This window comes from Gallibacterium sp. ZY190522 (assembly GCF_054166015.1).
The window spans coordinates 1,840,180-1,897,850 of record NZ_CM135118.1; the positions used below are offsets into that span (position 1 = coordinate 1,840,180).

The 57,671-nt window shown below is 40.6% G+C and carries 44 protein-coding genes and 1 tRNA gene (2 of these 45 only partly in view); 16 read left to right on the forward strand and 29 right to left on the reverse strand.

What is annotated here, in order from left to right; genetic code table 11:
* The first annotated feature begins 50 nt into the window (after positions 1–50).
* Positions 51–1,040, forward strand: a complete 990-nt coding sequence (locus ACXPAV_RS08930; protein ID WP_039163355.1) for an amidohydrolase family protein — start codon at positions 51–53, stop codon at positions 1,038–1,040.
* Between the two features lie 72 nt (positions 1,041–1,112).
* Here the strand turns inward: ACXPAV_RS08930 and ACXPAV_RS08935 are convergent, their stop codons facing one another.
* The 8 genes from ACXPAV_RS08935 to lptC form a co-directional block, all read right to left on the reverse strand.
* The gene (locus tag ACXPAV_RS08935; protein WP_458003300.1) at positions 1,113–1,940 is read right to left on the reverse strand and encodes a class II glutamine amidotransferase; all 828 of its coding nucleotides are present in this window, start codon (positions 1,938–1,940) and stop codon (positions 1,113–1,115) included.
* A 92-nt stretch (positions 1,941–2,032) separates the two neighbouring features.
* The gene (gene tadA, locus ACXPAV_RS08940) at positions 2,033–2,530 is read right to left on the reverse strand and encodes a tRNA adenosine(34) deaminase TadA (RefSeq protein WP_458003301.1); all 498 of its coding nucleotides are present in this window, start codon (positions 2,528–2,530) and stop codon (positions 2,033–2,035) included.
* Positions 2,531–2,562: 32 nt separating this feature from the next.
* Positions 2,563–2,639: transfer RNA gene (locus ACXPAV_RS08945), tRNA-Arg, on the reverse strand.
* Positions 2,640–2,653: 14 nt separating this feature from the next.
* Positions 2,654–3,523 (reverse strand): RNase adapter RapZ, encoded by an 870-nt coding sequence (rapZ, locus tag ACXPAV_RS08950; protein ID WP_458003302.1) that lies wholly within the window; start codon positions 3,521–3,523, stop codon positions 2,654–2,656.
* A gap of 33 nt (positions 3,524–3,556) precedes the next feature.
* Positions 3,557–4,072: a PTS IIA-like nitrogen regulatory protein PtsN gene (ptsN, locus tag ACXPAV_RS08955; RefSeq protein WP_458003303.1), complete on the reverse strand. Its 516-nt coding sequence runs from the start codon at positions 4,070–4,072 to the stop codon at positions 3,557–3,559.
* A 14-nt stretch (positions 4,073–4,086) separates the two neighbouring features.
* A complete protein-coding gene (gene lptB / locus ACXPAV_RS08960) occupies positions 4,087–4,812 on the reverse strand; it encodes an LPS export ABC transporter ATP-binding protein (protein ID WP_458003304.1) in 726 nt (241 codons plus the stop codon).
* Positions 4,813–4,821: 9 nt separating this feature from the next.
* Entirely contained in the window at positions 4,822–5,340 is a 519-nt protein-coding gene (gene lptA, locus ACXPAV_RS08965) for a lipopolysaccharide transport periplasmic protein LptA (protein ID WP_285096093.1), read from the reverse strand.
* Entirely contained in the window at positions 5,321–5,875 is a 555-nt protein-coding gene (lptC, locus tag ACXPAV_RS08970; RefSeq protein WP_458003305.1) for an LPS export ABC transporter periplasmic protein LptC, read from the reverse strand. The genes lptA and lptC overlap by 20 nt, the downstream gene beginning before the upstream one ends.
* A 139-nt stretch (positions 5,876–6,014) precedes the next feature.
* On the opposite strand from lptC, the gene ACXPAV_RS08975 reads away from it, so the two are divergent.
* From ACXPAV_RS08975 to dnaE, 7 genes are all read left to right on the forward strand, one after another.
* Positions 6,015–6,809, forward strand: coding sequence for an ATP-binding cassette domain-containing protein (locus ACXPAV_RS08975; RefSeq protein WP_065233140.1), 795 nt, complete (start codon positions 6,015–6,017; stop codon positions 6,807–6,809).
* A 20-nt stretch (positions 6,810–6,829) separates the two neighbouring features.
* Positions 6,830–7,591: a lipid asymmetry maintenance ABC transporter permease subunit MlaE gene (mlaE, locus tag ACXPAV_RS08980; protein ID WP_039172248.1), complete on the forward strand. Its 762-nt coding sequence runs from the start codon at positions 6,830–6,832 to the stop codon at positions 7,589–7,591.
* 16 nt (positions 7,592–7,607) lie between these two features.
* The gene (gene mlaD / locus ACXPAV_RS08985; protein WP_458003306.1) at positions 7,608–8,117 is read left to right on the forward strand and encodes an outer membrane lipid asymmetry maintenance protein MlaD; all 510 of its coding nucleotides are present in this window, start codon (positions 7,608–7,610) and stop codon (positions 8,115–8,117) included.
* Positions 8,118–8,163: 46 nt separating this feature from the next.
* On the forward strand, positions 8,164–8,787 hold the full coding sequence (mlaC, locus tag ACXPAV_RS08990) for a phospholipid-binding protein MlaC (RefSeq protein ID WP_458004409.1): 624 nt from the start codon (positions 8,164–8,166) through the stop codon (positions 8,785–8,787).
* Positions 8,788–8,812: 25 nt separating this feature from the next.
* On the forward strand, positions 8,813–9,148 hold the full coding sequence (locus ACXPAV_RS08995; protein ID WP_458003307.1) for an STAS domain-containing protein: 336 nt from the start codon (positions 8,813–8,815) through the stop codon (positions 9,146–9,148).
* Between the two features lie 20 nt (positions 9,149–9,168).
* The gene (locus ACXPAV_RS09000; RefSeq protein ID WP_039135023.1) at positions 9,169–9,423 is read left to right on the forward strand and encodes a BolA family protein; all 255 of its coding nucleotides are present in this window, start codon (positions 9,169–9,171) and stop codon (positions 9,421–9,423) included.
* Positions 9,424–9,498: 75 nt separating this feature from the next.
* Positions 9,499–12,972 carry a DNA polymerase III subunit alpha gene (dnaE, locus tag ACXPAV_RS09005; RefSeq protein ID WP_458003308.1) on the forward strand — a complete coding sequence of 1,158 codons (3,474 nt, stop codon included), beginning with the start codon at positions 9,499–9,501 and terminating at the stop codon, positions 12,970–12,972.
* Positions 12,973–13,069: 97 nt separating this feature from the next.
* On the opposite strand, the gene ACXPAV_RS09010 is transcribed toward dnaE, so the two are convergent.
* The gene (locus ACXPAV_RS09010; RefSeq protein WP_458003309.1) at positions 13,070–14,143 is read right to left on the reverse strand and encodes a TrmH family RNA methyltransferase; all 1,074 of its coding nucleotides are present in this window, start codon (positions 14,141–14,143) and stop codon (positions 13,070–13,072) included.
* Between the two features lie 143 nt (positions 14,144–14,286).
* Between ACXPAV_RS09010 and pssA the strand changes: the two genes are divergently transcribed.
* From pssA to ACXPAV_RS09025, 3 genes are all read left to right on the forward strand, one after another.
* Positions 14,287–15,645, forward strand: a complete 1,359-nt coding sequence (gene pssA / locus ACXPAV_RS09015) for a CDP-diacylglycerol--serine O-phosphatidyltransferase (RefSeq protein ID WP_458003310.1) — start codon at positions 14,287–14,289, stop codon at positions 15,643–15,645.
* Between the two features lie 24 nt (positions 15,646–15,669).
* The gene (locus tag ACXPAV_RS09020) at positions 15,670–16,530 is read left to right on the forward strand and encodes a YicC/YloC family endoribonuclease (RefSeq protein WP_458003311.1); all 861 of its coding nucleotides are present in this window, start codon (positions 15,670–15,672) and stop codon (positions 16,528–16,530) included.
* Between the two features lie 151 nt (positions 16,531–16,681).
* Complete coding sequence (locus ACXPAV_RS09025; RefSeq protein ID WP_458004410.1) at positions 16,682–17,572, forward strand: IS256 family transposase, variant Zn-binding type; 891 nt, start codon at positions 16,682–16,684, stop codon at positions 17,570–17,572.
* Between the two features lie 89 nt (positions 17,573–17,661).
* Here ACXPAV_RS09025 and ygfZ read toward each other — a convergent pair whose 3' ends face one another.
* The 5 genes from ygfZ to rdgC form a co-directional block, all read right to left on the reverse strand.
* Positions 17,662–18,552: a CAF17-like 4Fe-4S cluster assembly/insertion protein YgfZ gene (gene ygfZ / locus ACXPAV_RS09030; RefSeq protein WP_458003312.1), complete on the reverse strand. Its 891-nt coding sequence runs from the start codon at positions 18,550–18,552 to the stop codon at positions 17,662–17,664.
* A 51-nt stretch (positions 18,553–18,603) separates the two neighbouring features.
* Entirely contained in the window at positions 18,604–20,391 is a 1,788-nt protein-coding gene (locus ACXPAV_RS09035) for a DEAD/DEAH box helicase (RefSeq protein WP_458003313.1), read from the reverse strand.
* Between the two features lie 36 nt (positions 20,392–20,427).
* Positions 20,428–21,348 carry a lipoprotein NlpI gene (nlpI, locus tag ACXPAV_RS09040; protein ID WP_065231080.1) on the reverse strand — a complete coding sequence of 307 codons (921 nt, stop codon included), beginning with the start codon at positions 21,346–21,348 and terminating at the stop codon, positions 20,428–20,430.
* Between the two features lie 86 nt (positions 21,349–21,434).
* Positions 21,435–23,591 carry a polyribonucleotide nucleotidyltransferase gene (gene pnp / locus ACXPAV_RS09045; RefSeq protein ID WP_458003314.1) on the reverse strand — a complete coding sequence of 719 codons (2,157 nt, stop codon included), beginning with the start codon at positions 23,589–23,591 and terminating at the stop codon, positions 21,435–21,437.
* Positions 23,592–23,800: 209 nt separating this feature from the next.
* Positions 23,801–24,709 carry a recombination-associated protein RdgC gene (gene rdgC / locus ACXPAV_RS09050; RefSeq protein WP_458003315.1) on the reverse strand — a complete coding sequence of 303 codons (909 nt, stop codon included), beginning with the start codon at positions 24,707–24,709 and terminating at the stop codon, positions 23,801–23,803.
* A gap of 78 nt (positions 24,710–24,787) precedes the next feature.
* On the opposite strand from rdgC, the gene proC reads away from it, so the two are divergent.
* Positions 24,788–25,603, forward strand: coding sequence for a pyrroline-5-carboxylate reductase (gene proC / locus ACXPAV_RS09055; protein WP_458003316.1), 816 nt, complete (start codon positions 24,788–24,790; stop codon positions 25,601–25,603).
* Complete coding sequence (locus ACXPAV_RS09060; RefSeq protein WP_458004411.1) at positions 25,603–26,775, forward strand: 3-phenylpropionate MFS transporter; 1,173 nt, start codon at positions 25,603–25,605, stop codon at positions 26,773–26,775. The genes proC and ACXPAV_RS09060 overlap by 1 nt, the downstream gene beginning before the upstream one ends.
* A 68-nt stretch (positions 26,776–26,843) precedes the next feature.
* On the opposite strand, the gene ACXPAV_RS09065 is transcribed toward ACXPAV_RS09060, so the two are convergent.
* From ACXPAV_RS09065 to kduI, 10 genes are all read right to left on the reverse strand, one after another.
* Positions 26,844–27,899: a glycosyltransferase family 9 protein gene (locus ACXPAV_RS09065; protein ID WP_416107511.1), complete on the reverse strand. Its 1,056-nt coding sequence runs from the start codon at positions 27,897–27,899 to the stop codon at positions 26,844–26,846.
* A 69-nt stretch (positions 27,900–27,968) separates the two neighbouring features.
* The gene (gene cgtA, locus ACXPAV_RS09070) at positions 27,969–29,135 is read right to left on the reverse strand and encodes an Obg family GTPase CgtA (protein ID WP_458003317.1); all 1,167 of its coding nucleotides are present in this window, start codon (positions 29,133–29,135) and stop codon (positions 27,969–27,971) included.
* Between the two features lie 14 nt (positions 29,136–29,149).
* Positions 29,150–30,097, reverse strand: a complete 948-nt coding sequence (locus ACXPAV_RS09075; protein WP_335792890.1) for a DMT family transporter — start codon at positions 30,095–30,097, stop codon at positions 29,150–29,152.
* Between the two features lie 294 nt (positions 30,098–30,391).
* Positions 30,392–30,562 (reverse strand): 50S ribosomal protein L33, encoded by a 171-nt coding sequence (gene rpmG / locus ACXPAV_RS09080; RefSeq protein WP_005542835.1) that lies wholly within the window; start codon positions 30,560–30,562, stop codon positions 30,392–30,394.
* An 11-nt stretch (positions 30,563–30,573) separates the two neighbouring features.
* Positions 30,574–30,810 (reverse strand): 50S ribosomal protein L28, encoded by a 237-nt coding sequence (rpmB, locus tag ACXPAV_RS09085; protein ID WP_013746215.1) that lies wholly within the window; start codon positions 30,808–30,810, stop codon positions 30,574–30,576.
* Between the two features lie 216 nt (positions 30,811–31,026).
* Positions 31,027–31,551: a YgjV family protein gene (locus ACXPAV_RS09090; protein WP_458003318.1), complete on the reverse strand. Its 525-nt coding sequence runs from the start codon at positions 31,549–31,551 to the stop codon at positions 31,027–31,029.
* A gap of 31 nt (positions 31,552–31,582) precedes the next feature.
* Positions 31,583–32,890: a TRAP transporter large permease gene (locus tag ACXPAV_RS09095; RefSeq protein ID WP_458003319.1), complete on the reverse strand. Its 1,308-nt coding sequence runs from the start codon at positions 32,888–32,890 to the stop codon at positions 31,583–31,585.
* 18 nt (positions 32,891–32,908) lie between these two features.
* Complete coding sequence (locus ACXPAV_RS09100) at positions 32,909–33,394, reverse strand: TRAP transporter small permease (protein WP_197494784.1); 486 nt, start codon at positions 33,392–33,394, stop codon at positions 32,909–32,911.
* A gap of 53 nt (positions 33,395–33,447) precedes the next feature.
* Positions 33,448–34,434 carry a TRAP transporter substrate-binding protein gene (locus tag ACXPAV_RS09105; protein WP_039154795.1) on the reverse strand — a complete coding sequence of 329 codons (987 nt, stop codon included), beginning with the start codon at positions 34,432–34,434 and terminating at the stop codon, positions 33,448–33,450.
* Between the two features lie 45 nt (positions 34,435–34,479).
* Positions 34,480–35,322, reverse strand: a complete 843-nt coding sequence (gene kduI / locus ACXPAV_RS09110) for a 5-dehydro-4-deoxy-D-glucuronate isomerase (RefSeq protein WP_039154797.1) — start codon at positions 35,320–35,322, stop codon at positions 34,480–34,482.
* Between the two features lie 278 nt (positions 35,323–35,600).
* Here kduI and kdgR point away from each other — a divergent pair, with 278 nt between their 5' ends.
* Positions 35,601–36,398: a DNA-binding transcriptional regulator KdgR gene (gene kdgR / locus ACXPAV_RS09115; RefSeq protein ID WP_039154799.1), complete on the forward strand. Its 798-nt coding sequence runs from the start codon at positions 35,601–35,603 to the stop codon at positions 36,396–36,398.
* Here kdgR and kdgK read toward each other — a convergent pair.
* The 3 genes from kdgK to ACXPAV_RS09130 form a co-directional block, all read right to left on the reverse strand.
* Positions 36,395–37,306: a 2-dehydro-3-deoxygluconokinase gene (gene kdgK / locus ACXPAV_RS09120; protein WP_458003320.1), complete on the reverse strand. Its 912-nt coding sequence runs from the start codon at positions 37,304–37,306 to the stop codon at positions 36,395–36,397. The genes kdgR and kdgK overlap by 4 nt on opposite strands.
* 25 nt (positions 37,307–37,331) lie before the next feature.
* Positions 37,332–38,090: a 2-dehydro-3-deoxy-D-gluconate 5-dehydrogenase KduD gene (gene kduD, locus ACXPAV_RS09125; RefSeq protein ID WP_039154803.1), complete on the reverse strand. Its 759-nt coding sequence runs from the start codon at positions 38,088–38,090 to the stop codon at positions 37,332–37,334.
* 157 nt (positions 38,091–38,247) lie between these two features.
* Positions 38,248–39,462, reverse strand: coding sequence for a pyridoxal phosphate-dependent aminotransferase (locus ACXPAV_RS09130; protein WP_039169212.1), 1,215 nt, complete (start codon positions 39,460–39,462; stop codon positions 38,248–38,250).
* A 146-nt stretch (positions 39,463–39,608) separates the two neighbouring features.
* On the opposite strand from ACXPAV_RS09130, the gene ACXPAV_RS09135 reads away from it, so the two are divergent.
* Both ACXPAV_RS09135 and menD read left to right on the forward strand, forming a co-directional pair.
* Positions 39,609–40,892: an isochorismate synthase gene (locus tag ACXPAV_RS09135; protein WP_458003321.1), complete on the forward strand. Its 1,284-nt coding sequence runs from the start codon at positions 39,609–39,611 to the stop codon at positions 40,890–40,892.
* A 15-nt stretch (positions 40,893–40,907) separates the two neighbouring features.
* Complete coding sequence (gene menD / locus ACXPAV_RS09140) at positions 40,908–42,614, forward strand: 2-succinyl-5-enolpyruvyl-6-hydroxy-3-cyclohexene-1-carboxylic-acid synthase (protein WP_458003322.1); 1,707 nt, start codon at positions 40,908–40,910, stop codon at positions 42,612–42,614.
* A gap of 94 nt (positions 42,615–42,708) precedes the next feature.
* Here menD and ACXPAV_RS09145 read toward each other — a convergent pair whose 3' ends face one another.
* Positions 42,709–57,671, reverse strand: partial view of a GA-like domain-containing protein gene (locus tag ACXPAV_RS09145; protein ID WP_458003323.1) — the 3' portion only. Its footprint extends 1 nt past the window's final position; the window shows 14,963 of its 14,964 coding nt (coding positions 2–14,964); only part of the start codon is in view: it crosses the right edge, with 2 bases visible at positions 57,670–57,671; the stop codon is at positions 42,709–42,711.
* Positions 57,629–57,671 carry the 3' portion of a hypothetical protein gene (locus tag ACXPAV_RS09150; RefSeq protein ID WP_335798307.1) on the reverse strand. 473 nt of this gene lie beyond the right edge of the window, so the window shows 43 of its 516 coding nt (coding positions 474–516); its start codon lies beyond the right edge, outside the window — the gene reads right to left on this strand; the stop codon is at positions 57,629–57,631. Before ACXPAV_RS09150 ends, ACXPAV_RS09145 begins: the two co-directional genes overlap by 44 nt.

A 57,671-nucleotide genomic window follows, 5' to 3' on the forward strand; every position in this document is an offset into this window, starting at 1 on the left:
TGCAATTTGGGCTTCACTAATTTCGACTAATCAACACTGGAGCAAACACAATGAACCATATTCGTACTTTTAAAGCCTATGTGCGTGATGAGATTATTAAAAAAGGCGGTTGGGTAAATTCTCATGCTCACGCAGACCGCGCATTCACAATGACCCCAGAAAAAATGCACATTTATCACAACAGCAACCTACAACAAAAATGGGATTTGGTGGATGAAGTGAAACGCAATTCTAGCATTGAAGATTATTACGCTCGTTTCAGTCAAGCAATTGAATTAATGATTTCACAAGGTGTTACCGCTTTCGGTACATTTGTTGATATTGATCCTATCTGTGAAGATCGCGCCATTATTGCAGCGCACAAAGCAAGAGAAGTCTATAAAAATGACATTGAATTGAAATTCGCTAATCAAACACTGAAAGGTGTGATCGATCCGGTAGCAAAACATTGGTTCGATCTAGGTTCTGAAATGGTTGATATTATCGGCGGCTTACCTTACCGAGACGAATTGGAATACGGCAAAGGTTTAGAAGCAATGGACATTTTGATGGATAAAGCTAAATCATTGGGAAAAATGTTGCACGTACACGTTGACCAATTTAACACACCAGAAGAGAAAGAAACCGAACAGTTATGTGATAAATCTATTGAACACGGAATGGAAGGGCGTGTTGTGGCGATTCACGGCATTTCTATCGGAGCTCACTCTCGTGAATATCGTTATAAACTGTATGAAAAGATGCGTCAGGCTAAAATGATGATTATCGCTTGCCCAATGGCGTGGATTGACAGCAACCGTAAAGAAGATTTAATGCCATTCCATAATGCATTAACACCAGCGGACGAGATGATTCCTGAAGGAATCACGGTCGCAATTGGTACTGATAATATATGTGACTATATGGTACCGTTATGCGAAGGCGATATGTGGCAGGAACTCAGCCTTTTAACCGCCGGTTGCCGCTTCCCTCATTTAGAACAGATGGTCGACATCGCTAGTACAAACGGTCGCAAAGTATTAGGGTTAGATCCTTATTAATATTTTCCCGCATAAAAAAGATGGCGTATATAACGCCATCTTTTCACATTTCGTTGGGAACAAATTCAACGCTTAGGCAATTTTCATATTACCAAGCGTACCATCATCCTTGACTTCTTGCTCGACACCAACAATTTCTCTCACTTTTTCTCCATCCTTGAACATCGCAAAACCGCCGTGTTTCATTTTGGTCCAATGTTCATTTTTTGTAAGTGGTTGGGTTGAGATTATTGTGACTTTATCTCCCGGTTTAGCATAATCATTAAAATCAATAAAGCCGTCATCATCAACACGGAATGCTTTACCAAACGGCGCTTTACGCGTTAGGTAATGCAAAAATGTTGAACAATGCGCCATCATAAACTGCCCATTGGATAAAATAAAATTAAATGTACCAAGCTTTGATAACTCTTGACTAACTTCGTAAACAGCATCAAAAATTTCATCTTCACTCGGTTTACGTAAATAACGGCGTTTTAAAAACTCAGTCATATAGCAAAACGCCGCTTCGGAATCGGTAGTACCTATAGGTTGTGCGCGGCAATCTGATAAGTCAGGCAAAGTAGTTAAATTACCATTATGAGCAAACACCCAATTTTCACCCCAAATTTCACGCATAAACGGATGCGTATTCTCTAGATTTACATTGCCCTGTGTCGCCTTACGAATATGTGCAATCACATTGAGTGACTTGATATGATACTGTTTCACGCAATCAGCAATCGGTGAAGAGCTGCAAGGTTTATCATCACGGAAAACTCGCACACCTTTCCCTTCAAAAAACGCAATTCCAAAGCCATCTGAATGGCAATCGGTAATACCGGCACGACGGCGGAATCCTTCAAAAGAGAACACGATATCGGTCGGAGTATTACAATTCATTCCCAATAATTGACACATAAACAAACCCACATACGAAAAGTTAAAATTTCAGGCTGTATATTATAAATCATAATTCACATATGAGTAGTAAGGATATTAATAATAATTTATTATATGAAATAGGCTTTAGTTTGTTTCATCTGTTTCTGTTCAGCCCGTCTTTTTTGAAAAAATTGGCTAATTTTAGCACTACACTCCTGTTCCAACACTCCAGCAGTAATTTCTACAATATGATTCATTCTATAATCTTCAAATAGATGGAAACGCGAACCGATGGCACCGGTTTTATAGTCACTTGCACCAAACACTAAGCGTTTAATACGGCTATGTAAAATAGCTCCAGCACACATTGGGCAAGGCTCTAGCGTTACATAAAGTGTTAAATTCAATAGACGATAATTCTGCAATTTCTGCCCTGCTTGGCGTAAAGCAATAATCTCGGCGTGGGCGGTCGGGTCGGATAAAGTAATCGATTGATTCCATCCTTCCGCCACAATATTTCCTTGATCATCCACTAACACTGCTCCGACAGGAATTTCTCCCATCATTGCTGCTTTATCAGCCAACGCTAGTGCATATTGCATAAATTTCTGATCTTCATTAGACATAACTATTTGATTAATTGGATAAATTAATAAAATGGCGAACGTGGGCGGATTCGAACCGCCGACCTATCCCTTAGGAGGGGATTGCTCTATCCAGCTGAGCTACACATTCGCAAATTTGAGGAGTTAATTCGTACTGTTTTTATGTTCTTGACGAATCAAGGAGTTGTGTTGAATTTTAATATTTTTTCCTTTCGCTTTAAAGTATTCTGCTAATTGTTGTGCAATATAAACAGAACGATGTTTGCCACCAGTACAACCAATACAAATCGTCAAATAACTACGGTTATTCTGTTCTAATAAAGGCAACCAAGTTTCAATATAATTACAGGTAGAATAAATAAATTCACGTACCACATCATATTGACGTAGAAAATTGATTATCGGTTGATCCAAACCAGTTAAAGGGCGCAATTTCGGTTCCCAATGCGGATTCGGTAAAAATCGAACATCAAAAATATAATCCGCATCCTGTGGAATGCCATATTTAAAACCAAAAGATTTAATAATAATTTGTAACTCTTTGTCGGCATTACCACGTACAAATTCCCGTAATTTTTCCGCCAACTGGTGAGTGGAAAGGTTGGTAGTATCAATAATAAAATTAGCGTGTTGGAACAATGGTTCAAGTCGCTCTTTTTCCAAATCAATCGAACCTTCTAGCGATAGATTTTCTTTAGACAACGGATGTAAACGACGAGTATCACTATAACGACGAATTAAACTGTTACGATCCGCATCAAGATAGATAATTTTCGTATTACAAGAATGAGGCAGTTGTTCCAAAATTGATTCTAGTTTTTGTGAATCAAGCGGAATATTACGAATATCAACACTAATCGCAACTATCTGTTGCCCACTACCTAACTTTTCAATTAATTGAGGAAGAAGAAACAACGGCAAATTATCGATACAATAATAACCAATATCCTCAAGAGCTTTTAATGCAACGGATTTTCCAGCTCCAGAACGACCGCTAATAATAACAAGTTCCATAAATCAATCCACCTACAATTAACGAAAAGCTATTTATTTAGTTTGCGCGTTTTCTGTGATTTCTTCAACCTGTTCCGTCTGATCATCCTGATGTTCCGAATGATCAAAAGCAACAAAAATAGACCATACCTCTTCCGGATTTTTTGCCAAACGTAACTGCTTACACAAATTCTTATCTGAAAAACATTCTGCTAAATAGGGCAGTAATGCTGAACAAATTGAGCAACAACTTTCCGGAATTAAAATTGCAAAGATCAAATCAACATCACGATGATCGGCTGATTCATATTTTATTGGTGTATCCAACTGCAAAAAGACCGCCACCGGTTTATCACCAACTGCTAACTTTGCGTGCGGAATAGCAATTCCGTTATTGATGCCGGTATTACCCATTTTTTCTCGATTAAACAATGCTTCAAAACAGGTGATTTCATTCTCTTCTGTTTGTGGTGAAACTAAATTGCAAATTAACTCAAACGCTCGTTTTTTACTTGAACAAAGCAAGCCAGTACGAATATTTTGCGGTTGTAAAAAATCAGTGATTTTCATATTTCAAATACTTGTTACAGTTTAAAATGTTCACCGAGATAAACACGTTTCACGTGTTCATCCGCCAACACTTGTTGCGGAGTACCATCCGCTATCATTGTTCCTGCACTCACAATATAAGCACGCTCACAAACATCCAATGTTTCACGCACATTATGATCAGTAATCAACACACCCAAGCCACGATCACGTAACCCTTTGATAATATTTTTAATATCCAATACAGAAATGGGGTCAACACCAGCAAAAGGTTCATCCAACAAAATAAATTTTGGATTTGCCGCTAATGCACGTGCAATCTCAACTCGACGACGTTCACCACCGGATAATGATTGCCCAATATTGTCTTTAATATGCGTAATATGAAACTCTTCCAACAAACGATCCAATTCATCGACTCGCTGTTCTTTACTTAAATCCTTACGAATTTCCAGCACTGCCATTAAATTATCATACACGGATAAACGACGAAAAATCGAAGCTTCTTGTGGCAAATACCCGATCCCTTGTTTGGCACGCTGATGCATCGGCAGGCGACTAATATCCTGATTATCAATAGTGATCTTACCTTGATCGTGGCTAATCAACCCCACCACCATATAAAAAGTTGTTGTTTTACCGGCACCATTCGGCCCAAGTAATCCAACAATTTCACCGGAATTAATCGTGAGACTAACACCGTTAACAACCGGACGACCTTTATAACTTTTACTTAACTGTTCAGCAGATAAAACTGACATAAATATGCTCTAATTTGATTTTAATTGGTTTGGAATCAAAATGGTTTTCACACGAGAATTACCGTTACCATTCGCTTTCAACTGTTGTTTTTTCACATCATAAGTGATGATGTCGCCATTAATACGGCTATCTTCTTGCTTCAACTGTGCATTATCGATAAGCGTTAAAAACTCTTTTCCTAAATCATAATGTACTTTATCCGCATTACCATAAACCATTTTGCCATTATCCAATTTTTGTTGGAATTTAACTGGTTTACCATAAGCATCTACGGTTTCTTTCTTATTTTTGGCTTTATCTTTCTCATTTGGACGAGTAATCACCACTTTATCAGCATCAATTTTGACACTACCTTGCGTAATCACTACATTGGTATCAAAAGTCACAACATTATTGGTTAAATCTAATGACTGATTATCCGACTCGATGTTAATAGGCTGCTCGGAATCACCGGTCAACGCATTTGCCGAATAACTGACAAATAAAGCGAGTAACGCAAAAGCAAAATTAATTTTTTTGGATTTCATAATATGTTTTAACCTGTTCTTTTAATGTTGCGGATTCTTTTCTCAAATTGCCATCCAACGCTTTTCCTTGACTGGTAAAGTTCAGCCCAGTCAAGGTCACCATTGTATCAGATGTTATATCCTGTGTCGTTAAATTGACAAACGCCCTCTCTGCATCAATCGTCTGTAATTTTGAAGTTTCAACTAAACTTTGCAATTTTACATTGCCTTGTAAAGTCAATTTATCCTTATCCGTCAATGTGGCTGTATCTGCCTGTAAACGCCAAGTTTTTATCTGATTTTCATCATAAACATACAGTATCGGCTGACTGAATACGGTCTTATCATTATTAAAATAATAGACATTACTTGATTGTGCCTGATATTGGATTGATCCTGTCGGACCGAATACTGTTGTTGTCATCTGTTTGGCGATATATTCTGGTGCGGAATCATCTTTCACTAGGGTTGGCACATTATTATGCTGTAGCGAATAAAGCCACGCCAACAAAGCAAATACGATCACCGCAAGTAAAATATTCCAACGAATGGACATAAACAAAATACCTTTTTCAGTAAAATTTTTAGCCGCAAAATAATAGCATAAAATCGTTATTAATGAGTTATTTTTCAACAAAACACTTTCTTCTGTTAAAATAGCAACTTTACGATCAAGAACATAAGGCAAAAAATAAATGCAAGATATTCTTATCGAAGTGAAAGATCTCATTTTCAAACGCGGTGAAAGAACGATTTATAACGGTCTAAACCTAAAAATCGAGCAGGGCAAAATTACCGCTATTATGGGACCTTCCGGAATTGGTAAAACGACTTTATTGAAACTCATCGGCGGTCAATTAATCCCGGAGCAAGGTCAAATTCTGTTCGACGGACAAGATATTTGTAATTTATCCGACAAAGCACTTTATAAAGTTCGGGAACGGATGGGAATGTTATTCCAATCAAGTGCATTATTTACTGATATGACCACCTTTGAAAATGTAGCTTTTCCTATTCGTGAACATACCAAACTGCCGGAAAGCATTATTCGCAAAATGGTGTTAATGAAATTAGAAACTGTCGGTTTGCGCGGCGCAGCAAATTTGATGCCGAATGAGTTATCGGGCGGAATGGCTCGTCGTGCCGCACTAGCTCGTGCAATTGCGTTAGATCCAGATTTAATTATGTATGATGAACCTTTCACCGGGCAGGATCCAATCAGTATGGGGGTGATTGTTGATTTAATCAAAAAATTAAATCAAACCTTGAATCTAACTTCTATTGTTATTTCGCACGATGTCACAGAAGTTTTAAGTATCGCCGATTATGCTTATATCGTGGCGGAACAAAAAATTATTGCGGAAGGTATGCCACAACAACTACGGCAGAGCCAAGATCCACGTGTGGTTCAATTTTTATCTGGACAAGCAGACGGTCCAGTGAAATTCCACTATCCGGCACAAAACTATGAAGAGGAATTATTTCAGTGAAAATCACAATTATTGAGTGGATGGGAAAACGTGGCGTTCATTGGTTGCGCACATTAGGGAAATCTGCCTTAATGCTTTATGGTGCATTAATCGGTGTCCCTCAGTTTAGAAAAAATTTTCCTTTAGTTGTCAAACAGTTATATGTGTTAGGCGTACAATCCTTGCTGATTATTGTGCTTTCCGGCCTTTTTATCGGGATGGTACTTGGTTTACAGGGTTATGTTATTTTGGTCGATTTTTCTGCTGAAACCAGCTTAGGGCAACTCGTTGCCTTATCACTGTTACGTGAACTTGGGCCAGTGGTAACAGCATTGCTTTTCGCTGGTCGAGCCGGCTCTGCATTGACGGCGGAAATCGGTTTAATGAAAGCAACAGAACAACTTTCCGGACTAGAAATGATGGCAGTCAATCCTTTAAGGCGTGTTATTGCCCCTCGTTTTTGGGCGGGAATGATTGCAATGCCATTACTTGCCTTAATCTTTACTGCTGTGGGCATATGGGGTGGCTCTTTAGTCGGCGTTGACTGGAAAGGTGTTGACAGCGGTAGTTTCTGGTCGGTAATGCAAAGCGCTGTTGTTTGGGGCAAAGACATCGGTAATGGCATCATTAAAAGTTTATGTTTTGCACTCAGCGTAGTTTGGATCGCATTATTTAACGGCTACAATGCCTTACCAACTTCAGAAGGTATCAGCCAAGCTACGACCAAAACTGTAGTACAGTCTTCATTAGTGGTATTGGCATTAGATTTTATTTTAACTGCATTAATGTTCGGCGGAAGTTAATCAAAAAGGACAATTTATGAAAAACACAATGAAATATGAATTTTGGGTTGGGCTTTTTTTATTATTAGGCATTGCCGCCTTAGTTTTCCTAGGCTTGAAAGTGGTCAATATTCAAAATTTTAGTAAATCACAAACATACCGTGTAGAGGCAACTTTTGATAATATAGGCGGTCTGAAAGTAAGAGCGCCAGTGAAAATTGGTGGTGTAGTTGTCGGTCGCGTCAATAAAATTGAATTGGATCCAACCACCTATTTACCAAAAGTAACGCTAGTGATCGAGCAACAATATAATCAAATTCCGGATAACAGTTCATTATCGATCAAAACCGCCGGTTTATTGGGTGAACAATATATTGCTTTAAATATCGGTTTTGATGATGGAGAAACCCCGATGTTGAAAGACGGTAGCAAAATTGTTGATACCAAATCAGCAATGGTGCTGGAAGATTTAATCGGGCAATTTATCTATGGTGATAAAAAATCCAATGATTCCGCCACAGAATCAAGCGAAACAAATAAAGAATAAATTATCTTAAAGGAGAACAAATATGTTACAACGCTATCTCAAAAAAATGGCTTGGTCATTGATCACCACCACTTTAATGTTGGTCAGTTGTCTTGCCAATGCCGAACAAAATCCTTATCAACTAATGCATCAAGCATCTGATAAACTCTTTGCTGATATTACACAAAATCAGAACAAAATTAAGCAAAATCCAAACTATTTACGTACTATTGTCAAACAAGATTTAATGCCTTATATTCACGTTAAATATGCCGGTTCATTAGTTTTAGGCAATTCAAGCTTTAAAACTACAACATCGGAACAACGTGAGCAATTTTTCACGACTTTCGGCAACTACATAGAACAAGCTTATGCTCAAGTTTTAACTTTTTATAATGGACAAAAAGTTACCATAGAACCTGAAAAACCTGTTGATGGTAAAAATATTGTCAATATTCGTGTTACCGTTGAACAAAATAACGGTGCTGCTCCAATTAAATTGGATTTCAAATGGCGTAAAAACAGTAAAATTAATCAATGGCAAGCTTACGATATGGCGGTTGAAGGCGTGAGTATGGTTGAAACTAAGAAAAATGAGTGGAGTAGTGTACTACGCAAACAGGGTATTGAAGCACTCACTACTCAGATCGCAAAATCAGCAAGTATGCCGATAACTTTAGATAAAAAATAAAATTTCAGCCATTAAGGGATTTTGGATGAGCGATGATAATTTAATCTGGCAATTGGAGCAGGTTGAACAACAGGCTGTTGTTACCTTAAATGGCATATTAAATCGTGAAACTGTGCCACAACTATGGCGACAACGTCAGCAGTTCAGCTTGAAAGGGAATACTGATTTGCAAAGTTGTCAACAGATAATCTGGGATTTACAACAAATCATCCATATTGATTCCGCCGGTTTTGCTTTACTGACTGAATTATTGCTATTGAATCCGGCTGAAAAAGTGCGATTAATTAATCTACCGGAACAATGCAAAAATCTGGCAGCGTTATTTTCATTAGATCAATGGTTACACCAATATTTAATTTAATCAATAATTAGAGAACATTTATGGATCCAAAAGAAATTGAACAATTATTAAAACAAACACTTAATTTAGATGAAGTTTATGTGCGTGGTGAAAATGCCCATTATGATGTGATTGCAGTTAGCGATAAGTTTGCTGATTTATCACGTGTTAAACAACAACAAATGATTTACGCACCATTAATGGAGCATCTTGCCAGCAATGCTATTCACGCATTAACCATCAAAACCTTTACCGTCGATAAATGGAAACGTGAAAAGCTCTTTTTTAATCTATAATATTTCTCATTAATTTATGCAGAAAGGTGCGTGAATTCGCACCTTTCTAATGTAGAATCATCTTTAGGAAAAATTATGTCATCACCGAAATTTGTTCATTTGCGCATTCATAGCGATTTCTCAATGATTGATGGTCTAACCAAAATAAAAACATTGATTGATGAATGTGCAAAGCAACAAATGGTGGCAATGGCATTAACTGATTTTACTAACTTCTGTGGTTTAGTGAAATTTTATGGTGCAGCCTTAGGTAAAGGCATTAAACCAATTGTTGGTGCGGATGTTTTAGTCAATAGCGAAGAGCTTCCGGATGAACCGTTCTCTCTAACACTGCTCGCCAAAAACAATGTCGGCTATCAAAATATCACTTTATTGCTTTCCCGTGCTTATCAGCGCGGTTATCGTGAGTATCCAATGATAGACAAAGAATGGCTGATTGAACACGCTGAAGGTGTTATTATCCTTTCCGGTGGCAAAGACGGTGATGTTGGTAAGTTTCTCGTGAGAGGAAATCAAAATTCTGCGGAAAACTGCCTAGCTTTTTATCAACGCCATTTTTCAGATCATTTTTATCTTTCTATCAGCCGTACTGGTCGTAATGATGAAGAACATTATCTGCAACAGGCGGTCGACTTAGCGGAGCAACACCAAATTCCACTAGTTGCGACTAATGATGTAATGTTTCTTACGGAGGATGATTTTGAAGCTCACGAAATCCGTGTCGCTATTCACGATGGCTATACGCTAGATGATCCTAACCGCCCGAAAAAATATAGTCCACAACAATATTTCCGTAGTGAACAGGAGATGTGCGAATTATTTGCCGATCTCCCACAGGCGCTCGAAAACAGTGTTTACATTGCACAACGTTGCAATGTTACCATTCGCTTAGGTCAATATTTTCTACCTCAATTTCCGACCGGAAAATTAAGCACTGAGGAATACCTAATTCAACAGGCAAAAACCGGTTTAGAGCAACGTTTAGCTGTTCTTTTCCCTGATGAACAGGAACGACAACAAAAACGTGCAAAATATGATGAACGCTTGGAAACGGAACTAAAAGTAATCAACCAAATGGGATTCCCCGGTTACTTCCTAATCGTGATGGAATTTATCCAGTGGTCAAAAGATAACAATATTCCGGTTGGACCGGGACGAGGTTCCGGTGCCGGTTCTTTAGTGGCTTATTCCCTTAGAATTACCGATCTTGATCCGCTGCAATTTGATCTGCTTTTTGAACGTTTCTTAAATCCAGAACGTGTTTCAATGCCGGATTTTGATGTCGATTTCTGTATGGATGGTCGCGACCGCGTAATTGAACACGTGGCACAAATGTATGGACGGGATGCTGTATCGCAAATTATCACTTTCGGTACTATGGCAGCAAAAGCAGTAATTCGAGATGTTGGACGAGTGCTTGGTCATCCATATGGTTTTGTTGATCGCATTGCAAAACTGATCCCACCTGATCCCGGTATGACTTTACAAAAAGCATTTGATGCCGAACCTAAATTAGTCGAGGTTTACAACAGCGATGAAGAGGTTAAAGCACTGATCGATATGGGGCGTAAATTAGAGGGAGTTACCCGAAATGCAGGGAAACACGCCGGTGGTGTGGTTATATCACCAAGCAAAATTACCGACTTTTCGCCAATTTACTGTGATTCCGAAGGTAAACATCCTGTTACTCATTTTGATAAAAGTGATGTTGAATATGCCGGCTTGGTCAAATTCGACTTTTTAGGCTTACGCACGCTCACTATTATCCAATGGGCGGTTGATATGATTAATGAACGTATGCGCCGTGAGGGTAAACCGGAAATCAATATTCACCATATTCCATTGGATGATGAAAAATCCTTTAAATTGCTACTAGATGCGCAAACAACTGCGGTATTCCAACTGGAATCGCGCGGAATGAAAGATTTAATCCGCCGTTTAAAACCTGACTGTTTTGAAGATATTATCGCATTAGTGGCACTATTTCGTCCGGGACCATTACAATCCGGAATGGTGGATAACTTTATTCGCCGTAAACACGGTGAAGAAGAAATCTCCTATCCAGATGCCGAATATCAGCACGAATCCCTTAAACCAATTTTAGAACCAACTTACGGCATTATTTTGTACCAAGAACAGGTGATGCAAATTGCACAAGTGCTTGCCGGTTATACCTTAGGTGGTGCGGATTTGTTACGCCGAGCAATGGGGAAAAAGAAACCTGAAGAAATGGCAAAACAACGTTCTGTTTTCAAAGAGGGAGCGATTAAAAACGGTGTTGACGGCGAATTAGCAATGAAAATTTTCGATTTAGTTGAAAAATTTGCCGGTTATGGCTTCAACAAATCACATTCTGCCGCATATGCACTGGTTTCCTACCAAACACTTTGGCTAAAAGCTCACTTTCCTGCTGAATTTATGGCGGCAGTAATGACATCAGAAATGTACAAAGTGGAAAAAATCGTCAATTTCTATGATGAAAGTTTGCGAATGGGTTTAAAAGTTGTTCCTCCCGATATTAATACCGGTAAATACGGCTTCAGTGTGAATGAAAAAGGGGAAATCGTTTATGGCTTAGGCGCAATTAAAGGTGTGGGAGAAGCTCCCGTTGAAAATATTATTGAAGCTAGAACATCGGGTGGACTATTTCGTGATCTGTTTGATCTATGTGCTAGAGTGGACTTACGCAAAATTAATCGGCGCACCTTTGATAATCTGATTAAAGCTGGCGCATTAGATAAACTTGGGCCACACCGTGCTGCAATTGCACTAAATTTAGAAGATGCCCTCAAAGCCTCCGATCAGCACGCCAAAGATGAAGCATTAGGACAAACAGATATGTTCGGTGTATTGGCAAGTTCACCGAACCAAGTAGAACAAGCTTACGCCAATGCCCCTAAATGGACAGAAAAAATGGTGTTAGATGGTGAACAAGAAACATTGGGATTATATTTAAGTAGCCATCCAATCAGCCGTTATGTGAAAGAGTTATCACACTATGGCAATCGTTTATCAGAAGTGAGTGTCACTCGTCGTGGCGAAAGCTGCACCGTATCAGGGTTAGTAGTTAATTTCCGATCACTGGTTACTAAACGAGGTAATCGTTTAGGAATTCTAACCCTAGATGATCGCTCGGCAAGAATGGATATTACTCTATTCTCTGATGCTTTAGAGCAATTTGAAGAAAAAATCCATAAAGATCATATTGTTATCGTTAGTGGTTCTGTCATTCCTGATGATTTCACCGGCGGTATCCGAATGATTGCTAGAGAGATCAATACACTAGAAGAGATTCGCCAACGTGTGGTAAAAAGCCTAGCAATTGCGATTAAACAAAAACAGTTAAATAACGACTTTATCGAACGCTTTAAACAAATCCTAACCCCTTATGCACAAGGCACTATCCCAGTTCATATCTATTATGATAGTCCGAACGGTCGAGCAATGCTCACTTTAGGCATTGAATGGCGTATTACACCACACGATGATCTCATTTCCGATTTAACCGCTTTTATCGGCGAAGAGCAAGTTGAGTTGGAGTTTGACTAAAAAGAAAAACGAATCCGCACCTTAAAAATTATTCTTGATATTAACTATGTAGGTGCGGATTTTATAACAAAAACTCACTTGGTATTTTATCAATAATCTAGAAATACCATTTAGACAACAAAACACCTGCGGTAACTGCCACATTTAGCCCAGTTGAAAGTGGATTAGTTATCGATAACGCCACATTAGTCACATCAGGATCGAGATCTTTAATCGTATTTTCCGACAACACAATTGCCACTTTGTCCTGTAACTCCAATTTGTTTAGTGCTATTGCCTGTTTAGATAAACTGGCACGTATCAGTTGATAACCTTCCTGCTTTAACAGATCTAACGCTAATGCCGAATGGGTAACTTCAAATAAACGCAAATATTCAATACCACCTTCAGCAACACGCATCGCTACCGAGCTTTGTACTGCATCAATCTTATCCGTTACTACATTTTTCACACCATAAAATGCGAGTGTTTTCAATACTCCACCAATATTCGCTACATTGCCGATGCCATCCAACACGACAATACAATCTCGTTTTCTAGGCGTTTCTAAATAACTTTTTAGCATTAATGGTGGACGTTTTTTCACTAATAAACAGATGCCACCGTGATGTTCTGTACCACTGACAAGCTGTAATTCGTCCCCTTTCACCACGTGATAAGCCTTTTTATTTTCTGCTAAATAGCTCATCATTTCACCGGCTTTTTTCGTTAATTCCTGCGTTACCCATAAACGCACAATATCTTGCGGACGATGTTCAAATAAAGCAAAACACGCCGCTTCGCCATAAACTTTCACCTCTTCGGCACGATTTTGGCGGATATTTTCTGGGGCTCGCGGTGATAATGCCCCTTTCTTTTTCATTTTTTGTTGTGGTGCATTGGATTTAATGGTTACCGTTACACTCCCCTCGCCAAGCGTACCTGCTTTATGTGCGGTAATCTGCTGTTTATCTCCCCAAATAGAACGTGGTTCGCGTGGTTGACGGAATTTATTTTGATTCAAAAAACCTGATCGTTTGTCATCATTGAAACGATCCTGTTTTTTATCGCCGAAACGCGGTTTATCTGAAAAACGTGATTTGCCTTTCTGATCACGTTCGGTGCGATCCTGACGGCGATTGTTTTCAGAAAAACGGAATTTATTTTCTTGAAAAACTGGTTTTTTATTCATTGGATTATTTTCAGGTTGGATAATAGGAAAATTTCGCCCATTATAACTGAAACAGTTGAGAAGTCTTAACAAATAATTGTAAACTTAAGCATTTTATAGAAAAGCGCAAAGCCATAATGGTAGCGCATAACCATAATTATATTATGTTACTATCAAGATTAGATCGTGCGAAAAAAAGATTAGCTCGTTTGCCTGCGTATACACTGGAAGCGCAACAGGTTGAAATTATCCTATCTTCCAAAGCATTTAAACAGCAGATACTGGAACTTATCAGCCAGGCTAAAAAACGTATTTATATTACTGCACTTTATTGGGAAAAAGATGAAGCAGGACAAGAAATTCTTGAGGCCATTTATCAAGCAAAACAGAATCATCCCGATTTAGATATTAAAATATTCGTTGATTGGCATCGTGCACAACGTGGACGCATCGGTGAAGATCAACAAAGTAGCAATGCCGATTGGTATGAGGCAATGCGTCAGAAATATGGATTTGATGATGTCATTGTTTATGGTGTACCTATCAATACCCGTGAGATTTTCGGCGTGTTGCATATTAAAGGGTTTATCTTTGACGATACTGTGCTTTATAGTGGAGCAAGCATTAATAATGTCTACTTACATCAACAGGATCGTTACCGCTACGACCGCTATCAAAAAATTACAAACCCACAATTAGCCGACTGTCTGGTTGAATTTATCCAACAAAATTTAAATGATATTTGTGCAGTAAATCGCCTCGATCAAGCGCGAAAACCAACCAAAGAGCTACGCCCTGCGATTCGTTCTTTCCGTAGAAATTTAATTTTAACCGGTAAATATCATTGTCGTACAAAACAACACCTTGAAGACGGCAGACTAACTATTACACCGCTGTTCGGGATTGGCAAAAACAATCTGTTGAATAAAGTGATTGAAGCTTTATTTATAGTTACTCAACAGAAATTAACAATTTGTACGCCCTATTTCAACTTTCCTCGTTCATTGCAACAACGAATTAGAACTTTGCTGCACGAAGGTAAAAAAATTGAAATTATCGTTGGCGACAAAACTGCAAACGATTTTTATATTCCGCCATCTGAACCGTTCAAAATGGCTGGGGCATTGCCTTACCTTTATGAGAAAAACTTACGCCAATTTGCAAAAAAATTTGCCGATTTTATCGATAATAAACAGCTTACTATCCGCCTATGGAAAGACGGTGAAAACAGTTATCACCTTAAAGGCGTTTGGGTTGATGACAATTACATTCTGCTCACCGGAAATAATTTAAATCCACGTGCTTGGCGTTTGGATGCAGAAAACGGTTTACTAATTCAAGATTTGGATCACAAGCTGACTGCTCAAACCTGTACCGAATTAGCTGAAATACGCACTTACACCACCATTCTTAACAGCTATCAACAACTGGATAAACCAAGCGATTATCCAGCACCGGTGCAAAAAATATTACGCCGTTTTGAGCGGATTAAAGCGGATCATTTGGTTAAGATGATTTTATAGTTTCACCAATAAGAGAAATGATGAATGATTTATAGTATGACAGCATTTGCACGCCACGAAATCCAAGCAGCATGGGGTTGTGCAGTTTGGGAAATTCGTTCTGTTAATCAACGTTATCTGGAAACTTTTTTTCGTTTACCTGAGCAGTTCAGAGCGTTAGAAAATACACTGCGAGAAACATTAAGACAACGCTTGTCACGCGGTAAAATCGAATGCAGTTTACGGATTGAATTAAATCAAGCAAAATCTGGATTAAACCTTAATCAAACGTTTGCTCGCCAAGTAATGGAAGCTTTGTATTGGATTAAAACTGAATTAAATGATGGTCAAATTAATCCGATTGATATTCTGCGTTATCCGGGGGTAGTGGAAAATGCCGGCGTTGACGTCGATGAGCTTGGTCAGGAGCTACTCACCGGTTTCAATGCATTATTGGATGATTTTATTGCTATGCGCGCACGAGAAGGTGAAAAATTAGCAGAAGCCATTCGTACCCGTTTACAGGCTATTGCCACCGAAGTGACATTCGTTCGTAATAAAATGCCGGAAGTGTTGCAATGGCAGCGTGAACGCTTATTACAACGTTTTGAAGAGGTGCAGTTACAGCTTGAACCGAGCCGCTTAGAACAAGAGATGATTTTGCTGGCACAGCGTATTGACGTTGCCGAAGAGTTGGATCGTTTGGAAATGCACATCAAAGAAACTAATAACATCATAAACAAAGGTGGTGTTGTCGGTCGCCGTTTAGATTTTATGATGCAGGAGCTGAATCGAGAATCCAACACATTGGCATCCAAGTCAATTAATACGGAAATCACCAACGCTGCGGTCACGTTGAAAGTGTTAATTGAACAGATGCGTGAGCAGGTACAAAATATCGAATAAGCAAAAGGCAGATCATTTGATCTGCCTTTAATTTTTAGGCATAGTAGACAAAATTGTTGCTAAAAAGTGGCTTAAAGCCTTATAGTACAAGGCTTTAAGCCCTCTTTTTGAAATATGAATAAAAAACTGCCCATTTTGCCAAAGTGCAGAAATAAAGAAACATGGCAAATTAAATAATTTTCAACGTTATTTTTGTCACCAATGCCATAAAACATTTACGTTCAAAAAGAAATTAGAGCCAATAAAAATTTGGTCTGATTACACTTGTGGAAAACAAACTTATCAACAACTTGCAATTAAATATCATTGTTCCGTTAGAACCATTCAAAGATATATAGATAAATCCCCCAAAACACCCTTAAAATTACCTCAAAATCGATACCTGAACATTATTATGGATACCACCTTTTTTGGTCGCTATTTTGGTGTTTTAGTGCTGATGGATTCAAAAACAAATAAGGTAGTTTGTTATCACTTTATACGAACAGAAAAGGATATTTATTACAAATTAGCATTAAATCGACTAAGAGAAAAAGGCTATATAATTCAAGCTATTACTTGTGATGGGAGAAGAGGATTAATGAAAGATCTTTTTAATACTCCGGTACAGATGTGTCAATTTCATATGATAGCTATTGTAATGAGAAAATTAAGAAAAAAACATCAATCATCAGCAGGTAAGGAATTAAAAATTATCACTAAAACAATAACAGAAAGTACAAAAAATGAATTTTATCTTCGCTTACATACATGGTATTTAAAGCACGAGATTTTTTTAAAAGAACGAAGTGAAAAAGCGAATGAAAAAGGCTATTTCCCATATAAGCATCGAAACATAAGAGGCGCTTATGACAGTTTAAAATGGTATATGAATTATTTATTCTCTTTTGAAAAGTATACTGAAATAAATATTGAAAAGACGACAAATAGGATTGAAGGATTATTTAAACATCTAAAACGTCAATTAAATAATCATAATGGCTTAACAAAACAGCATAAGATCATGTTTATAAAGGATTTTTTAAATAAAAAGAGTTGCTAATATTTTGAAAAATAAATATTAGCAACAAAATTGTCTACATGGCATAGTTTTTGATAGATCAGCAACAATTTTGTCTACTATGCCAATTTTTACTGTTCTTCAAATCTATTTTCCAGTAGCTGGTAAACTGCGCCATCTTCTTTTAAACGGAACGGCGTTTCCAGTGGCACATCTTTATTCAACACCACTTGTAGCCACGTTTGCTGTTGATAATGGGAAAAATTAATGATTGTGCCTGTTTTTCGCCATCCATTTTCTAACGCCATTTGCACATTTGTACCAATTTCTACTGTTTCAATCTCATCCGCCACCAAAGTAAACATCGCCAACTTATTTGCGCCACGATACTTAGCGCGTGCAATGGTTTCTTGACCAATATAACAACCTTTAGTGAACGAAATTGCCTGTTCCAAATGTTGTAAATTTAATGCCTGTGGAATAAATTCACCTTGTGCCATAGCGGTAAATAACGGCTCACCATTAACGATATTCAGCCATTTCCACTGTTCTGCCTGCTCCGCCTGTGCCTGCTCACTCTCACTGAATAAGAGGTAAAAATCATTCTCTGCATTAACACGTACTAATGTTTTATCTGCTGTTGTAGTGACTTCAGCATCGGTGATTAAATCATTCGGCAGACAATCTTCACTAAAGGCGGCAATGTGCAATTTTTTCTCGACAAAAGTAACTTTAGAAAAGACCGCATATTTTTTTAACTGCAGCAATGCTAACGGCAACAAACTTTTCTCAAATACAAACCAAAATTGTTGTGTAGAAAATTTTATCAATCGGAACAAAGAAATCACCTTGCCTTTTGGATCACAATGCGCCGCTAAGGTAGAGCTATTCTCTGCCATACTAACCACATCACAAGTTAATTGTCCTTGTAGAAATTTCTGGCTGTCTATGCCATTAATTTCAATTACACAATAATTATCCAATTTGGCTGCAAGCCCGTTGATATTATTCAAACTAGACATTTTTCTCTCCTTAGCGCAAAGATAGGGCTTGCAACACAAGCCCTATCTTCATTAATGTCGTGCAAATTTTTTGCGATTTTCTTTAAATTTTCGCTCTTTAGCAGAATGCGATTTCTTTGAGAAGGCTTCACCATCACGAGTTTTCTTATGTGATGAATGCTTGCCTTTATCTATATCTTTCACCATTTCTAATAAAGACATTTTCATTGGTTTTCCAACAACATAAGTGCGTTGGAAATGTTGTAATAAAGCTTTTGGCATATCTAGTGGTAACTCCACTGTTGCATAATGATCATACAATTTAATATGACCGATATAACGACTGCTAATATTACCTTCATTAGCAATAGCACCAACAATATGCCCAACTTCAACACCATCTGCACGCCCAACCTCAATGCGATACAGATCCATCGGCAATTCATTTCTTGCTCCACGACGTTCCACCGAACGAGGGTTTTCTCTGCGTTCACGACCTTTATAATCACGATTCTTCTCACGGCGTACCGGTTTGATTTCAGGATCAGGCGGTAGAATTAATTTCTGTTTACCCTGCAATAACATCATCATTGCTGCAGCAATATCTTCCTGTGATTGATCCGCCGCAAAAATATCTTCCAATAGACTGCGATATTGATCGAGATCGTGATGTTCCAACTGTGCTGTAATCCGCTGACGAAATTTATCACGTCTAACTTGTTGTAACTGTTCGTGATTTGGGATTTGCACCTCATCAACAGCCTTCTTCATCAAACGCTCAATGTTGCGTAACAAGCGTTTTTCCCTTGCTTCTACAAATAAAAGTGCACGCCCTGCACGCCCTGCACGCCCAGTACGACCGATACGATGCACATAAGATTCAGGATCAAGTGGAATATCATAATTCACGACTAAACTGATACGGTCAATATCAATACCACGTGCCGCTACATCCGTCGCCACAACAATGTCTAGGCGACCATTTCTTAATTTCTCCAATGTTTGCTCACGCAACTGTTGTGTCATATCGCCATTCAATGCAGCACAACGAAAACCATTTCGCTCAAGCAAATCAGTAACTTCAGTTGTACCGGTTTTAGTGCGAGTAAAAACAATAGCTGCATCAAATTCTTCCACTTCAAGAAAACGCACTAATGCTTCACTTTTTTTAAAGCCATTCACAAACCAAAAAGATTGTGTAATATCCGGTGCAGTTTGTTGTGTCGATTGAATTTTGATTTCTTGAGGTTCACGCATAAAACGGCGAGTAATACGACGAATTGGTTCAGGCATCGTTGCTGAGAACAACGCTGTCTGATGTAATTCAGGCAATTCTGCCATTACAGTTTCAACATCTTCAATAAATCCCATACGCAACATTTCATCGGCTTCATCAAGCACAATTGCTTTTAATGCACTTAAATCTAATGTTTTGCGACGAATATGGTCTAAAATCCTTCCAGGAGTACCGACAACAACTTGCGCTCCTTGCTTCAATGCACGAAGCTGAATATCATAACGCTGTCCGCCATAAACAGTAACAATATTGATACCTTGTAAATTTTTTGCAAATTGTTCACACGCATCTGCCACTTGAATAGCCAATTCACGCGTCGGTGCCATTACCAAAAGTTGCGGATATTTTTTATTAAGATCTATTTTTGTTAATAATGGCAGTGCAAAAGCCGCTGTTTTGCCACTACCTGTTTGTGCCATACCAAGCACATCTTCACCATTTAATAAGTGTGGGATACACGCTTGCTGAATTGGTGAAGGATTAATAAAACCTAGGTCTGAAATTGCAGATAAAAGGTTTTCCGGCAGACCTAAATCTGCAAAAGTCATTGTTTGTTCTGTCATGTAAATACCAAAGTATAAATTTTTGTTTTAATAATATTATGGCTTGCTTTGTGCTGGGGCTTTAGTTTCACTTAAACGCAAAAGTTCTAACAATGAAAAACGATATTCTACAAAGCTATAAACTTGATTCACCATTGCTAATTTAAATAGCGTAATCGCATCCTGTTGATGATTTTGCATTAATTGCTGTTTTGCCAAGTAAAAATAAGTTTCCGTTAAAACTTCTGAATATTGTGAGGAAGATTTGCCTGCATACTGCTTCATCCGTTGTTGTAATTCGGATAAAGAAATCTGCGTTAAATAATACTGTACAATATTCGTTCCCCAATATTGATTGGAAAGTTTATTTGCACGCTGTTTCAAACGAGAAAACGCCAAATCAGGGTTCTGTTTCAATTCATTGAAATATAACCAAAGTACGCGATAAGGGTTTGTCGTATCTTCTTGATAAAATTTAATTAAATCATCTTCCGCTCGTGCAAAACGGTTAGAATAATAGTAACTTAACCCACGATTAAAGAAAGCATAACTGTAATGAGGATCAAATGTCAGCACGGCATTGAAATAATCAATCGCAGCATCGTAATCCCCCTCAACTAGGGCATAAATCCCTAAATAATTATAAGCATCCACTATTGTTGGTTTGAGCTGAATCGCTTGAGAAAAATCAAATCTAGCCAATGTCCAAAGACCAAGACTATCGTATAAAACACCGCGTTCAAAATAAAATGCAGCACGATCTTCTCGATTCATTTTTTCTAATTGCAGCACTTGACTGAGTTTAGCAATAACTACTTCCTGATCAATATGTTCCTGCGGTTTGGTATCGGAAAATATTAATTGAGAATCCGTTCCTAAAACACGTAATGGTGAAGTAGAACACCCCATCAACAAAAAGCATAATGAAAAAAACGGAAAATAGAAAAATGAACAAACTCTTCTCTGCAATCGACACATAATACTGCCTTAACTAGCACTAAGCCCAACACTTGCGGCAAAAACACCGTGGCAAAACCACGGTGTTATTCGTCATTGCTTATATCTTACGCGTCTATTGAATGATCTTCAATTGCGCTGTTTTCATTTGTCGTTTCAGGCTCATTAACTGTTTTAGGTTGAAGGTCTTTCATTGTCAAACGAATACGCCCTTGACGATCAATTTCAACCACTTTAACTACCACTTCCTGACCAACTTGTAGATAATCACTGACTTTCTCTACACGCTCATCAGAAATTTGTGAGATATGAACCAACCCTTCTTTGTTGCCCAACACCGCAACAAATGCACCAAAATCAACGATACGAGTCACTTTGCCTTGGTAGATTTTATTCACTTCCACTTCAGCGACAATCTCTTCGATTCTAGACATTACCTCTTTCGCCGCATTGTTATCGGTTGCGGCAATTTTCACGGTACCATCATCATCAATATCGATTGAGGTTCCAGTTTCTTCAGTCAAACCACGGATTACAGCACCACCTTTTCCGATCACGTCTTTAATTTTCTTCGGATCAATCTTCATTGTATGAATACGAGGTGCGAAATCAGAAATATCAGCACGCGGTGTTTGAATCGCTTGTTCCATTACATTAAGAATGTGCATTCTTGCACTTTTTGCTTGGTTAAGCGCAATCTGCATAATTTCAGGCGTGATCCCTTCAATTTTAATATCCATTTGCAATGCGGTTACCCCTGCACGAGTACCTGCAACTTTGAAGTCCATATCACCAAGGTGATCTTCATCGCCAAGAATATCAGATAACACTACAAATTTATCATCTTCTTTTACCAATCCCATTGCAATACCAGCAACTGCCGCTTTAATAGGCACACCAGCATCCATTAATGACAAAGACGCGCCACAAACAGATGCCATTGAAGAAGAACCGTTTGATTCTGTGATTTCAGACACCACACGCACCACATAAGGGAACTCTTCTAAAGTCGGCATTACTGCAGCAACGCCACGTTTGGCTAAGCGTCCGTGACCTATTTCACGACGCTTCGGTGAGCCAATTAAACCGGTTTCACCTACAGAATATGGTGGGAAATTGTAGTGGAATAAGAAATGATCTGTTCTTTCACCGGTTAACTCATCAATAATTTGTGCATCACGTTCTGTACCTAATGTGGTAACTGCTAAAGATTGTGTTTCGCCACGAGTGAAAATTGCAGAACCGTGGGTACGAGGCAACACGCCGGTGCAAATATCCAATGCACGCACAGTATCAACGGTACGACCATCAATACGCGGCTCACCGGCTAAAATACGGCTGCGCACAACACGACTTTCCAATTCGTGGATAATATCGATGATTTTACCTTCAGTAATGCTTTCATCTTCGCTGTTTTCCGCTAAAACAGTAGCACAAACATCCGCTTTAATCGCATCAATCTGTTCATAACGTGCCTGTTTTTCAGTGATACGATAAGCCTCACCTAAACGTGCTTCAGAAAGTTCTTTGATACGGTTGATTAAAGCTTCGTTTTTAGCCGGCGCTTGCCAATCCCAACGTGGTTTACCCGCTTCTGCAGCAAACTCTTTGATGGCTTCGATTACAACTTGTTGTTGTTGATGACCAAAAACCACCGCTGCCAACATCTGTTCTTCAGTAAGAATATCCGCTTCAGATTCAACCATTAATACTGCTTTATCTGTACCGGCAACCACTAAATCCAAACGACTCTGTTTTTGTTCTGATATTGTTGGGTTAAGTACGAACTGATCATTAATAAAACCGACTCGTGCCGCACCAATTGGACCATTAAACGGCACACCAGATAAAGAAAGTGCCGCAGATGCACCAATCATTGCGACTAAATCCAGACTAATTTGAGGATTAACAGACATAACAGTCGCAATAATCTGAATTTCATTTAAAAAACCTTCCGGAAATAATGGACGAATCGGACGATCAATTAAGCGTGCAATTAAGGTTTCACCTTCTGAAGGACGCCCTTCACGTTTAAAAAAACCACCCGGAATACGACCAGCAGCATAACTACGTTCTTGATAATTAACAGTTAATGGAAAGAAATCTTGCCCCTCTTTCACATCTTTTTTTGCTACAACGGTGACAAATACACAAGTATCATCCATACTTGCCATTACCGCTGCGGTCGCTTGGCGTGCCATCGCTCCCGTTTCTAATGTTACGGTATGTTGCCCGTATTTAAATTGTTTCACAAATGGAGTCACAATTTTATCCTCTTATAAATAATGTTAAGTTAATGACATTTGTAATGACCCGTTTGCGACTAGCAAAAATATTTTCCCCACACAATTAAGAAATGAAAACACCATTAAACAAAAATATTTTTGTTAGCCGCACACAAAACGAGGTATTACAAAGTGTGCTATTATAGCGTGATTTTAAAACAGACGCATTGTTATTTTCTCAGGAAATCTTATTCTCCCAATTTTTTCTCACCTAATAATTCCAGCATTTTTTGCATAAATAGTGATAACTCACCCGTCATTAAGACAAAATCAGCATCAAATCGTTGGGCAACATCCTCTTTTAAAATGTCATCATTCTTCTCTTTAACCACATCAGCAAATTTTATTCGTTTTAAGGAAGTATCCTCATTAAAAATAAAACTAAAATGATCTTCCCATTCCAATGCCAATTTAGTTACAACCTTACCGGCAGAAAGGTGTCCCTGAATATCTTGTTCATAGAGGTCTTGATTTTTACAACGTAGCGTTGAACCTGTATCCAAATCTTTAAATTCCGCCTCTTCCAAGCAAGAAAGCCATTCAGGCAGGCTATCGGTCAATAACCAGTTCGTCATTGTCATAAATAACGGTTCAGCAAACGATAATGGTACTACAGGTAACGAGCCAAGCGACTTACGCAATAATGCCAACACATCTTCAGCTCTCTTGCTTGAGGCTGCATCAACATAAATTAAATCGTTTTGTGTATCAACCCACAAGGCGGTACGCTGATGACGGCTAAATGCTCGCGGCAATAATGTAGCAATCACATCATCTTTTAAGGATTGTTTCTCTGTCTTTTTCAATTTACGTTGCTGGGCTGCTTCAATCTCTTTAATTCGGTTTTCCAATGTTTCTTTAACCACATTGCTCGGCAACATTTTCTCTTCTTTATGTGCCACTAATAAGATCTGTCCGCTTACCTCAAAATGAAACATTTCGCTCTCTGCCAACGGCGCTTGCCAACCTAATTTTGTTCTATCACCTGCGCCGCAAGGGAAAAATTGCTGTAATGCTAAACTCTGCTGTAAGTTTTCTGTCGACCAGTCCAATTTTTTTGTTAAACGGTAAACTAAAACATTCTTAAACCAAAACATCGCTGTTTCCTTATAGTTATCTTCATAGCTGTCGGGTACAATAGCCGCTATTGTACCGTGATTTATGGAGAAAATCTTATGCAACAGAAAAAGATCGCCTTTATCGGCGGCGGCAATATGGCGCGTGCCATTGCATTGGGATTATTAGCGAAAGGCTATCAAGCAGATCACATTATGATTTGCGATCATAACGAAAACAAACGTCAAGCATTTGCCGAAAAAGGCATATTAACCACAGCGGTATCCACCAGCGCGATTGAATTTGCCGAAGTGATCCTGTTGGCGGTTAAACCACAAAATATGCAACAAACCTGCCAAGCATTTCAACAATACGATTTACAACAGAAATGGTTGATTTCCATCGCTGCCGGCATCAGCGTAGACACATTGCAACGTTATCTGCCTTCCGCTAAACAAATTGTACGTGTTATGCCGAACACACCAGCTTTGATCGGCGAAGGGATGTCCGGTTTATATGCCAATCCGAATGTTACTGCAGATTTTAAGCAGTACGCCACCGCACTTTTCAATGCGATTGGACAAAGCTGTTGGGTGGAAACAGAATCCAGCATTAATACTATTATTGCAACTTCCGGCAGTAGCCCAGCTTATTTTTTCCTCTTTATGGAAGCGATGCAAAAAACGGCGATGGCAATGGGATTGGATGAACAGCAATCACGTTTATTAGTGCAACAAACCGCATTGGGTGCAGCGCAAATGGTCATTAAAAATCCGGATTTATCCTTAGAAACGTTGCGTCATCAAGTCACTTCTAAGGGTGGCACCACTGCGGCGGCGATTAATGTGTTCCAACAACATCAGCTAGAACAGACGATTGCACAAGCAATGCAAGCGGCAGTGGCACGTGCGGAAGAGATGGAGAAATTATTTTGATTAAACTGAAATCAAATTATTGGCTCATTCTCAATTATTTTGGCTATTTCTGTGCCTATGGTGTGTTCGTGCCACTTATTCCGGTGTGGTTACAATCACAATCTTACAGTGATGAAAATATTGCTCTTTTGCTAGCTTCTGCCTACATATTCCGTTTCTTGGGAGGTATTTTCTTTTCCGGCAAAATTAAAGATACCGCTTATCTACCGGCAATGTTACGCAATCTGGCATTTTCCTCTGCTTTAGTTATTTTAATGATTGCCATCAGCTCGTGGTATTGGCACTCTTTTTTATTAATTTTTGTGCTATTTGCTCTGTTTAGTCTATTCAACGGTGCTGGAATGCCATTGCAGGATAGCCTTGCCGGTATTTGGAATCGACAAATCGGCTTGGATTATGGCAGAGTACGTTTAATTGGTTCATTAGGGTTCGTGATCGGAGTAGTAGTTTTTGGTGCATTAATTAGTTATCTTGGCGATTCTTCTATTATTTGGGTTATCTTGAGTTTATTAGTCGTCTATATTTTATACCAACTGCCAATCCCCGCGACACTTCCAATTTCTAATCAGCAAACCGCCCAAGCGGAAAGTATTAGTTATCGTCAATTATTATCCGAAGCTAACACTCGCCGTTTATTGATCGCCATTTCATTAATTCAAGGCTCACACGGTGCTTACTATGCTTACAGTACCATCTATTGGGTTTCACAGGGTATCGATCTGAAAACCACTAGCCTATTGTGGGGAATTTCTGTGGTAGCGGAAGTGATTTTGTTCTTTTTTGCTTCCAAATTATTTAAACATTGGAATATTACTACATTATTTACGCTAAGCATCATTGCTGCTGCTATCCGCTGGATGGCATTTCCAATATTAGGAAATTTAGCATTGTTGACCTTGTTACAGCTATTTCACGCATTAACTTACGCTGTCAGCCACTTTGCCACTGTTCGCTATATTTCTGCCCAACCCGATTCACATATCGCTAAGTTACAGGCGTTATATAACGGCATCAGCAACTGTATCGCTGTCGCACTGTTAACCGCATTATCCGGCGTTATTTACAGCTACAACCCGACTTTCGCCTTCTGGACAATGGCAGCTTTTGCCTTATCGGCATTACTGTTTTTACCGAAAACAAACTGCGGAAAGGTCACTGAAATTCGGGGATAAAACATAGTGTGTACAACAAGGTGCCAAAATGCCTTGTTGTACATAAAAAACAACATCTCCAATAAGATTTAATTTTCTGTTATTTGTTGATTTAACCAAGATATTGCATTTTGCAGATCAAAATTAAAGGTATCACTTGAGCTTCTTCCTTCAGTTAAAGAAACGAGCATCATATTCGCAACATTATCATTCGGCTTGGGTGACCAACGTATAATATTTGGTTGAAAATTAGCATAAAAACTTAATAATGGCTTGTTTAAGGCACAAGCGACATGAACTGTACCACTATCTACACCGACCACCAAATCACTGCTGCTAACAAAATACAAATAATCTTCCAGCTGCATTTTAGGCATTGATTTTATTTCTAAACGTGAGTGGATTAATGATTGAAGTTTCTTTAAATAATCATCCTCTTTCCCTATATAATTTAAGATAACTTCTACTTTATCAATTAACCCCCCCCCGATACCATTTAATAATTCCGCTATTTCTTCCACAGGTACTAAACGGCGACTTCCTTGTGGCGCAAGCAAGATCCTAAATTTACCTTTTGTCCATATGTTCTGTAAAACCGTAGGAATTTCATTAGGAAACTTTAACTCACACCTTCCATCAGGAATAGAAAAGTAATCAGCAAAAATCGAATGCTTAATAAAGTCTATATTATGAACATTATCTAAATTTTTTACTTGAACATCATAGTTCCTGACTTCTTGTATGTTTAATAATGGCTTATATTTTTTATCAAAAATAATTGTAAATTCAGGAGCTAAAATTTTATCTAAAATGATTTTAGATGAATTAAATGCATCCGGCATATCCAATAACACCTGCCATCTTCCGCGTTGTGAAAGAAAAGAACTAAAATTTTGTTCAATCATTTCATCTAGATAGGGGTTTAAAGCATAAACGGCTTTATTTGAATGTGTTACCAACATTCCAATCCTCACATTTGGATAAATCATTTTTAACTGTGTCACATAAACACTATTAATAATAGAATCTCCCAAAGCATTACCTGTTGGTCGAATTAAAATAGATTTAACAGATGAAAAATCAAAATTCTGAACTTGCTTTTTATATAAAAAAGGCAATAAAAGTATTTTTTTCAAGAAATACATAATAGATTATCCAATGATCTCGTTTATCAATATATATAACTAACTTATTAAACCCCATAAGAATTTAACTTAAGGTTTATAAATAATCTCCACACCCTCTTCGTCTTCTTCCGACCAATCATCATCCCAGTCATCGTCATCTTCTTCAACATCCGCCAACTGTTGCTGATGATAATCTTCCCATTTGAATTTAACCTCTTCATTCTCGGCAACAACCGCTTTTTCGCGCGGATTGGCTTCAATAAAGTCCATCACCTCTCTGACCAAATCCGGCACATTGCGCCCTGTTGCGGCGGAAATCAGATAATAATCACCGTCCCAACCGATACGCTCAACAATGTCTGCTGCACGCTGTTGCGCCTCTTCATCACTCAACGTATCTATTTTATTGAAAACCAACCAACGCGGTTTATCCGCTAATTTTTCGCTGTATTGGAACAATTCGGTTTCGATAATCGCAATATTATCTGCCGGATCACTCTCATCAATCGGCAGAATATCCACCAAATGAATCAACACACGACAACGTTCAAGGTGTTTTAAGAAACGCGTTCCCAAACCGGCGCCTTCAGATGCCCCCTCGATCAATCCCGGAATATCCGCAATCACGAAACTACGGTTTGTATCCACTTTCACCACACCTAAACTCGGCACCAATGTGGTAAAAGGATAATCCGCCACTTTCGGCTTTGCCGCCGACACCGCACGGATAAAAGTCGATTTACCGGCGTTAGGCAACCCCAACATTCCAACATCGGCAAGCAGCATTAATTCCAGCTGTAAATCACTTTTTTCGCCCGGTGTACCATTCGTTTTTTGGCGAGGGGCACGATTCACTGACGATTTAAAACGGGTATTTCCCAAACCGTGATAGCCACCTTTTGCCACCAACAGTTTCATATTATGCTCTGTTAAATCACCGATAATCTCTTTAGTATCGTTATCCACCGCACGCGTACCGACCGGCACACGTAACGTAATGTCATTACCACGATGTCCGGTGCAGTTAGAACTGCGCCCGTTCTCGCCTCGTCCTGCCGCAAACCGTTTTTCAAAACGATAATCTACTAATGTATTTAAATTTTCATCGGCAATGAGATAAACGTCGCCGCCATCACCGCCATCGCCGCCATCCGGGCCACCTTTTGGAATATATTTTTCACGACGGAAACTGACACAGCCATTACCGCCATCACCGGCTTCAACACGAATTAAGGCTTCATCAATAAATTTCATCTTGTTTTAATCTCCTATTGCGTCACAGGACGCTTTTTCAATAATTTATGTCCTAATGCCGAGCATAAAGCGCCTAATACTACAATAAAAGCACCAATATATGCCAAAGTATTTAATTCGGATGCCGGCACAATATCCGGATAGATTCGGTGGAAAGTTTCAACAAACACAATGGTAAACAAAGGCGTTAATGTAATAATTGAACTCACTTTGGACACTTCCCAACGGTTTAAGGCTTCGGCATAAGCACCATAAGCAATTAATGTATTTAAACAGCAATAGACTAAACATAATGCTATCGGCCAGGTCAAATTTTCTAATTTAGTCGGATGACTTAACGGTGTAAAAATTAATGAGGCACCGATATAAAAAATAAATAAAATCTGCTGTGAATTAAAACGGCGTAACAATAATTTTTGTGCAATCGCATAAGAAACCCAAATAATTGCCGCAGAAACGCAGATAATAACCCCCTTAGTGTAGGTGGTTAAACTGGTAAACAATTCGACTAAACGGGCGTTAAAGAAAGTCAGTAAGCCAATAAATAAAAGCAATGCACCAACTCTCTGGTTCCAGCTCAATTTTTCCTTAAAAATCAACACACCGGCAAGCATCATAATAAATGGAGACACCTGTCCGAGCACTTGCGAAACCGACGGATTAATATATTCCAACGAGGTGTTGAATAAAATAAAGTTTATCGCCAAACCTAAAGAACCGATTATCGTAATCCAGCGAAAACGCGGGTTAAACGCAATGCGAAACTTCGGCATTTTTCCTGTTGCCAGCAAAATGATCGCTAACCCCAGCATCGCAACCAAAAAACGCAACCAGACTATGGTATAACTATCCAAAACAGTTAAAACACGCTGCAATGCAAGCGGCAGAGATCCCCAACAGATCGCTGTCGTCAATGCCAATAAAAACCCTGATAGTGGTCGTTCTACTTGCTTTTGCTTCATCGTTTTTCCTTACTTTCTTCTCTTTCTGCTCAGAATACTCTCAATCTTTTGATGGCTCAATTCAGGAAATACTATACTTTTTTCATCAAAATGCCTAAATGACTGAAACTCCGTTCACAACGGTAGAATATTTATGTTTGAGAGGAACAATCTCTCGCAAATCAAGGCTACTCATAGAACAATGATTTATCCGTTATTCTGTGAGTTCAAACATTAAAATATAAAAAACTGCACCCATCAGTAAAAACCGTTGGGTGCAGTTAGAATTAAAAAATTTGACTTACAAAAAAACGATTATTTAATTTTCGCTTCTTTATAAATAACGTGTTTACGAACAACCGGATCAAATTTTTTGATTTCCATTTTTTCCGGCATATTACGTTTATTTTTAGTTGTAGTATAGAAATGACCTGTTTCAGCAGTTGAAACTAGTCTGATTTTCTCACGTGCACCTTTTGCTGCCATTGTTCAGCTCCTTAGATTTTTTCGCCTTTAGCACGAAGATCAGCTAAAACTGCATCGATGCCTTTTTTATCAATAATACGCATACCTTTCGCTGTTAAGCGTAAAGTTACGAAACGGTTTTCACTTTCAACCCAAAAACGATGGGTATGTAGATTCGGTAAAAAACGACGACGAGTTGCGTTCATTGCGTGTGAACGGTTATTACCAACTGCCGGACGTTTGCCTGTTACTTGACAGACTCTGGACATTTGTAATTCTCCAATAATTAACTAAAGCTTAAGCTCAACGGCTCGGATTACCAACATTCTAATTGGTTTAGATTTGTTAGCTACCTCGTCAGGTATTAAAACCCGACCCGCTACTAACTATATTAAAGGTCGTGGATTATACTCACTTTATCTTGATTTCTCAAGCCTGATCATAAAATACCTGCAGAAAAAGAGAAAAATTTCCTATTATTCTGACTATTTCATTGTATATTGCCGTTGCTCTCTATTTTGTAACACTAATCGTAAAATGGTAATAGCATTCATCACAATAACGGTAGATTCCAATAAAACTCCGCCAAATGAACCTACTAAAATATTATTTGTCAGCCAACAGCCTGACCCCACTAGCATCAACAGACGCATTGGAATACCTTTTAATAAAAAGAGAGAAATTGTACCAATGGTTGTACCGAAAATCGGGAAAAACTGCCACAAGGAGTCCGCTACTACATAACCGAAAATAATCCCTATAATAACAAAGAAAAGTGCAACATATTTTGAAGAAACATAAATCGATGTTGCTGTACGGCACGCCGACAACAACGAACTTAACGCTGAAACTGACGACCCTAATAAAATAAAATGCGACATATAGGTCAGATTCTGCACCAGCATCACAATCTTCAATTTTTTATCATTACGTTGATAAAAACTTAGCACACCTAAAATAAAAGCAAGTACACCTAAAAATTGTGGTAAGTTAAATATCTGTTCTAGCATATCGCATTGATCCTAAAAAATAGTTAGGAATTTATTTTACTAATCCCATTAATTCAGGAATAGACATTGAAATTGAAGGAAGATATGTCACTAACATTAATACCATAAAAATCGCAAAGAAAAACGGCAATAATGTTTTTATAACCTGTTCAATTTCAACATTTCCTACTTTACAACCTGTAAATAGAATTGGTCCTACCGGTGGGGTAATTGTTCCTAATGATAAATTAAATACTAATAAAATACCGAATTGTACAGGACTCATCCCCAAAGACATACAAATAGGTAAAAAAATCGGTGTAAAAATTAATACCGCCGGTGTGGGATCCATAAAGGTTCCTACCAATAAAAGAATTAAATTTATAATTAATAAAATCAATATTGGATTATCTGTAATAGATAATAATCCGGAGGCAATCATATTAGGAATCTGAGTAAATGCCATTACCCAAGACATTACAGAAGAGGTTGCCAACATAAAAATAACAATTGCAGACATTTTAGCCGTTTGTAAAAAAATTTGCGGTAGCATCTTCAAAGAAAGCGTTCTGTAACACAAACTCAATATTAATGAATAAACAACAGCAATCGCCGATGCTTCTGTTGCAGTAAACACTCCTGCAAGTATTCCCCCAATAACAATAATGACTAACGATAAACTTGGAATAGCTGCCAAAGCAATCTTCACACTGTCTTTGCAAGTCACTTTCTCTTTTGCAATATAACCTCTTTTTTTAGCCATAAATCCGGCAATAATCATTACCGCAACGCCCCATAAAATACCGGGTAAATAACCCGCCATAAATAAAGCAGAAACAGACACACTTCCAGCTACAGTTGCATAAACAATGATGGTATTACTTGGTGGAATTAACATTCCTGTTGGTGCTGAAGCAATATTTACTGCGGCACTATATCGGGGATCATACCCTTCTCTTTTTTCAATTGGAGTCATAATGCCGCCAACTGCCGCCGCTGAAGCGACTCCGGAACCACTAATCGAACCAAATAACATATTAGAAAGAATCGTTGTTTGAGCAAGAGATCCCGGTAAAAAATGACTAAAAATTTTAGCAAAATTGATTAGGCGAATAGCAATACCACCACTATTCATTATATTTCCTGCCAAAATAAAAAATGGTATAGCCAATAATGCAAAAGAATCCAATCCAACAAAAATACGTTGTGCTGAAGTGACCATCCCTCCTTGAAAAGGTAGTATTGCTAACATTGCAGCGACAGAAGATATACCGACACTAATACTGATCGGTGTTCCGATCACTAAGAAAAATACTGTACCTACCAACATAATAAGTGCAGCAGTCGTTGCTAAATCCATAGTTTCCTCCCATGAAATTTATTTTTTTGTGCAGTGATAAAACGTGGCTAAATTACAAATAGAATAAAAAACAATAATTGCTCCACTAATAGGAATTGCTGAATAAATAACACCGATCGGAATTTGCAATGCGGAATCTAATTGGAACATCTGTCTAACAGTTGCACTATAACCACCAATAATCATCACCCCAATAGCAAACGTTGCAATTACTATTTCAGAGATAGAATCAGCAACCACTTGTAATTTCGGAGGAAATTTATTTTTCAGAAAAGCGATTTCCATATGTTCCCTTAAGCCAAAAACATAAGCACCGGCAAATAAAATTAACCAAACGAATAAATAACGAGATAATATTTCACTTACTGCACTTGGACTATTAAATACATAACGCACAACAACTTGATAAGTAATCAATACCGTCATTAAGCCAACAATAAAAATACATATCCATTCAATGGCTCTATCTAAAATTTTCTTTATTAACAACAAAATATCAAACACCACACACCTCCTAAAATAAATAAGGATAGGCAAGCAGCCTATCCTTTAAGCATCTATTTCAATGCAATAATTTTTTCATACAATGCTTTTTGTGCTGGCGTTTTGATTAATTCCTCTTGAAGTGGTTTGCAACTTTCTTGGAATGGTGTTGTATCTACTTCAACGAAAGTAGCTCCTTTCTCTTTTGCAAAAGCTTCCGCAGTTTTAATTTGATCATTCCATAACTCAAATTCTTTTTTAGTGCTTTCTCTAGCAAGCTTTTTCAAAGTTTCCTGATCTTTTGGCGTCATAGTGGAAAGAAAAGCATCACTCACAACCAATAAATCTGCTACGCGTAAATGTCCTGTACGAGAAAAATACGGTGCTACTTCATATTGTTTCAAATCCGCATAGGTAATCTCATTATTTTCTGCACCATCCAATACCCCTTGTTGAATTGCCGTATAAACTTCACCTTGGTTCATTGGAACTCCGGTACCGCCCATACAGGACAACATTTTAATCATTGTATCTGACTGTAATACTCTGATTTTTTTACCTTTCAAATCTTCTTTAGATTTAATTGGACCACCTTTGGTATAAAGGCTCCTCGCACCTGCAGTATAAGCAGTTAATACCTCAAAACCGAACTTCTTAGTGGAAACAAACAAATCATCTAAAATTCCAGAGGTAAACACTTTCTCTTGATGTGCAGTATTGGCATAAACATATGGAATACCCAATACAGCAAAGGTCTTATCAAAATTTTCTACTAAAGGATTAGCAACAACAGCCATTTGGATAGCTCCATTCTGCACTAATTCTAATGAAGCTCTCTGATTCCCTAATAATTCATTAGGAAAAACATTCACTTTATAACGACCGTCCGTTGCTTTGGAAAGTTCTTTTCCAAATTGTTGCAATGCTTGATATTGAGGATGTTTATCAGATTGGTTAAAAGCAATTTTTACCTCTGTTGCCGCTAGAACAGAAGAGGAGTAAATCGCCGTAATAGCAGCCGCAAAAAGAGTTGCTTTTTTAGATAATTTGAAGACTTTCATAATTACTCTCCTATAGTGGATAATTCATAAATTTTTAAAATAGTGCTAACGTAAATCCTGCATTGAAACAAAATCCATATCATCGAAAGTTTGATTCTCGCCAACCATACCCCACACAAAACTGTAATTTTTCGTACCACAACCTGAATGGATAGACCAACTTGGTGAAATAATTAATTGTTTATCGCGAACAACAATATGACGGGTTTCTGTTGGTTCTCCCAAGAAATGGAACACTACTTGATCAGGTTCAATATTAAAATAGAGATACGCCTCCATACGGCGTTCGTGTGTATGAGCAGGCATCGTATTCCATACGCTACCTTTTTCTAATTCAGTCATTCCCATACATAATTGACAAGTTTCCAAAACTTCAGGATGAAGATATTGATTAATTGTGCGGGCATTGGAATTTTCTAATGTCCCTAATTTGACTTTTCTGGCATCAACATATTTAATCAACTTACTAGGAAATGTGCGATGAGCAGGCGCACTTAATCCATATAACACAGCCGGAGATTTATCATCTTTAGATGAAAAAGTGATCTCTTCTGTTCCTTTACCTAAATAAATTGCATCTAAATGCCCTACAGTGAAACTTCCTTGTTTAGTAGTAATAACCGCTGTACCGCCTAAATTAATAATTCCTAATTCTCTACGTTCTAAGAAAAATTCTGTACCAAATGATTTTTTATCAATCACTTCATCTAACGATAATATTTCCCCACTATTTGGAATAGCACCCAAGGCAACTAAACGGTCAATATGGCTATAAACAACATTAATCTTGCCGGGCTGAAATAAATCCTCACAAAGAAAGGCTTCACGAAGACGTGTTGTATCGTAATGTTTTGCATCCTCTGGATGCATATTGTGTAAAATTTTCATTTTTACCTCCTAAAAAATTAGAATTACTCTAAATTAGTTTTTTTGTATCGTCTATCAAAAAATTCAAAATTTGTGATAAAGATCTAAAAAAATTAAAACAATGTTTTATTTTTATGAAAAATGATTCTTTAATTATGTATTTTAGACAAACATATCCCCCTCAAGTTAACTTAATGTGAAGAATAATGTTTGATTAGGTCTCAGGATATTCCTAATTAATAACCAATTGTTTATAATTTAACATCTGTAATGATATAAAAATTGATGCCTATAGAAATATGAAAAAAGAAAATGCACCTGAAGCTGTGGCTTCAGTAATGAAAGTATTCAGTATTTTAGAAATCCTATCGGAACAAAAAGATATCGGAATAACCGAACTGTCTCAGAAATTAATGATGTCAAAAAGCACAACCTATCGTTTTCTACAAACAATGAAAACTTTAGGGTATGTTTATCAGGAAGATGATAGTGATAAATATGGATTAAGTTTAAAACTATTTGAGCTAAGTGCTAGATCATTAGAATATGTTGATCTTATCTCTTTTGCAGATAAAGAGATGCAATATATTGCAGAACAAACCGGTGAAGCATTGCATTTAGGGATTCTCGAAGGGCACGAAATTGTTTATATGCATAAAATTGATTCAAAATATAATCTTAGAATGCAATCCAGAATAGGACGAAGAAATCCTCTTTATAGTACGGCTATTGGAAAAATTCTGTTATCCGGAGTATCTGATGATGAAGTTCGTACAATTTTGGCTGATGTTGATATGGTACAATCGACCAAAAATACAGTTGATAATGTTGAAAAATTAATTCCGGAGTTACATTCAGTAAGGGAAAATCATTATGCCGAAGATAATGAAGAACAAGAAGAAGGTTTAATCTGTATTGCCGCACCGGTTTATAACAGATTGGGGCAAATTATTGCAGGCATATCAATTTCTTTACCAACAATCCGCTTTAAAGAAAAGGATCGCCCATATTTAGTCAATTTATTACAGCAGGCAGGAAAGCACATCTCCGAACGCTTAGGTTTCTATGGCTATCCTGCGCTACAAAACCATAATTAAATTGATGGCATTGCAATTTTTGGAATAATCGCTCCTTTGTGTTGAATGACGGTTCCAGCCAACAAATGCCCTGCTTGTGCTGATTCCACAATGGTTCCGCCTTGCAGGCGTTTTGCCAAATATCCGGCACTAAAAGAATCACCGGCGGCAGTGGTATCCACCACTTTTTCTACACGTGTAGCTTCTACTTGATAACGTTCCGATTTAGTGGCTATTACACAAGGTTCTTTCCCTCTTTTCACCACGACTTCTTTCACACCTAATTCCAATGCTTGTTGAATAGACTGTTCATAATCAGTAAAACCGAACAGAGTCTGATCATCCTCAAAGGTTAAAAATGCAATATCAGACAGCGCCAATATCCTTTTATAAATATCTCTTGCTACTTCAACATTTTCCCATAATGCCGGACGATAATTATTATCAAAAATCACCTCTATGTCAGCCTGTGCGATTGCTTCCAATAACTTCTCTCGATCACGATTCGGCAAAATTGCCAAGCTAATACCACTCAAATAGAGATAAGAATAACCAGAAAGCAGGTTTGCTATTTCATTAATAGACAAATCTGCTAACCAGTAACGTGCAGCAGCATCATTACGCCAGTATAAAAACCGACGCTCACCTTGAGAATCAGTTTTAATCATATATAAGCCGGGCTGTTTATTGGCAACGACAGCGACCGCATCAGTATCTATATCTTCTTGTTGCCAATAATTGACCATCGCCCGACTTAAATCATCTTTCCCTATTCCAGTAAGATAGGACACTTTTGCTGAAGTACCCAACAATCGAGAAAGATAAATCGCCGTATTAAGCGTATCCCCCGCAAATCCCTGACGATAACAGTCATTATCGTTCCAGAGTTCAATCATACATTCACCTAAAATTGCAATTTTTTTCTCCATTTATTGATACCTCACTATTTAATTACTATCTGGCCAACCAGCCGCCATCTACTGCAATCGTATACCCGTTAATATAATCTGAAGCGGCAGAAGCTAAGAATACGCAAGGTCCGGCAACATCTTCTGGCAGTCCCCATCTTCCTGCCGGAATACGCTCTAAAATTTCCTTGCTTCTTGATTCATCACTACGTAATGCTGCGGTATTATCCGTTGCCATATAACCAGGGGCAATCGCATTAACATTAATGTTATATTTTGCCCATTCATTGGCCATTAGACGCGTAATCCCCATCACTCCACTTTTAGATGCAGTATAAGATGGAACACGAATACCACCTTGGAATGAAAGCATTGAAGCGATATTAATAATCTTACCGCCAGATTGTTGTTTGATAAACTGTTTTGCAACTGCTTGAGAGAAGAAAAAGACACTTTTTAAATTAATATTAATTACATCATCCCAGTCTTTTTCACTGAACTCAATCGCATCCTGACGACGAATAATACCCGCATTATTTACTAAAATATCAACTTTACCAAAAGCTTCAACTGCTTTTTCCACGAGCGAAGTAATTTGATCCTGTTCCATTAAATTTGCCGGTAAGTTAATGAAACGTCTGCCCAATGCCGTAATCTTTTCTGCAGTTTCTGAAGCATCACTCAGATTCACTCCGACAACATCACAGCCTGCGGCAGCAAGACCCAAAGCCATTCCTTGCCCCAATCCAGTATTACATCCTGTAACAATTGCCACTTTCCCTGATAAATTAAATTTCTCTAACATTTTTTCCTCCTTAATCAAAAAATCCTATTAAATAATATTCTGTTTCTTTATTTTTGAAAAGTTGTTTTATTATTTTTATACTAAAAATATTTAATTATCTAATGGTAAAAAAATCCCGCTTACTACACTAAATGAAGTAAGCGGGATTAGCAGGAAATTATTGATGATAATGTGTTAAAAATCTGGCAAGTTTGGTCATTGCCTCTTCAATTTGATGAACATATGGCAAGGTTACAATTCGGAAGTGATCCGGTTTATGCCAGTTAAATCCTCGTCCGTGAACCAACAACACTTTCTCTTGAGTTAAAAGATCAAACACAAATTTTTCATCGTCGTGGATGTTATACATTTCTGTATCAATTTTCGGGAACATATACATTGCGCCTTGAGGTTTAACACAACTGATACCGGGAATTTGATTAATCATCTCATACGCTTTATTGCGCTGTTCCAGCAAACGCCCACCCGGCAAAATAAATTCGTTAATACTTTGATATCCCCCTAACGCTGTTTGTATGGCGTGTTGCATCGGTACAGTCGCACATAAACGCATTGATGCCAACATATCCAAGCCTTCAATATAGCCGGCAGCCGCTTTTTTCGGACCGTTAAGCACCATCCATCCTTGACGGAAACCGGCAACACGATAGGCTTTAGATAAGCCGTTCAGGGTAACAGTTAATAAATCCGGTGCTAATGCCGCAATATGATGATGAACAGCACCATCATATAAAATTTTGTCATAAATTTCGTCTGCAAAGATAATCAGTTTATTTTGACGAGCCACTTCCGCTAATTCTAATAATAATGCTTTGCTATAAACCGCCCCAGTCGGATTATTCGGATTAATAATCACAATCGCCTTCGTACGAGGAGAAACCTTCTGCTTAATATCTTCTATATCCGGAAACCAATTCTGTTCTTCATCACATAAATAATGCACAGCTTTACCGCCGGAAAGCGTTACTGCTGCTGTCCATAACGGATAATCAGGCATTGGTATCAACACTTCATCCCCATCATTCAAAAGTGCCTGCATTGACATCGTAATCAACTCTGATACACCGTTACCGATATAAACATCATTGACCCCAATATTAAGCAGTCCTTTTGATTGATAATATTGCACGATCGCTTTGCGTGCGGAATAAAGACCTTTGGAATCACAATATCCCTGTGCTGTCGGCAAATTTCGGATCACATCCACTAAGATTTCATCTGGTGCCTCGAAACCGAATGGCGCCGGATTACCAATATTCAACTTTAAAATCTTATGCCCTTCTTCTTCTAAACGACAAGCCTCTTTATGCACCGGCCCACGAATATCATAACAAACGTGTTCTAATTTATCTGATTTTGGGAAAACATCCATCACTGTCACCTTAAACAATTTATTAACAATAATGGGTTACTTTACGCTAATTTTTTGAGCTTAGAAAGATTTTCAAGAACTTTATTTGAAATTACGGTAAAATTACCACTTTTATAACATTTGGATAAATAGAATAGCTATTGACAATGGATGTATTTCAACAACTAAAATCATTACTCACTACGCAGATTGCTATTTATCAACCTGATTGCCGCCGCTTTGGTGAAATCCAAGCATCCATAGAGGCTTCAAACATTGATCTTATCGCTTGGTTGAAAGGGCAAGCCGTATTTCCGCAATTTTATTTGCAACAACGCCAACAGCAATATCAAATCGCTGCAGTCGGCGCGGTAAGCCACATCACCTCATTTACAGAATTAAGTGAATTTAAACAGAATTATCCTCATTTTACGCTCGTCGGCGGCGTTCAATTTCGAGGTGAAGTGAAGTTCATTTTGCCTCGCATTTATTTGCATTATCAACAACAAAAATTAACTGTTAAGCTATTGTTTAATCAAAGAATTTGGCAACAAGAAAAACAACAACTGTTGCAAATTCTACAACAACTGCCGCACTCTCAAACTTGTAATGAAATCAAGGACATCACACCGATACTACACCATCAAAGTAGTACTCAATCTCAATGGCGGAAGTTAATCCAAAACGCATTAAATGCGATCAAACAACAGCAGTTCAATAAAGTGGTTCTAGCTCGTGAAACAGTATTTCAACTCAATCAACCACTAAATGGCTATGATTTGCTGGCATTAAGTCGTCAAACTAATCAGCATTGTTACCACTTTGCGATTGCTGAATCAGCACATTCTATTTTTTTAGGTGCCAGTCCAGAATGTTTATACTGCCGCACTGATTCAGATTTTCAAACCGAAGCACTTGCTGGCACCGCCCCCATTGGCGAAACAGATGAACAACAACGACAATATCAACAATGGTTATTGCAAGATCAAAAAAATCTCGTGGAAAATCAATTTGTTGTTGATGATATTTGTCAAAAAATTCAGCCTTATTGTCAAAAAATTGAGGTCGGCAAAGTGCAATTACGCCAATTACGCAAAGTTCAGCACCTCTGCCATCCGATTAAGGCAACCTTGCAGCCGCAACATCAATATTGGGAACCATTATTCGCATTACATCCGACCGCTGCGGTTGCCGGTTATCCAAGACAACCGGCATTGTCATTCATTAAGAACAATGAACCGTTTCAACGCAACTGGTACGCCGGAGCAATCGGAGTTATCACACAATCTTTTGCTGAATTTTGTGTTGGACTACGTTCCGCAGAACTCACTAATCAACAATTACACCTCTTTGCCGGTGCCGGCATTGTTAAAGAATCTCAAGCAGATGAAGAGTGGCAAGAAATAGAAAGAAAAATGTCCGGATTGCTCTCTCTGTTTGAACGCAAATAGGATAAGGAGAATACCATGTCTATCAGTACATTTAACCGTTGCTGGTCTAAAGTCATTTTGGAATCACTGCTCCGTTACGGTGTGAGCCATATCTGCATTGCACCCGGTTCACGTTCAACACCGCTTACACTCGAAGCCGCACGGCTACAGGATGAAAGCCGCGCAACCTGCCATACTCACTTTGATGAGCGTGGTTTAGGCTTTTTTGCGCTCGGTTTAGCTAAAGCACAACAAAAGCCGGTCGTGATTATCGTAACTTCCGGCACTGCTGTCGCTAATCTTTATCCGGCAATTGTGGAAGCCTATCAAACACAGACGAATTTAATCGTCTTGACCGCCGACCGCCCTATCGAACTGGTTGAATGCGGTGCAAATCAAGCTATCCGCCAACAAAACATCTTTGCACATTATCCGGTTGCTGAAGTTGATTTGCCGAAACCAAGTCAAGATTACAGCGCCAATTGGTTAGTATCCACATTAGATCAAGCCTGTTATCAACAACAACTTACCCCCGGCGTCATACATATTAATGTGCCGTTCGCCGAACCACTTTACCAAGCGAATCTGCAACAAATTGACAACCATTCGTGGTTACAACCGCTAAGTTCTTGGTTACACAGCCAAAAACCGTGGGTGAAACATCCGGAAAATCAAGTCGAAGTGCTGATCCACGAAAATTGGGATCTATGGAGAACAAAACGCGGCGTTGTCGTTGTCGGACGTTTGCCATTGGAACAAAGTATGGGAATTAGCACTTGGGTTAATACAATGGGTTGGGTATTACTAACGGATGTACAATCCACTGTTGAAGCGACATTGCCTTACGCCGATATTTGGTTAGCAAATAAAACGGTTTTTCAACAATTACTACAAGCAGATATTGTGATTCAGCTTGGCGGCGGCATTGTAAGTAAACGAATTAATCAATTTTTAGCAACCTTTCACGGTGAATATTGGTTAGTTGATGCTTCACAACGCCGTCTTGATCCGGCACATCATCAACAAACCCGTTTTCACGCTAAAGCTCACCATTGGTTGCGTGCGCATCCACCACTCAGACAAAAACCGTGGTTGCTTGAACCGTTAGCACTATCACAATTTTGTGATAAATTTATTGAACAACAAGTTGGAAGCAATTTAAACGAAGCATCATTGGCTCATCATCTAGAACGCTTACTGCCAACAAATGGCATACTTTTCCTTGGTAATAGTCTTTTTGTACGTTTAGTTGATGCACTATGCAAACTGCCTAATAACTATCCGATTTATACTAATAGAGGAGCAAGCGGTATCGATGGTTTATTGGCTACCGCCGCTGGTGTTGCTATTGCTCATCAACGCCCTTTGATCGCTTTTATCGGCGACATTTCCGCACTGCACGATCTCAACTCTTTTGCCTTATTCAGAAAGGTCAAATTGCCAACCATTATTTTTATTATTAACAATAATGGCGGTGCAATTTTTGATATGTTGCCAGTAGAAAATGAAGCTAAAGAACAATATTATCGCTTACCACATAATTTAGAGTTTTCACAAATCGCCAATATGTTTGAGCTAAATTATGCACGGCCTTATACTTGGGCAGATTTAAGTTCTACCCTAAAAACAGCTTATATGCGTAAATCCGCTACTATTATTGAAATTAAAGTAAGTGCTACTGAAGGCAGCACTATTTATAAAAATTTGCTTGAACAAATTGCACAAGCGGTTATTGGTGATTAATACAGAAGAAAAAAACAAATCAAATACAAAAGAAAAGCCCATCAAGCGGGAAGCTTGATGGGTTTTTGATTACCTGTTTTTAACGCTCAATTAATCAAACAGAAAATTCAGTAACATTAATAGCATCATCGATGGAAATATAAATACCTGTATTTTTATATTCATATTTCTTCGCACCATTTTCTGTTGCTACCTTATGCCAACTACTTTCTATTCTGACACTATCAGCATTCGTTCCATGAACTTCAATCGGACCAATTGTTGAAGCTTTGCCACTAACAATATCTCCTTTGTTTCCGATAATGAGTGTTCCACCTTTACCATTCAAATTAAAGACTTCAATGCTAGAAACATCAATATTGTTACCACCAATATCGCCATACATTTCCAACCTTACTTTATTTGAATCACTATTTGGTGTACCAAGATTAATTGTATCTCGACCTTCACCACCATAAATCAATGATTGACCAGAGATACTATCATCTTTGAACATAGAGTTAATCGAAATGGAGTCATTTCCTGCACCAAGTTTAATATTATTTGATGAAAGAACCCAAGTATTAATAGTTACCGTATCTTTGCCTGAGCCAGACTCAATTTTTGCATGGATCATATTGCCGCCAACACTCATAGTATTATTACCATCACCAAGATTAATAATATAGTTATTATCCGGCAACTTAGCTAATGCATCTTTACTCTCTTCATACCAAGAACGCACATCGTCTTGATAAGCACCAGTATATTTCAAGCTGGCATCATAAATCTCTTTAAAGATTGCCTTATCTCTGGCTTCAGAGTAATTAACACTATTACGCACAGTTACATTGTCATCTCCTGCGCCAAGCAACATAGTTACATTAGCTTGTCCGCCAATTCCCCCTACAGTAATTGTGCTACTGTCTTTTGAAAGAATTAACACATCATCTTGCAACTCTCCGCCTACCGTCAGAACATCATTTCCTGAACCAAGATCGATAATATTTGATGCCAATTTAGGAGCTGTATCAGTAATCGTTCCACCTACTGTCATCTTATCGTTTCCAGCACCAAGACTAAAATAGTTAGAATATGGTCGCTCACTATCATGATCCGCTTCAATTGAACGAGTAATTGAAATGGTATCATCATCATCGCCCATCGATACTTTCGCAGTTGTATTATTCATACCATAGCTGTCTTTAAAGACACCGAAAATACTAAAAGTATCTTTACCGCTGCCCATTAAGATACGCTGAGGGCCATCAAACGAACCCCCCGGATAACCATAAGGTCCATAACCACTCATACCTTTACGCAAGATTAACGTGTCATCACCTCCGCCAGTAATCACATCAGTATGACCTCCCATACCAACAGCATCAATAAGATCATCGTGATCATAGGTTTTTAAAGTCGCTTTATACTCTGAAAGATCAGTGCCTCCATCAATAAAGCCACCAAACCCATCACCACCCTGTGTCTGACGAAGAATAATGATATTGTCTTTATCACTTTCTGTTTTTAAACCATTTGAACCATAATCTTTATTTTGATCTTCATTACCATCACTATTCCAGTTATTAGGTCCTACGTCTTTATTCATATTCGTTGTTAAACGAGCCAAACGAAGCACTTTTGCATCTTTTAATAAATCAACAATTTGGGAATTCCCTTCTTTATCATAGAAGACAAATGTTGATTCCCCATCTCTAATTGTTGTACTCCATTTATGATCTTTCTGGGATACATCTACTGCACTGCTATAGTTTTGTAAAACATCTATCTCCGGATTAGCCAATGCACCATCTTTTCTCCACACTTTAAGACTATCTTCTTTAAAGGTAAATTCAACGTGCAATTTTCCTGCTTCATCGGCATAAATATGATGTTCTACCGCCGGCGGTGTAGTATCTAACGTTACTCGATTTTCTACACTATCGTAAACAGTATAAGTCCCCAAAACAGTCGTATCATTAGTATTATAAGAGCTAGCTCTCAAAATATAGGTATGCCCATCTTCTGGATTAAAACCTCTCGCATCAAATGTAAGTGTTTTTTCTCCCGCTGTCTGATTGCCTTTTGTATCTGACCAACGTACCTGATCTGGCTCATTAGTATCAATGATCTCTAATTTCACTACCCAACCATCTAAATTTCCACCTGATGAAACTTTATTCTTAACCCCAACGAGAATTTTAGACCAGCTAGTGTCATTAGTTGTTCCATCTTTTTCTACTACCTCTGTAATTGGGTTCTCATCATCCTCAATACTAACACTAACCACATCAATACCATTCCCACCCTTATTTGGATTTGTAAATGGAACCAGCAGTGTCAATTTAGTACCATCTTCAGTCACCACATTAAAAAACTGTTGAGTTGTCTCACTAATTTTTTTTGCAACCTCAGGATCAATACGAATTTGCATATTTCCATTTTCATCTACACGATACTCAGAAATAGATGCACTTGATGACGTTGGTGTTCCTTGCTTCCATCCGTCTGTTGGCGCAAGTTTAATCGTAAATGATTCTCCACCTAAAGTATCTTTAATAGGAATATCTGTTGCATTAATAGTAACAATCCCCCCATTTTCTGATGCATAATCATCAAGATATTTAGCACTAGGGGTCATAGTTTTCCAAAATGCTCGATATAAAAGCGTAGTTCTACTATTCGCTTGCCAAACTGCATCGGCCGCATTAGTTACATCTGGCACTACTGCTTCTAAGGCATTAATTTTGTTCACTAAATCTTGCTTATCATCATCTGTATGCACCCATTCCACTGCTGCAATTGCTTTTTCTTTCAACTCTGATAATGGCAGCAACTGTTTATTAAGCGCATTTACCTCATTTGCCGTAAAGCCATGTTCAGCAAGCACTGATTTTTGAGCATTAAATGCCTCAAATGCTTCTTTCGCTTTCTCATAAGCTTCTTCAGCTAAGGTCTTAGGCGTAGAGCTATTTAGATCAGGATCAGATCCTGCTTTTGCCTCTTCATCATCGGTATAACCATCTTTATCCCGATCTGGTATTTCTTTAACTGTTGCCTCAGTTGCCGATGCTGAATTACCTGCAACGTCAGTTACTGTTGCATTAATAGTTGTGCCGACTGGTGTACTATTTTGTGCAATCGTAATCATACCATTTGCAAGGTTCACACCCTCTACTGAACTTCCTTGTAGTACCCAACCATTTTCTGTCTTACGGTATTCAATTTCATTTGCTGCTGCTTCACCCGGTTTAGTAATCTTCACCTTAAACACATCACCAATATCAGCATCAGTAGGCAATGCAATTGTTGTATCTTTTCCAGCTGGTGCATCAATTTGTGGCTCGCTTGGTGTTGTAGTATCCACCACATAGCGATCACTATTAGGTATCGTTGCTGTTCGCCCTATTGTTTCATTACGAATAGTCACAACTACTGAACCTGCATCGTACTGACCTTCCGGTAAAGTAATCTTATTACCATCCAATTTAGCCGCTTCACCATTTACTGTAACGCTATCAATGACATAACCTTGTGGCGGAGTGAAACTCAATTCACCATTGTTAGTGATCTTATCTGTTTTCGAACTTCCAGTATCTTGAGTTAACGCCATCGTAACTGTTGGTGCATCAGTAATATCCAACTGTACAGATTGTTGACCTGCAGTCGTATTATTACCTTGGTTTTCAGCATCTTTCACCGTTACATCCGATACAGAAAGCTGACCTTGGAAACCATCTTGCACTGGTACATTCAATGAAATGCCGTCGCGAATATCATCTGCTGTCAAAGCATAACCTTTCGCAGGCTGCGTTCCCGTTAGCGATTTATCTGAATTAATATAATAAACCTTATCACCAACGGTAATTTTACCGGTCAAGATATCACCCGCTTTCACATTTTGCACACCAATAAAGCCGACATTCACTGTAACCGGATTTGGTTGACCACCAGACTCACCTAACTCTGCTTTATCAATCACACCATCGCTATCAGCATCTAAACCGCTACCAACCACCACTGCTGGTTTACCTGTTGGGATTGGGGTAACACTTAAAGTATTAGGAATAACAATGCTTGCTGATTCACCTTCTTTGGACGTTTTATATGAACCATTTGGTAATTTAGCAATCTCAGCATCTACTGCATTCTTCGCATCTTGAGCATCTTTAATCGCCTGATCTAACTGCCCCTTCTCTGTTGCAGTAACTACACCATTTTTACCAACTTCTGTTTCCTTCGCCTTAGCGTCTTGCGCTTTCTGCTTCGCTTCTGCCAATAAACGATCAATATTCGCTTCCGTTGTATCTAATACACCGTTGCTGTTTTTGTCCGTCACCGGTGGAACGGTAATGCCATCCACACTAGCTAAACGACCGGTAAAGCCATCCTTCACATCGCCTTCTGGTAATGCGTTCACCGCTTCCTCTGCGGCCTCTTTCTTCGCTGTGACTTCGTTATTTAAACGTGTTAACTCGTCCGCATCTGCTTGGCTAACCACATCTTTCGCCTTCACTTCAGTCAATTTTGCTTCTGCCGCTTTCTCTGCGTCTTCTGCTGCCTTGACTAACCGCTCAGCTTCTGCCGCTTTATCATCCGCGACACCATCGTTATTGCTGTCCGTCACCGGTGGAACGGTAATGCCATCCACACTAGCTAAACGACCGGTAAAGCCATCCTTCACATCGCCTTCTGGTAATGCGTTCACCGCTTCCTCTGCGGCCTCTTTCTTCGCTGTGACTTCGTTATTTAAACGTGTTAACTCGTCCGCATCTGCTTGGCTAACCACATCTTTCGCCTTCACTTCAGTCAATTTTGCTTCTGCCGCTTTCTCTGCGTCTTCTGCTGCCTTGACTAACCGCTCAGCTTCTGCCGCTTTATCATCCGCGACACCATCGTTATTGCTGTCCGTCACCGGTGGAACGGTAATGCCATCCACACTAGCTAAACGACCGGTAAAGCCATCCTTCACATCGCCTTCTGGTAATGCGTTCACCGCTTCCTCTGCGGCCTCTTTCTTCGCTGTGACTTCGTTATTTAAACGTGTTAACTCGTCCGCATCTGCTTGGCTAACCACATCTTTCGCCTTCACTTCAGTCAATTTTGCTTCTGCCGCTTTCTCTGCGTCTTCTGCTGCCTTGACTAACCGCTCAGCTTCTGCCGCTTTATCATCCGCGACACCATCGTTATTGCTGTCCGTCACCGGTGGAACGGTAATGCCATCCACACTAGCTAAACGACCGGTAAAGCCATCCTTCACATCGCCTTCTGGTAATGCGTTCACCGCTTCCTCTGCGGCCTCTTTCTTCGCTGTGACTTCGTTATTTAAACGTGTTAACTCGTCCGCATCTGCTTGGCTAACCACATCTTTCGCCTTCACTTCAGTCAATTTTGCTTCTGCCGCTTTCTCTGCGTCTTCTGCTGCCTTGACTAACCGCTCAGCTTCTGCCGCTTTATCATCCGCGACACCATCGTTATTGCTGTCCGTCACCGGTGGAACGGTAATGCCATCCACACTAGCTAAACGACCGGTAAAGCCATCCTTCACATCACCTTCTGGTAATGCGTTCACCGCTTCCTCTGCGGCCTCTTTCTTCGCTGTGACTTCGTTATTTAAACGTGTTAACTCGTCCGCATCTGCTTGGCTAACCACATCTTTCGCCTTCACTTCAGTCAATTTTGCTTCTGCCGCTTTCTCTGCGTCTTCTGCTGCCTTGACTAACCGCTCAGCTTCTGCCGCTTTATCATCCGCGACACCATCGTTATTGCTGTCCGTCACCGGTGGAACGGTAATGCCATCCACACTAGCTAAACGACCGGTAAAGCCATCCTTCACATCACCTTCTGGTAATGCGTTCACCGCTTCCTCTGCGGCCTCTTTCTTCGCTGTGACTTCGTTATTTAAACGTGTTAACTCGTCCGCATCTGCTTGGCTAACCACATCTTTCGCCTTCACTTCAGTCAATTTTGCTTCTGCCGCTTTCTCTGCGTCTTCTGCTGCCTTGACTAACCGCTCAGCTTCTGCCGCTTTATCATCCGCGACACCATCGTTATTGCTGTCCGTCACCGGTGGAACGGTAATGCCATCCACACTAGCTAAACGACCGGTAAAGCCATCCTTCACATCGCCTTCTGGTAATGCGTTCACCGCTTCCTCTGCGGCCTCTTTCTTCGCTGTGACTTCGTTATTTAAACGTGTTAACTCGTCCGCATCTGCTTGGCTAACCACATCTTTCGCCTTCACTTCAGTCAATTTTGCTTCTGCCGCTTTCTCTGCGTCTTCTGCTGCCTTGACTAACCGCTCAGCTTCTGCCGCTTTATCATCCGCGACACCATCGTTATTGCTGTCCGTCACCGGTGGAACGGTAATGCCATCCACACTAGCTAAACGACCGGTAAAGCCATCCTTCACATCGCCTTCTGGTAATGCGTTCACCGCTTCCTCTGCGGCCTCTTTCTTCGCTGTGACTTCGTTATTTAAACGTGTTAACTCGTCCGCATCTGCTTGGCTAACCACATCTTTCGCCTTCACTTCAGTCAATTTTGCTTCTGCCGCTTTCTCTGCGTCTTCTGCTGCCTTGACTAACCGCTCAGCTTCTGCCGCTTTATCATCCGCGACACCATCGTTATTGCTGTCCGTCACCGGTGGAACGGTAATGCCATCCACACTAGCTAAACGACCGGTAAAGCCATCCTTCACATCGCCTTCTGGTAATGCGTTCACCGCTTCCTCTGCGGCCTCTTTCTTCGCTGTGACTTCGTTATTTAAACGTGTTAACTCGTCCGCATCTGCTTGGCTAACCACATCTTTCGCCTTCACTTCAGTCAATTTTGCTTCTGCCGCTTTCTCTGCGTCTTCTGCTGCCTTGACTAACCGCTCAGCTTCTGCCGCTTTATCATCCGCGACACCATCGTTATTGCTGTCCGTCACCGGTGGAACGGTAATGCCATCCACACTAGCTAAACGACCGGTAAAGCCATCCTTCACATCACCTTCTGGTAATGCGTTCACCGCTTCCTCTGCGGCCTCTTTCTTCGCTGTGACTTCGTTATTTAAACGTGTTAACTCGTCCGCATCTGCTTGGCTAACCACATCTTTCGCCTTCACTTCAGTCAATTTTGCTTCTGCCGCTTTCTCTGCGTCTTCTGCTGCCTTGACTAACCGCTCAGCTTCTGCCGCTTTATCATCCGCGACACCATCGTTATTGCTGTCCGTCACCGGTGGAACGGTAATGCCATCCACACTAGCTAAACGACCGGTAAAGCCATCCTTCACATCACCTTCTGGTAATGCGTTCACCGCTTCCTCTGCGGCCTCTTTCTTCGCTGTGACTTCGTTATTTAAACGTGTTAACTCGTCCGCATCTGCTTGGCTAACCACATCTTTCGCCTTCACTTCAGTCAATTTTGCTTCTGCCGCTTTCTCTGCGTCTTCTGCTGCCTTGACTAACCGCTCAGCTTCTGCCGCTTTATCATCCGCGACACCATCGTTATTGCTGTCCGTCACCGGTGGAACGGTAATGCCATCCACACTAGCTAAACGACCGGTAAAGCCATCCTTCACATCGCCTTCTGGTAATGCGTTCACCGCTTCCTCTGCGGCCTCTTTCTTCGCTGTGACTTCGTTATTTAAACGTGTTAACTCGTCCGCATCTGCTTGGCTAACCACATCTTTCGCCTTCACTTCAGTCAATTTTGCTTCTGCCGCTTTCTCTGCGTCTTCTGCTGCCTTGACTAACCGCTCAGCTTCTGCCGCTTTATCATCCGCGACACCATCGTTATTGCTGTCCGTCACCGGTGGAACGGTAATGCCATCCACACTAGCTAAACGACCGGTAAAGCCATCCTTCACATCGCCTTCTGGTAATGCGTTCACCGCTTCCTCTGCGGCCTCTTTCTTCGCTGTGACTTCGTTATTTAAACGTGTTAACTCGTCCGCATCTGCTTGGCTAACCACATCTTTCGCCTTCACTTCAGTCAATTTTGCTTCTGCCGCTTTCTCTGCGTCTTCTGCTGCCTTGACTAACCGCTCAGCTTCTGCCGCTTTATCATCCGCGACACCATCGTTATTGCTGTCCGTCACCGGTGGAACGGTAATGCCATCCACACTAGCTAAACGACCGGTAAAGCCATCCTTCACATCGCCTTCTGGTAATGCGTTCACCGCTTCCTCTGCGGCCTCTTTCTTCGCTGTGACTTCGTTATTTAAACGTGTTAACTCGTCCGCATCTGCTTGGCTAACCACATCTTTCGCCTTCACTTCAGTCAATTTTGCTTCTGCCGCTTTCTCTGCGTCTTCTGCTGCCTTGACTAACCGCTCAGCTTCTGCCGCTTTATCATCCGCGACACCATCGTTATTGCTGTCCGTCACCGGTGGAACGGTAATGCCATCCACACTAGCTAAACGACCGGTAAAGCCATCCTTCACATCACCTTCTGGTAATGCGTTCACCGCTTCCTCTGCGGCCTCTTTCTTCGCTGTGACTTCGTTATTTAAACGTGTTAACTCGTCCGCATCTGCTTGGCTAACCACATCTTTCGCCTTCACTTCAGTCAATTTTGCTTCTGCCGCTTTCTCTGCGTCTTCTGCTGCCTTGACTAACCGCTCAGCTTCTGCCGCTTTATCATCCGCGACACCATCGTTATTGCTGTCCGTCACCGGTGGAACGGTAATGCCATCCACACTAGCTAAACGACCGGTAAAGCCATCCTTCACATCACCTTCTGGTAATGCGTTCACCGCTTCCTCTGCGGCCTCTTTCTTCGCTGTGACTTCGTTATTTAAACGTGTTAACTCGTCCGCATCTGCTTGGCTAACCACATCTTTCGCCTTCACTTCAGTCAATTTTGCTTCTGCCGCTTTCTCTGCGTCTTCTGCTGCCTTGACTAACCGCTCAGCTTCTGCCGCTTTATCATCCGCGACACCATCGTTATTGCTGTCCGTCACCGGTGGAACGGTAATGCCATCCACACTAGCTAAACGACCGGTAAAGCCATCCTTCACATCGCCTTCTGGTAATGCGTTCACCGCTTCCTCTGCGGCCTCTTTCTTCGCTGTGACTTCGTTATTTAAACGTGTTAACTCGTCCGCATCTGCTTGGCTAACCACATCTTTCGCCTTCACTTCAGTCAATTTTGCTTCTGCCGCTTTCTCTGCGTCTTCTGCTGCCTTGACTAACCGCTCAGCTTCTGCCGCTTTATCATCCGCGACACCATCGTTATTGCTGTCCGTCACCGGTGGAACGGTAATGCCATCCACACTAGCTAAACGACCGGTAAAGCCATCCTTCACATCGCCTTCTGGTAATGCGTTCACCGCTTCCTCTGCGGCCTCTTTCTTCGCTGTGACTTCGTTATTTAAACGTGTTAACTCGTCCGCATCTGCTTGGCTAACCACATCTTTCGCCTTCACTTCAGTCAATTTTGCTTCTGCCGCTTTCTCTGCGTCTTCTGCTGCCTTGACTAACCGCTCAGCTTCTGCCGCTTTATCATCCGCGACACCATCGTTATTGCTGTCCGTCACCGGTGGAACGGTAATGCCATCCACACTAGCTAAACGACCGGTAAAGCCATCCTTCACATCGCCTTCTGGTAATGCGTTCACCGCTTCCTCTGCGGCCTCTTTCTTCGCTGTGACTTCGTTATTTAAACGTGTTAACTCGTCCGCATCTGCTTGGCTAACCACATCTTTCGCCTTCACTTCAGTCAATTTTGCTTCTGCCGCTTTCTCTGCGTCTTCTGCTGCCTTGACTAACCGCTCAGCTTCTGCCGCTTTATCATCCGCGACACCATCGTTATTGCTGTCCGTCACCGGTGGAACGGTAATGCCATCCACACTAGCTAAACGACCGGTAAAGCCATCCTTCACATCACCTTCTGGTAATGCGTTCACCGCTTCCTCTGCGGCCTCTTTCTTCGCTGTGACTTCGTTATTTAAACGTGTTAACTCGTCCGCATCTGCTTGGCTAACCACATCTTTCGCCTTCACTTCAGTCAATTTTGCTTCTGCCGCTTTCTCTGCGTCTTCTGCTGCCTTGACTAACCGCTCAGCTTCTGCCGCTTTATCATCCGCGACACCATCGTTATTGCTGTCCGTCACCGGTGGAACGGTAATGCCATCCACACTAGCTAAACGACCGGTAAAGCCATCCTTCACATCACCTTCTGGTAATGCGTTCACCGCTTCCTCTGCGGCCTCTTTCTTCGCTGTGACTTCGTTATTTAAACGTGTTAACTCGTCCGCATCTGCTTGGCTAACCACATCTTTCGCCTTCACTTCAGTCAATTTTGCTTCTGCCGCTTTCTCTGCGTCTTCTGCTGCCTTGACTAACCGCTCAGCTTCTGCCGCTTTATCATCCGCGACACCATCGTTATTGCTGTCCGTCACCGGTGGAACGGTAATGCCATCCACACTAGCTAAACGACCGGTAAAGCCATCCTTCACATCGCCTTCTGGTAATGCGTTCACCGCTTCCTCTGCGGCCTCTTTCTTCGCTGTGACTTCGTTATTTAAACGTGTTAACTCGTCCGCATCTGCTTGGCTAACCACATCTTTCGCCTTCACTTCAGTCAATTTTGCTTCTGCCGCTTTCTCTGCGTCTTCTGCTGCCTTGACTAACCGCTCAGCTTCTGCCGCTTTATCATCCGCGACACCATCGTTATTGCTGTCCGTCACCGGTGGAACGGTAATGCCATCCACACTAGCTAAACGACCGGTAAAGCCATCCTTCACATCGCCTTCTGGTAATGCGTTCACCGCTTCCTCTGCGGCCTCTTTCTTCGCTGTGACTTCGTTATTTAAACGTGTTAACTCGTCCGCATCTGCTTGGCTAACCACATCTTTCGCCTTCACTTCAGTCAATTTTGCTTCTGCCGCTTTCTCTGCGTCTTCTGCTGCCTTGACTAACCGCTCAGCTTCTGCCGCTTTATCATCCGCGACACCATCGTTATTGCTGTCCGTCACCGGTGGAACGGTAATGCCATCCACACTAGCTAAACGACCGGTAAAGCCATCCTTCACATCACCTTCTGGTAATGCGTTCACCGCTTCCTCTGCGGCCTCTTTCTTCGCTGTGACTTCGTTATTTAAACGTGTTAACTCGTCCGCATCTGCTTGGCTAACCACATCTTTCGCCTTCACTTCAGTCAATTTTGCTTCTGCCGCTTTCTCTGCGTCTTCTGCTGCCTTGACTAACCGCTCAGCTTCTGCCGCTTTATCATCCGCGACACCATCGTTATTGCTGTCCGTCACCGGTGGAACGGTAATGCCATCCACACTAGCTAAACGACCGGTAAAGCCATCCTTCACATCGCCTTCTGGTAATGCGTTCACCGCTTCCTCTGCGGCCTCTTTCTTCGCTGTGACTTCGTTATTTAAACGTGTTAACTCGTCCGCATCTGCTTGGCTAACCACATCTTTCGCCTTCACTTCAGTCAATTTTGCTTCTGCCGCTTTCTCTGCGTCTTCTGCTGCCTTGACTAACCGCTCAGCTTCTGCCGCTTTATCATCCGCGACACCATCGTTATTGCTGTCCGTCACCGGTGGAACGGTAATGCCATCCACACTAGCTAAACGACCGGTAAAGCCATCCTTCACATCACCTTCTGGTAATGCGTTCACCGCTTCCTCTGCGGCCTCTTTCTTCGCTGTGACTTCGTTATTTAAACGTGTTAACTCGTCCGCATCTGCTTGGCTAACCACATCTTTCGCCTTCACTTCAGTCAATTTTGCTTCTGCCGCTTTCTCTGCGTCTTCTGCTGCCTTGACTAACCGCTCAGCTTCTGCCGCTTTATCATCCGCGACACCATCGTTATTGCTGTCCGTCACCGGTGGAACGGTAATGCCATCCACACTAGCTAAACGACCGGTAAAGCCATCCTTCACATCGCCTTCTGGTAATGCGTTCACCGCTTCCTCTGCGGCCTCTTTCTTCGCTGTGACTTCGTTATTTAAACGTGTTAACTCGTCCGCATCTGCTTGGCTAACCACATCTTTCGCCTTCACTTCAGTCAATTTTGCTTCTGCCGCTTTCTCTGCGTCTTCTGCTGCCTTGACTAACCGCTCAGCTTCTGCCGCTTTATCATCCGCGACACCATCGTTATTGCTGTCCGTCACCGGTGGAACGGTAATGCCATCCACACTAGCTAAACGACCGGTAAAGCCATCCTTCACATCACCTTCTGGTAATGCGTTCACCGCTTCCTCTGCGGCCTCTTTCTTCGCTGTGACTTCGTTATTTAAACGTGTTAACTCGTCCGCATCTGCTTGGCTAACCACATCTTTCGCCTTCACTTCAGTCAATTTTGCTTCTGCCGCTTTCTCTGCGTCTTCTGCTGCCTTGACTAACCGCTCAGCTTCTGCCGCTTTATCATCCGCGACACCATCGTTATTGCTGTCCGTCACCGGTGGAACGGTAATGCCATCCACACTAGCTAAACGACCGGTAAAGCCATCCTTCACATCACCTTCTGGTAATGCGTTCACCGCTTCCTCTGCGGCCTCTTTCTTCGCTGTGACTTCGTTATTTAAACGTGTTAACTCGTCCGCATCTGCTTGGCTAACCACATCTTTCGCCTTCACTTCAGTCAATTTTGCTTCTGCCGCTTTCTCTGCGTCTTCTGCTGCCTTGACTAACCGCTCAGCTTCTGCCGCTTTATCATCCGCGACACCATCGTTATTGCTGTCCGTCACCGGTGGAACGGTAATGCCATCCACACTAGCTAAACGACCGGTAAAGCCATCCTTCACATCACCTTCTGGTAATGCGTTCACCGCTTCCTCTGCGGCCTCTTTCTTCGCTGTGACTTCGTTATTTAAACGTGTTAACTCGTCCGCATCTGCTTGGCTAACCACATCTTTCGCCTTCACTTCAGTCAATTTTGCTTCTGCCGCTTTCTCTGCGTCTTCTGCTGCCTTGACTAACCGCTCAGCTTCTGCCGCTTTATCATCCGCGACACCATCGTTATTGCTGTCCGTCACCGGTGGAACGGTAATGCCATCCACACTAGCTAAACGACCGGTAAAGCCATCCTTCACATCGCCTTCTGGTAATGCGTTCACCGCTTCCTCTGCGGCCTCTTTCTTCGCTGTGACTTCGTTATTTAAACGTGTTAACTCGTCCGCATCTGCTTGGCTAACCACATCTTTCGCCTTCACTTCAGTCAATTTTGCTTCTGCCGCTTTCTCTGCGTCTTCTGCTGCCTTGACTAACCGCTCAGCTTCTGCCGCTTTATCATCCGCGACACCATCGTTATTGCTGTCCGTCACCGGTGGAACGGTAATGCCATCCACACTAGCTAAACGACCGGTAAAGCCATCCTTCACATCGCCTTCTGGTAATGCGTTCACCGCTTCCTCTGCGGCCTCTTTCTTCGCTGTGACTTCGTTATTTAAACGTGTTAACTCGTCCGCATCTGCTTGGCTAACCACATCTTTCGCCTTCACTTCAGTCAATTTTGCTTCTGCCGCTTTCTCTGCGTCTTCTGCTGCCTTGACTAACCGCTCAGCTTCTGCCGCTTTATCATCCGCGACACCATCGTTATTGCTGTCCGTCACCGGTGGAACGGTAATGCCATCCACACTAGCTAAACGACCGGTAAAGCCATCCTTCACATCGCCTTCTGGTAATGCGTTCACCGCTTCCTCTGCGGCCTCTTTCTTCGCTGTGACTTCGTTATTTAAACGTGTTAACTCGTCCGCATCTGCTTGGCTAACCACATCTTTCGCCTTCACTTCAGTCAATTTTGCTTCTGCCGCTTTCTCTGCGTCTTCTGCTGCCTTGACTAACCGCTCAGCTTCTGCCGCTTTATCATCCGCGACACCATCGTTATTGCTGTCCGTCACCGGTGGAACGGTAATGCCATCCACACTAGCTAAACGACCGGTAAAGCCATCCTTCACATCGCCTTCTGGTAATGCGTTCACCGCTTCCTCTGCGGCCTCTTTCTTCGCTGTGACTTCGTTATTTAAACGTGTTAACTCGTCCGCATCTGCTTGGCTAACCACATCTTTCGCCTTCACTTCAGTCAATTTTGCTTCTGCCGCTTTCTCTGCGTCTTCTGCTGCCTTGACTAACCGCTCAGCTTCTGCCGCTTTATCATCCGCGACACCATCGTTATTGCTGTCCGTCACCGGTGGAACGGTAATGCCATCCACACTAGCTAAACGACCGGTAAAGCCATCCTTCACATCACCTTCTGGTAATGCGTTCACCGCTTCCTCTGCGGCCTCTTTCTTCGCTGTGACTTCGTTATTTAAACGTGTTAACTCGTCCGCATCTGCTTGGCTAACCACATCTTTCGCCTTCACTTCAGTCAATTTTGCTTCTGCCGCTTTCTCTGCGTCTTCTGCTGCCTTGACTAACCGCTCAGCTTCTGCCGCTTTATCATCCGCGACACCATCGTTATTGCTGTCCGTCACCGGTGGAACGGTAATGCCATCCACACTAGCTAAACGACCGGTAAAGCCATCCTTCACATCGCCTTCTGGTAATGCGTTCACCGCTTCCTCTGCGGCCTCTTTCTTCGCTGTGACTTCGTTATTTAAACGTGTTAACTCGTCCGCATCTGCTTGGCTAACCACATCTTTCGCCTTCACTTCAGTCAATTTTGCTTCTGCCGCTTTCTCTGCGTCTTCTGCTGCCTTGACTAATTTCTCTGCATTTTCTAACGCAGGATCTTTATCCTGTCCTCCAACATCCGGTTTGTCTTTTCCTGTGTTGCCTTGATTATCTGTAGGGTCTGTTGGAGTTGGTTGTTCTGGATCTGTTGACGGATTTCCGCCATTCTCGGGAATTTCAATGGGATTAACGGCATCTAATCTTTCTTTCAGTGCTTCTTGTTCTTTATCTTTAGGTAGGTTTTTTAATGCTTCTTCTGCCTTTGTTTTTGCGTCTTTTATTGCTTGATTTGCTTCTTCAAGGGCAGCGTTTTCTTCTGCTGTGATTTGATTATCTTCTTTTGCTTTTTCTAGAAGATCTTTGGCTTGTTGGTAGGCTTCTTCGGCGGCTTTAACTGCTTCTTCGGCGGCGGTAATCTTAGTGCTTTCTACCCCCCCCCGTATGGGATGATCCCTTGCCA

Coding starts and splice junctions, on each gene's coding strand:
- dnaE (WP_458003308.1), top strand. CDS start 9,499: ATGTCATCACCGAAATTTGTTCATTTGCGCATTCATAGCGATTTCTCA.
- menD (WP_458003322.1), top strand. CDS start 40,908: ATGTCTATCAGTACATTTAACCGTTGCTGGTCTAAAGTCATTTTGGAA.
- mlaD (WP_458003306.1), top strand. CDS start 7,608: ATGAAAAACACAATGAAATATGAATTTTGGGTTGGGCTTTTTTTATTA.
- kdgK (WP_458003320.1), bottom strand. CDS start 37,306: ATGGAGAAAAAAATTGCAATTTTAGGTGAATGTATGATTGAACTCTGG.
- rapZ (WP_458003302.1), bottom strand. CDS start 3,523: ATGGAACTTGTTATTATTAGCGGTCGTTCTGGAGCTGGAAAATCCGTT.
- mlaE (WP_039172248.1), top strand. CDS start 6,830: ATGGGAAAACGTGGCGTTCATTGGTTGCGCACATTAGGGAAATCTGCC.
- ACXPAV_RS08975 (WP_065233140.1), top strand. CDS start 6,015: ATGCAAGATATTCTTATCGAAGTGAAAGATCTCATTTTCAAACGCGGT.
- rpmG (WP_005542835.1), bottom strand. CDS start 30,562: ATGGCAGCAAAAGGTGCACGTGAGAAAATCAGACTAGTTTCAACTGCT.
- rdgC (WP_458003315.1), bottom strand. CDS start 24,709: ATGTTTTGGTTTAAGAATGTTTTAGTTTACCGTTTAACAAAAAAATTG.
- ACXPAV_RS08935 (WP_458003300.1), bottom strand. CDS start 1,940: ATGTGTCAATTATTGGGAATGAATTGTAATACTCCGACCGATATCGTG.
- ACXPAV_RS09135 (WP_458003321.1), top strand. CDS start 39,609: ATGGATGTATTTCAACAACTAAAATCATTACTCACTACGCAGATTGCT.
- ACXPAV_RS09000 (WP_039135023.1), top strand. CDS start 9,169: ATGGATCCAAAAGAAATTGAACAATTATTAAAACAAACACTTAATTTA.
- ptsN (WP_458003303.1), bottom strand. CDS start 4,072: ATGAAAATCACTGATTTTTTACAACCGCAAAATATTCGTACTGGCTTG.
- nlpI (WP_065231080.1), bottom strand. CDS start 21,348: ATGTGTCGATTGCAGAGAAGAGTTTGTTCATTTTTCTATTTTCCGTTT.
- tadA (WP_458003301.1), bottom strand. CDS start 2,530: ATGTCTAATGAAGATCAGAAATTTATGCAATATGCACTAGCGTTGGCT.
- ACXPAV_RS09095 (WP_458003319.1), bottom strand. CDS start 32,890: ATGGATTTAGCAACGACTGCTGCACTTATTATGTTGGTAGGTACAGTA.
- proC (WP_458003316.1), top strand. CDS start 24,788: ATGCAACAGAAAAAGATCGCCTTTATCGGCGGCGGCAATATGGCGCGT.
- lptC (WP_458003305.1), bottom strand. CDS start 5,875: ATGTCCATTCGTTGGAATATTTTACTTGCGGTGATCGTATTTGCTTTG.
- lptA (WP_285096093.1), bottom strand. CDS start 5,340: ATGAAATCCAAAAAAATTAATTTTGCTTTTGCGTTACTCGCTTTATTT.
- ACXPAV_RS09130 (WP_039169212.1), bottom strand. CDS start 39,462: ATGGATGTTTTCCCAAAATCAGATAAATTAGAACACGTTTGTTATGAT.
- ACXPAV_RS09010 (WP_458003309.1), bottom strand. CDS start 14,143: ATGAATAAAAAACCAGTTTTTCAAGAAAATAAATTCCGTTTTTCTGAA.
- ACXPAV_RS09020 (WP_458003311.1), top strand. CDS start 15,670: ATGATTTATAGTATGACAGCATTTGCACGCCACGAAATCCAAGCAGCA.
- ACXPAV_RS09090 (WP_458003318.1), bottom strand. CDS start 31,551: ATGCTAGAACAGATATTTAACTTACCACAATTTTTAGGTGTACTTGCT.
- ACXPAV_RS08995 (WP_458003307.1), top strand. CDS start 8,813: ATGAGCGATGATAATTTAATCTGGCAATTGGAGCAGGTTGAACAACAG.
- ACXPAV_RS08930 (WP_039163355.1), top strand. CDS start 51: ATGAACCATATTCGTACTTTTAAAGCCTATGTGCGTGATGAGATTATT.
- cgtA (WP_458003317.1), bottom strand. CDS start 29,135: ATGAAATTTATTGATGAAGCCTTAATTCGTGTTGAAGCCGGTGATGGC.
- kduD (WP_039154803.1), bottom strand. CDS start 38,090: ATGTTAGAGAAATTTAATTTATCAGGGAAAGTGGCAATTGTTACAGGA.
- rpmB (WP_013746215.1), bottom strand. CDS start 30,810: ATGTCCAGAGTCTGTCAAGTAACAGGCAAACGTCCGGCAGTTGGTAAT.
- kduI (WP_039154797.1), bottom strand. CDS start 35,322: ATGAAAATTTTACACAATATGCATCCAGAGGATGCAAAACATTACGAT.
- kdgR (WP_039154799.1), top strand. CDS start 35,601: ATGAAAAAAGAAAATGCACCTGAAGCTGTGGCTTCAGTAATGAAAGTA.
- ACXPAV_RS09035 (WP_458003313.1), bottom strand. CDS start 20,391: ATGACAGAACAAACAATGACTTTTGCAGATTTAGGTCTGCCGGAAAAC.
- ACXPAV_RS09065 (WP_416107511.1), bottom strand. CDS start 27,899: ATGTATTTCTTGAAAAAAATACTTTTATTGCCTTTTTTATATAAAAAG.
- mlaC (WP_458004409.1), top strand. CDS start 8,164: ATGGCTTGGTCATTGATCACCACCACTTTAATGTTGGTCAGTTGTCTT.
- ACXPAV_RS09075 (WP_335792890.1), bottom strand. CDS start 30,097: ATGAAGCAAAAGCAAGTAGAACGACCACTATCAGGGTTTTTATTGGCA.
- lptB (WP_458003304.1), bottom strand. CDS start 4,812: ATGTCAGTTTTATCTGCTGAACAGTTAAGTAAAAGTTATAAAGGTCGT.
- ACXPAV_RS09105 (WP_039154795.1), bottom strand. CDS start 34,434: ATGAAAGTCTTCAAATTATCTAAAAAAGCAACTCTTTTTGCGGCTGCT.
- pssA (WP_458003310.1), top strand. CDS start 14,287: ATGTTACTATCAAGATTAGATCGTGCGAAAAAAAGATTAGCTCGTTTG.
- ygfZ (WP_458003312.1), bottom strand. CDS start 18,552: ATGTCTAGTTTGAATAATATCAACGGGCTTGCAGCCAAATTGGATAAT.